At 67.0% G+C, this 56151-nt stretch carries 52 protein-coding genes (1 of these 52 only partly in view); 32 read left to right on the forward strand and 20 right to left on the reverse strand.

Annotated elements, in window-relative coordinates; translation table 11 throughout:
* Window positions 1–330: 330 nt before the first annotated feature.
* Both AC5P7F_RS18690 and AC5P7F_RS18695 read right to left on the reverse strand, forming a co-directional pair.
* Window positions 331–2040 (reverse strand): M20/M25/M40 family metallo-hydrolase, encoded by a 1710-nt coding sequence (locus AC5P7F_RS18690; protein WP_164077704.1) that lies wholly within the window; start codon window positions 2038–2040, stop codon window positions 331–333.
* A gap of 86 nt (window positions 2041–2126) precedes the next feature.
* Window positions 2127–2789: a DUF4097 family beta strand repeat-containing protein gene (locus AC5P7F_RS18695; protein WP_014645682.1), complete on the reverse strand. Its 663-nt coding sequence runs from the start codon at window positions 2787–2789 to the stop codon at window positions 2127–2129.
* Window positions 2790–2884: 95 nt separating this feature from the next.
* Between AC5P7F_RS18695 and AC5P7F_RS18700 the strand changes: the two genes are divergently transcribed.
* From AC5P7F_RS18700 to AC5P7F_RS18710, 3 genes are all read left to right on the forward strand, one after another.
* The gene (locus AC5P7F_RS18700) at window positions 2885–4186 is read left to right on the forward strand and encodes a murein hydrolase activator EnvC family protein (protein ID WP_014645683.1); all 1302 of its coding nucleotides are present in this window, start codon (window positions 2885–2887) and stop codon (window positions 4184–4186) included.
* 108 nt (window positions 4187–4294) lie between these two features.
* Window positions 4295–5755 (forward strand): S41 family peptidase, encoded by a 1461-nt coding sequence (locus AC5P7F_RS18705; protein WP_164077705.1) that lies wholly within the window; start codon window positions 4295–4297, stop codon window positions 5753–5755.
* An 83-nt stretch (window positions 5756–5838) separates the two neighbouring features.
* On the forward strand, window positions 5839–6249 hold the full coding sequence (locus AC5P7F_RS18710; protein WP_164077706.1) for a hypothetical protein: 411 nt from the start codon (window positions 5839–5841) through the stop codon (window positions 6247–6249).
* Between the two features lie 117 nt (window positions 6250–6366).
* Here AC5P7F_RS18710 and AC5P7F_RS18715 read toward each other — a convergent pair whose 3' ends face one another.
* Complete coding sequence (locus AC5P7F_RS18715) at window positions 6367–7059, reverse strand: rhomboid family intramembrane serine protease (protein WP_005414994.1); 693 nt, start codon at window positions 7057–7059, stop codon at window positions 6367–6369.
* 225 nt (window positions 7060–7284) lie between these two features.
* Here AC5P7F_RS18715 and AC5P7F_RS18720 point away from each other — a divergent pair, with 225 nt between their 5' ends.
* The 3 genes from AC5P7F_RS18720 to AC5P7F_RS18730 all read left to right on the forward strand — a co-directional run bounded on the left by AC5P7F_RS18720 (window position 7285) and on the right by AC5P7F_RS18730 (window position 10485).
* A complete protein-coding gene (locus AC5P7F_RS18720; RefSeq protein ID WP_049420304.1) occupies window positions 7285–8712 on the forward strand; it encodes an outer membrane protein transport protein in 1428 nt (475 codons plus the stop codon).
* A 113-nt stretch (window positions 8713–8825) separates the two neighbouring features.
* Window positions 8826–9425 (forward strand): nicotinamide riboside transporter PnuC, encoded by a 600-nt coding sequence (gene pnuC / locus AC5P7F_RS18725; protein ID WP_164077707.1) that lies wholly within the window; start codon window positions 8826–8828, stop codon window positions 9423–9425.
* Window positions 9412–10485 (forward strand): AAA family ATPase, encoded by a 1074-nt coding sequence (locus tag AC5P7F_RS18730; RefSeq protein ID WP_164077708.1) that lies wholly within the window; start codon window positions 9412–9414, stop codon window positions 10483–10485. The genes pnuC and AC5P7F_RS18730 overlap by 14 nt, the downstream gene beginning before the upstream one ends.
* A 151-nt stretch (window positions 10486–10636) precedes the next feature.
* Here the strand turns inward: AC5P7F_RS18730 and putA are convergent, their stop codons facing one another.
* A complete protein-coding gene (gene putA / locus AC5P7F_RS18735; protein WP_495204191.1) occupies window positions 10637–13855 on the reverse strand; it encodes a bifunctional proline dehydrogenase/L-glutamate gamma-semialdehyde dehydrogenase PutA in 3219 nt (1072 codons plus the stop codon).
* Window positions 13856–14129: 274 nt separating this feature from the next.
* On the opposite strand from putA, the gene AC5P7F_RS18740 reads away from it, so the two are divergent.
* From AC5P7F_RS18740 to AC5P7F_RS18765, 6 genes are read left to right on the forward strand one after another with little or no spacing between them, the layout of a single operon-like run.
* Window positions 14130–14606 (forward strand): DUF2244 domain-containing protein, encoded by a 477-nt coding sequence (locus AC5P7F_RS18740; protein WP_014645689.1) that lies wholly within the window; start codon window positions 14130–14132, stop codon window positions 14604–14606.
* 11 nt (window positions 14607–14617) lie between these two features.
* Complete coding sequence (coxB, locus tag AC5P7F_RS18745) at window positions 14618–15571, forward strand: cytochrome c oxidase subunit II (protein ID WP_041863004.1); 954 nt, start codon at window positions 14618–14620, stop codon at window positions 15569–15571.
* A gap of 59 nt (window positions 15572–15630) precedes the next feature.
* A complete protein-coding gene (ctaD, locus tag AC5P7F_RS18750) occupies window positions 15631–17238 on the forward strand; it encodes a cytochrome c oxidase subunit I (RefSeq protein WP_004153896.1) in 1608 nt (535 codons plus the stop codon).
* Between the two features lie 8 nt (window positions 17239–17246).
* Window positions 17247–17447 (forward strand): hypothetical protein, encoded by a 201-nt coding sequence (locus AC5P7F_RS18755; protein ID WP_049408388.1) that lies wholly within the window; start codon window positions 17247–17249, stop codon window positions 17445–17447.
* Window positions 17444–18034 carry a cytochrome c oxidase assembly protein gene (locus AC5P7F_RS18760; protein WP_014645692.1) on the forward strand — a complete coding sequence of 197 codons (591 nt, stop codon included), beginning with the start codon at window positions 17444–17446 and terminating at the stop codon, window positions 18032–18034. Before AC5P7F_RS18755 ends, AC5P7F_RS18760 begins: the two co-directional genes overlap by 4 nt.
* Before the next feature lie 13 nt (window positions 18035–18047).
* Window positions 18048–18923: a cytochrome c oxidase subunit 3 gene (locus AC5P7F_RS18765; protein ID WP_005407793.1), complete on the forward strand. Its 876-nt coding sequence runs from the start codon at window positions 18048–18050 to the stop codon at window positions 18921–18923.
* A gap of 20 nt (window positions 18924–18943) precedes the next feature.
* On the opposite strand, the gene AC5P7F_RS18770 is transcribed toward AC5P7F_RS18765, so the two are convergent.
* Window positions 18944–19162 (reverse strand): twin transmembrane helix small protein, encoded by a 219-nt coding sequence (locus AC5P7F_RS18770; RefSeq protein ID WP_005412025.1) that lies wholly within the window; start codon window positions 19160–19162, stop codon window positions 18944–18946.
* A 57-nt stretch (window positions 19163–19219) separates the two neighbouring features.
* On the opposite strand from AC5P7F_RS18770, the gene AC5P7F_RS18775 reads away from it, so the two are divergent.
* The 5 genes from AC5P7F_RS18775 (at window position 19220) to AC5P7F_RS18795 (ending at window position 23619) form a co-directional block, all read left to right on the forward strand.
* Window positions 19220–19936, forward strand: a complete 717-nt coding sequence (locus tag AC5P7F_RS18775) for an SURF1 family protein (protein WP_014645694.1) — start codon at window positions 19220–19222, stop codon at window positions 19934–19936.
* A 95-nt stretch (window positions 19937–20031) separates the two neighbouring features.
* Window positions 20032–20601 carry a redox-active disulfide-containing membrane protein gene (locus tag AC5P7F_RS18780; protein ID WP_046428212.1) on the forward strand — a complete coding sequence of 190 codons (570 nt, stop codon included), beginning with the start codon at window positions 20032–20034 and terminating at the stop codon, window positions 20599–20601.
* 10 nt (window positions 20602–20611) lie between these two features.
* On the forward strand, window positions 20612–21775 hold the full coding sequence (locus AC5P7F_RS18785) for a COX15/CtaA family protein (RefSeq protein WP_041863006.1): 1164 nt from the start codon (window positions 20612–20614) through the stop codon (window positions 21773–21775).
* A gap of 4 nt (window positions 21776–21779) precedes the next feature.
* Entirely contained in the window at window positions 21780–22673 is an 894-nt protein-coding gene (cyoE, locus tag AC5P7F_RS18790) for a heme o synthase (RefSeq protein ID WP_032957764.1), read from the forward strand.
* A 136-nt stretch (window positions 22674–22809) separates the two neighbouring features.
* Window positions 22810–23619, forward strand: a complete 810-nt coding sequence (locus tag AC5P7F_RS18795; protein WP_164077710.1) for a calcium-binding protein — start codon at window positions 22810–22812, stop codon at window positions 23617–23619.
* Between the two features lie 115 nt (window positions 23620–23734).
* Here the strand turns inward: AC5P7F_RS18795 and AC5P7F_RS18800 are convergent, their stop codons facing one another.
* The 6 genes from AC5P7F_RS18800 to rpsU all read right to left on the reverse strand — a co-directional run bounded on the left by AC5P7F_RS18800 (window position 23735) and on the right by rpsU (window position 28882).
* Window positions 23735–24706: a bile acid:sodium symporter family protein gene (locus AC5P7F_RS18800; RefSeq protein ID WP_032957769.1), complete on the reverse strand. Its 972-nt coding sequence runs from the start codon at window positions 24704–24706 to the stop codon at window positions 23735–23737.
* A gap of 28 nt (window positions 24707–24734) precedes the next feature.
* Complete coding sequence (locus AC5P7F_RS18805) at window positions 24735–25235, reverse strand: fused DSP-PTPase phosphatase/NAD kinase-like protein (protein ID WP_164077711.1); 501 nt, start codon at window positions 25233–25235, stop codon at window positions 24735–24737.
* Window positions 25236–25262: 27 nt separating this feature from the next.
* Window positions 25263–27002, reverse strand: a complete 1740-nt coding sequence (gene dnaG, locus AC5P7F_RS18810) for a DNA primase (protein WP_032957772.1) — start codon at window positions 27000–27002, stop codon at window positions 25263–25265.
* 61 nt (window positions 27003–27063) lie between these two features.
* Window positions 27064–27984: a YihY/virulence factor BrkB family protein gene (locus tag AC5P7F_RS18815; protein ID WP_032957774.1), complete on the reverse strand. Its 921-nt coding sequence runs from the start codon at window positions 27982–27984 to the stop codon at window positions 27064–27066.
* A 105-nt stretch (window positions 27985–28089) separates the two neighbouring features.
* Window positions 28090–28533, reverse strand: coding sequence for a GatB/YqeY domain-containing protein (locus tag AC5P7F_RS18820; RefSeq protein ID WP_014645703.1), 444 nt, complete (start codon window positions 28531–28533; stop codon window positions 28090–28092).
* Window positions 28534–28666: 133 nt separating this feature from the next.
* Window positions 28667–28882, reverse strand: a complete 216-nt coding sequence (gene rpsU, locus AC5P7F_RS18825; protein ID WP_002808376.1) for a 30S ribosomal protein S21 — start codon at window positions 28880–28882, stop codon at window positions 28667–28669.
* A 166-nt stretch (window positions 28883–29048) separates the two neighbouring features.
* Between rpsU and tsaD the strand changes: the two genes are divergently transcribed.
* Window positions 29049–30074, forward strand: a complete 1026-nt coding sequence (gene tsaD / locus AC5P7F_RS18830; RefSeq protein WP_032957776.1) for a tRNA (adenosine(37)-N6)-threonylcarbamoyltransferase complex transferase subunit TsaD — start codon at window positions 29049–29051, stop codon at window positions 30072–30074.
* 33 nt (window positions 30075–30107) lie between these two features.
* Here tsaD and AC5P7F_RS18835 read toward each other — a convergent pair whose 3' ends face one another.
* On the reverse strand, window positions 30108–30773 hold the full coding sequence (locus tag AC5P7F_RS18835) for a hypothetical protein (protein ID WP_164077712.1): 666 nt from the start codon (window positions 30771–30773) through the stop codon (window positions 30108–30110).
* 357 nt (window positions 30774–31130) lie between these two features.
* Between AC5P7F_RS18835 and folB the strand changes: the two genes are divergently transcribed.
* The 4 genes from folB (at window position 31131) to AC5P7F_RS18855 (ending at window position 35830) form a co-directional block, all read left to right on the forward strand.
* Window positions 31131–31484 carry a dihydroneopterin aldolase gene (gene folB, locus AC5P7F_RS18840; protein ID WP_005407807.1) on the forward strand — a complete coding sequence of 118 codons (354 nt, stop codon included), beginning with the start codon at window positions 31131–31133 and terminating at the stop codon, window positions 31482–31484.
* Window positions 31485–31575: 91 nt separating this feature from the next.
* Entirely contained in the window at window positions 31576–32847 is a 1272-nt protein-coding gene (locus AC5P7F_RS18845; RefSeq protein ID WP_164077713.1) for a mechanosensitive ion channel domain-containing protein, read from the forward strand.
* A gap of 128 nt (window positions 32848–32975) precedes the next feature.
* The gene (locus tag AC5P7F_RS18850) at window positions 32976–35150 is read left to right on the forward strand and encodes a glycoside hydrolase family 3 N-terminal domain-containing protein (RefSeq protein ID WP_014645707.1); all 2175 of its coding nucleotides are present in this window, start codon (window positions 32976–32978) and stop codon (window positions 35148–35150) included.
* A 128-nt stretch (window positions 35151–35278) separates the two neighbouring features.
* On the forward strand, window positions 35279–35830 hold the full coding sequence (locus tag AC5P7F_RS18855; protein ID WP_014645708.1) for a hypothetical protein: 552 nt from the start codon (window positions 35279–35281) through the stop codon (window positions 35828–35830).
* Between the two features lie 111 nt (window positions 35831–35941).
* On the opposite strand, the gene AC5P7F_RS18860 is transcribed toward AC5P7F_RS18855, so the two are convergent.
* On the reverse strand, window positions 35942–37108 hold the full coding sequence (locus tag AC5P7F_RS18860) for a PQQ-dependent sugar dehydrogenase (protein ID WP_197602892.1): 1167 nt from the start codon (window positions 37106–37108) through the stop codon (window positions 35942–35944).
* A gap of 168 nt (window positions 37109–37276) precedes the next feature.
* Between AC5P7F_RS18860 and yiaA the strand changes: the two genes are divergently transcribed.
* Window positions 37277–37729 (forward strand): inner membrane protein YiaA, encoded by a 453-nt coding sequence (gene yiaA, locus AC5P7F_RS18865; RefSeq protein WP_014645710.1) that lies wholly within the window; start codon window positions 37277–37279, stop codon window positions 37727–37729.
* Window positions 37730–37836: 107 nt separating this feature from the next.
* Here yiaA and AC5P7F_RS18870 read toward each other — a convergent pair whose 3' ends face one another.
* The 6 genes from AC5P7F_RS18870 to AC5P7F_RS18895 all read right to left on the reverse strand — a co-directional run bounded on the left by AC5P7F_RS18870 (window position 37837) and on the right by AC5P7F_RS18895 (window position 44239).
* Window positions 37837–38160, reverse strand: a complete 324-nt coding sequence (locus AC5P7F_RS18870) for a hypothetical protein (protein WP_014645711.1) — start codon at window positions 38158–38160, stop codon at window positions 37837–37839.
* Window positions 38161–38270: 110 nt separating this feature from the next.
* Complete coding sequence (locus tag AC5P7F_RS18875) at window positions 38271–39572, reverse strand: amino acid permease (protein ID WP_197602890.1); 1302 nt, start codon at window positions 39570–39572, stop codon at window positions 38271–38273.
* On the reverse strand, window positions 39569–40330 hold the full coding sequence (locus AC5P7F_RS18880; RefSeq protein WP_049441421.1) for a L,D-transpeptidase family protein: 762 nt from the start codon (window positions 40328–40330) through the stop codon (window positions 39569–39571). The genes AC5P7F_RS18875 and AC5P7F_RS18880 overlap by 4 nt, the downstream gene beginning before the upstream one ends.
* A 15-nt stretch (window positions 40331–40345) precedes the next feature.
* Window positions 40346–41194 (reverse strand): MurR/RpiR family transcriptional regulator, encoded by an 849-nt coding sequence (locus tag AC5P7F_RS18885; RefSeq protein WP_032957791.1) that lies wholly within the window; start codon window positions 41192–41194, stop codon window positions 40346–40348.
* A 514-nt stretch (window positions 41195–41708) separates the two neighbouring features.
* Window positions 41709–42803 carry a dipeptide epimerase gene (locus AC5P7F_RS18890; RefSeq protein WP_014645715.1) on the reverse strand — a complete coding sequence of 365 codons (1095 nt, stop codon included), beginning with the start codon at window positions 42801–42803 and terminating at the stop codon, window positions 41709–41711.
* On the reverse strand, window positions 42800–44239 hold the full coding sequence (locus tag AC5P7F_RS18895) for a C40 family peptidase (protein WP_134966454.1): 1440 nt from the start codon (window positions 44237–44239) through the stop codon (window positions 42800–42802). The genes AC5P7F_RS18890 and AC5P7F_RS18895 overlap by 4 nt, the downstream gene beginning before the upstream one ends.
* A gap of 132 nt (window positions 44240–44371) precedes the next feature.
* Between AC5P7F_RS18895 and AC5P7F_RS18900 the strand changes: the two genes are divergently transcribed.
* The 9 genes from AC5P7F_RS18900 to hglS all read left to right on the forward strand — a co-directional run bounded on the left by AC5P7F_RS18900 (window position 44372) and on the right by hglS (window position 55232).
* Complete coding sequence (locus tag AC5P7F_RS18900; RefSeq protein ID WP_197602888.1) at window positions 44372–45844, forward strand: transglutaminase-like domain-containing protein; 1473 nt, start codon at window positions 44372–44374, stop codon at window positions 45842–45844.
* A gap of 51 nt (window positions 45845–45895) precedes the next feature.
* Window positions 45896–48895 carry a TonB-dependent receptor domain-containing protein gene (locus AC5P7F_RS18905; protein ID WP_197602887.1) on the forward strand — a complete coding sequence of 1000 codons (3000 nt, stop codon included), beginning with the start codon at window positions 45896–45898 and terminating at the stop codon, window positions 48893–48895.
* Window positions 48883–50469 (forward strand): serine hydrolase, encoded by a 1587-nt coding sequence (locus tag AC5P7F_RS18910; RefSeq protein ID WP_197602885.1) that lies wholly within the window; start codon window positions 48883–48885, stop codon window positions 50467–50469. Before AC5P7F_RS18905 ends, AC5P7F_RS18910 begins: the two co-directional genes overlap by 13 nt.
* Window positions 50402–51115 carry a M15 family metallopeptidase gene (locus AC5P7F_RS18915; protein WP_227864196.1) on the forward strand — a complete coding sequence of 238 codons (714 nt, stop codon included), beginning with the start codon at window positions 50402–50404 and terminating at the stop codon, window positions 51113–51115. The genes AC5P7F_RS18910 and AC5P7F_RS18915 overlap by 68 nt, the downstream gene beginning before the upstream one ends.
* Window positions 51116–51324: 209 nt before the next feature.
* Complete coding sequence (locus tag AC5P7F_RS18920; protein WP_046428249.1) at window positions 51325–51696, forward strand: hypothetical protein; 372 nt, start codon at window positions 51325–51327, stop codon at window positions 51694–51696.
* 232 nt (window positions 51697–51928) lie between these two features.
* On the forward strand, window positions 51929–52339 hold the full coding sequence (locus AC5P7F_RS18925) for an EF-hand domain-containing protein (RefSeq protein ID WP_014035758.1): 411 nt from the start codon (window positions 51929–51931) through the stop codon (window positions 52337–52339).
* 95 nt (window positions 52340–52434) lie between these two features.
* Window positions 52435–53187, forward strand: a complete 753-nt coding sequence (locus AC5P7F_RS18930) for an HAD family hydrolase (protein ID WP_049397778.1) — start codon at window positions 52435–52437, stop codon at window positions 53185–53187.
* Window positions 53188–53218: 31 nt separating this feature from the next.
* Window positions 53219–53707, forward strand: a complete 489-nt coding sequence (locus AC5P7F_RS18935) for a hypothetical protein (protein ID WP_032960973.1) — start codon at window positions 53219–53221, stop codon at window positions 53705–53707.
* A 160-nt stretch (window positions 53708–53867) separates the two neighbouring features.
* Window positions 53868–55232 carry a 2-oxoadipate dioxygenase/decarboxylase HglS gene (gene hglS / locus AC5P7F_RS18940; protein WP_126411646.1) on the forward strand — a complete coding sequence of 455 codons (1365 nt, stop codon included), beginning with the start codon at window positions 53868–53870 and terminating at the stop codon, window positions 55230–55232.
* A 61-nt stretch (window positions 55233–55293) separates the two neighbouring features.
* Here hglS and scpC read toward each other — a convergent pair whose 3' ends face one another.
* Window positions 55294–56151, reverse strand: the 3' portion of a protein-coding gene (scpC, locus tag AC5P7F_RS18945; protein WP_197602883.1) for a succinyl-CoA:acetate CoA-transferase ScpC. 657 nt of this gene lie beyond the right edge of the window; the window shows 858 of its 1515 coding nt (coding positions 658–1515); its start codon lies off the right edge, out of view; it ends in the stop codon at window positions 55294–55296.

The following is a 56151-nucleotide window of genomic DNA, read 5'->3' on the forward strand; positions in this document are numbered from 1 at the left end:
TGTTCGGGCGGTTCAGGGAGAATCCGGCGTGGGGACCCAAGCTACTTCTCGGTCGCAAGACCTGGATCCACACGGTCGCCCACGCCGGGCTCTCGGCACCCAAGGTGCCAGATCGGCAAGAGATAAGATCCACGCCATGCGTAAGTGCTCCGCGAGGAGCATGGCGCCAACCAGAGTTGGCCGCTACCAATCGATTGCCGGCCAGCGGCCGGCACTACCGGCAGATCCACACCAACCGTGGATGAGCCGCCGACGGTACGCAAAAGAAAAGCGGCGCCCCGTGGGGCGCCGCTCTGCTCTCAACAGTGCTCAGTCGAGCATGGCCCGACTTTACTTGGCCGGGGCCTTGTCCTTCATCATCGCGTCGCGGGCTGCCTTGAACGGATTGCCTGCATACCAGTTCGGCCAACGATCGCCACCGGCCAGTTCCTTGCCCACGCCGTACATCAGCTGCAGGTCTTCGACGGTGCCGTCCAGCTTCCAGGTGGCGGCGTCGAACTCGTCCTTCGGGCCGTGGTAACGGTTGGCGCCGTAGTCCGCCGCCGCCTTGCGGCCCGCTTCCACGCCACCCTCGCGCAGGTCTTCGCCGCCATCGGCGTACAGGGCCGGCACACCCGCCTTTGCGAAGTTGAAGTGATCGGAGCGGAAGTAGAAGCCGCTCTGTACCGAGGTCTCACCGTGCAGGGTGCGGTCCTGGGCGGCGGCCAGCGGCTTGAGGATGTCCTCCAGCTCCGAGCTGCCGAAGCCGGTGACGGTCACGTCCTTGGCACGGCCGGCCACCGACATCGCATCGATGTTGATCACGCCGGCGATCTTGTCCAGCGGGAAGGTCGGGTGGGCGACGTAGTACTTGGAACCCAGCAGGCCGGACTCTTCCAGGGTCACCGCCAGGAACACCACCGAACGCTCCGGCTTCGGCTCCCGGTGGGCCATGGCTTCGGCCACTTCGAGAATGCCAGCCACGCCGGTGGCGTTGTCGACCGCGCCGTTGTAGATGTTGTCGCCGGTCTCACCCTCATGCTTGCCCAGGTGGTCCCAGTGCGCCATGTACAGGACGGCCTCGTCAGCGCGCTTGCTGCCCGGCAGCACGCCGACCACGTTGCGCGACTGCTTCTGTGCGATCTGGCTCTTCAGGTCGACCGCAGCGGTGGCCTTCAGCGGCACTGGCTTGAAACCGCGCTTGCTGGCGTCCTTGTAGGCCTGGGCGAGGTCCAGGCCGGCACCGGCGAACAGCGCCTTGGCCGCGTCGGCGCTCAGCCAGCCCTGTACCGGGATGCGCGCTTCCGGGTCATCCTTGGCGGGCAGGTCGTACTGCGGGCCAGCCCAGGAATTCTTCACCACGTCCCAGCCGTAGGACGCGCCGGCGGTGTCGTGCACGATCAGCGCGGCGGCGGCGCCCTTGCGGGCGGCCTCCTCGAACTTGTAGGTCCAGCGGCCGTAGTAGGTCATGCGCTTGCCGTCGAACAGCTTCGCGTCGTCGACGTGGAAGCCCGGGTCGTTGACGAACATCACGACCGTCTTGCCCTTCCAGTCCTGACCGGCGTAGTCGTTCCACTTCTGCTCCGGCGCATCGACGCCATAGCCGACGAACACCAGGTCGCTGGCATCGACCTTCACTTCGGCCTGGCCGGTACGGGTGCCGACCACCATGTCGGTGCCGAACTTCAGTTCGGTGGTCTTGCCGCCCTGGGTGATCTTCAGCACGGTCGATTCGTCGGCCGTGGTCTCGGTCATCGGCACATCCTGGAACCAGCTGTCGCCGTTGCCGGGCTGCAGGCCGATGCGCTGCATCTGGTCGCGGATGTAGTTGACCGTCAGTTCTTCGCCCTTGCTGCCCGGGGCGCGGCCTTCGAACTCATCCGAAGCCAGGGTCTTGACCATCTCGGCGAAGTCGCCGGCGTTGATCTCCGGTGAGAACTGATGGGCGGCCGGCTTCGCGGCAGCGGTATCGGTGGGCGGCGTGGCAGCCGGCGTGGATTCGCCTTTGCAGGCACTGAGCGCGGCCGCGGCGGCCAGGCACAGGAGGAGTTTGCGGGGCATCGTCGATTCCTGGAGAACAAAGGGCGGTCGCATCTCATGCGCGACCGGTAAACGCGAGTATCACCGAAGCGGCGGGTGCGACGGGTTCAGTCGGCCGGCGCGGTTTCGGTATCGAACGGGATCGGCTCGGCCCCGGTGACCGGGCCGATGCGTGCGGTGCGATGCACGTACAGCACCACCTCGCGCTCGAACTGCAGCGGCCCACTGACGACCGCGTTGGGGCCGATGATCACGCGCGGCTTGCGGCTGGCGGTGAGCGAGACACTGAAGTTCGGCTTGCGCACATGCACGCCGCCGTTGACCTGCGAACCGATGCCGACGGTGATGTCACCGTTGACGGTCTCGACGTCTTTGCCGACGCGGCTCTCGACCAGGCCGATGCCGCCGTTCACGGTCTCGACGCCGCCTTCGATCTGGCTGCCGCGATCAGTGAAGATGCTGCCGTTGACGGTGCTGACGCCACCGCTGGCGATCACTTCGCGACCCAGGCGGACACCGCCGTTGACCGTTTCGATCTTGCCGGTGCGTGCGCGGTCGGCAACCTTCACCCCGCCGTTGACGGTGTCGATGCTTCCGGTCTCGACGCCTTCGCCGACGCGGATGCCGCCGTTGACGGTGTCCAGCTTGCCGTAGCGTTGGCCGGGTTCGGCGCTGATGCTGCCGTTGACCTTGCTGATGTTCTCCTGGGCGCAGACTGGCCCGGTGACCAGCAGTACGCCCAACAGCAGCGGAATGGATAGAGTTTTCATGGGAACCTCGATGGATGTGCGGCTGGCAGGCCGCGTGCGGAGATGTCACCATTCCCCGGTACCCCCCGCAACTGCCTGAAGTCACTGGAAAGCCCTTGCGCGACAACGCCTTCCCATCACGCCGACATCACATCGCCGCCGTACGCGGCGGGCGCTGGCTGCTGCTGGGGCTGGCTGTGGCGCTGGCCCTGCCCCTGCCGGGTGCTGCGCAGACCACCCGCGAGACCGAGCGCAAGCTGCAGAAGCTGCGTACCGAGCTGAAGGGCGTGGCGCAGGAGCGACGGCAGATCGAAGGGCAGCGTGGCCAGGCATCGCAACAGCTGCGCGAGGCCGACGAGAAGGTGGCACGCACCGGCCGTGCGCTTGCGCAGACCGAAGCGGCGCTGCGCGAGCAGGCCCAGGCCCTGGCCCAGGCCGAGCAGCGCCGCAGCAGCCTGCAAACCAACCTGGCCCAGCAGCACCGCGAACTGGCCGGCCTGCTGCGCGCGGCGTATCAGCTTGGCAATCACGCACCGCTGAAGCTGCTGCTGTCGCAGGACACGGTGGCCGATGCCAATCGCGCCCTGGCCTACCATCGTTACCTGCAGCGCGAACGAGCGCAGCGCATCACCACGCTCACCGCCGACCTGAAGGAACTGGAAGCGCTGCAGGCGCAGATCGCCGAGCGCAAGCAGAAGCTGCAGGGGGCGCAGCAGGACCAGAAGCAGCAGGCAGCGGCGCTGGCGGCCGACCGGCGTGACCGCGCGCAGACCGTGGCCTCGCTCGACGAACGCTTCAAGGACCGGCGCGAGAAGGAACAGGCACTGGGCCAGGATGCCAAGGCGCTGGAAACGCTGCTGGCCAATCTGCGTGCCGCTGCCGCCCGGGCCGAAGCCGAGCGTCGCGCGGCGGCACGTCGAGCTGCTGCCGAAAAGGCCGCTGCCGAGCGGGCCGCACGCCAGGCGGCCGCACAGGGCCGGCCACCGCCGCCGGCAACCAAGGTTCCACCTGCGGTGGCGTCGGCACCGGCACCGAAGGTCGGCGGCCTGGGTTGGCCGTTGTCCGGCAACCTGCTGGCCCGCTATGGCGGCAAGCTGCCCGATGGCCGTACCAGCAGCGGCGTGCTGATCGGCGCGCCGGCCGGCAGCACCGTCACGGCCGTGGCCGACGGCACCGTGGTGTTCTCCGACTGGATGACCGGCTACGGCATGATCCTGATCGTCGACCACGGCAATGGCTACATGAGCCTGTATGCCCACAACGACACCCTGCTGAAGGATGCCGGCGCACGGGTCAGCCGCGGTGATGCGGTGGCCAAGGTCGGCAATTCCGGTGGCCAGGGCGTCACCGCGCTGTACTTCGAGCTGCGCCGTGGCGGGCAGCCGGTCAACCCGGACAGCTGGCTGCAGCGGCGCTGAATCCAGGCCTGCCGGATGCGGGTTGGATTCAACGGGAATTTAGCTGTGCTTCGCGCATAATCGGTGCATGTGCCTTGGGCACGATGCCAACGTCGACAGGAGTGATCCATGCGCGCAGCCCGTACCGCCACCCTCTTGCTGGCCCTGTTGCCAGCGCTGTCCTGGGCGCAGCAGACCGCGCCCGCCCCGAGCCAGGAAACCAGCGGGCAGGCAGCGAACAGCGAGGAGGCGGTGACCTCGAAGGTGCCGCTGGAGGACATCCGCCGTTTCGTGGCCGTGTACAACGCGGTGCGCGCCGCCTATGTCGATCCGGTCGATGACAAGAAGCTGATGCAGTCGGCCGTGCGTGGCCTGCTGCTCGACCTCGATCCGCACAGCACCTACTTCAACAAGGAAGACGCGCAGGCCTTCGACGAGCAGGCCAATGGTGCCTACGAGGGCATCGGCGTGGAGCTGCAGCAGCAGCCGGACAACGCCAGCATGAAGGTGATCGCGCCGATCGACGACACCCCGGCGGCCAAGGCCGGCATCCTCGCTGGTGACCTGATCATCGCCATCGACGGCAAGCCGATCAGTGCGATCGATGCCAGCGAGCCGCTGCGCGGCCCGGCCGGCAGCAAGGTGGTGCTGACCATCGTGCGCGAAGGCAAGCCCAAGCCGTTCGACGTGAGCCTCACCCGCCAGACCATCCGCGTGACCAGCGTGCGCAGCCGCCTGCTGGAACCCGGCTATGGCTACATCCGCCTGAGCACCTTCCAGGCCGATACCGGTTCGGACTTCCAGAAGCACGTGCAGCAGCTGCAGAAGCAGTCCGGTGGCCAGCTCAAGGGCCTGGTGCTGGACCTGCGCAGCAACCCGGGTGGCCTGCTGACCGCTGCCGTGCAGGTGGCCGATGATCTGCTCGACAAGGGCAACATCGTCAGCACCCGTGGCCGCATCAGCATCAGCGATGCACGATTCGACGCGACCCCGGGCGACCTGCTGAAGGGCGCACCGGTGGTCGTGCTGGCCGATGCCGGTTCGGCCAGTGCATCGGAAGTCCTGGCCGGCGCGCTGCGCGACAACAAGCGTGCGCGCGTGGTTGGCAGCCGTACCTTCGGCAAGGGCTCGGTGCAGACCGTTCTGCCGCTGGACAACGGTGATTCGGTGAAGCTGACCACCGCGCGCTATTACACGCCCAGCGGCAAGTCGATCCAGGCCACCGGCATCGTGCCGGACGTCGAACTGAAGCCCGCCGCCACGCCGGCCGAGGATGCACTGCCAGCCAGCCTGAGCGACTACAGCGAAGCGACCCTGCCGGGCCATCTGCGCGGCGATGACGAAGGCACGGAGGGCTACCACGCCGGTGCGGTGCTGCCGGGCGATGGCCCGATCAACGACGCGCTGGCCGAGCTGAAGAACCCAGGCTCGGTGGCCGCACGGTTGAAGGCCGAGGCCGCCAAGGCGGATGCGGCCAAGGCCGCGAAGGCCGCTGCGGCGAAGCCGGAAGCAAAGACGGATCCGAAGGTCGAATCGAAGGCAGGGGGCAAGCCCGAAGCAAAGCCCGCACCGGCCCCGGCCAAGCCCTGACGGTAGCGCCGGACTGTGCCCGGCGAACAGCCTGCTCATCCGGAAGGCGACGCGGCCGGGGCGTCGCCCGATAGAATCGGCCCATGGACGATTCGAACCTAGCGACTACGATCAGCCAACTGCTTGGTCGTGATCCGCTGCCACCTAACCGGGCCGCCGCCCTGTTGGAATCCCTGGCCTGCCGCCATGGAATCGATCCGCGCTTTGTCTATTGGTGGGCAAGCAAGGCGTCGGCTGATCAGACGATCCAATACGACAGTAGCGATGAAGGCCTTTCCTGCCTGGCTGAACTGCTGGCGGGAGTGAACGGTGAAATGCTTCTGGTAGCGTCAGATGAGTGCGCATTGCCGTGGCCGATCTGGACTCTACAGGCAAGTGAACTGATTCCGTTGCTTGGCGAGTTGCCGTTCTTCGAGTATTTCGTGGTGCTGGATGGCGGCTCTGCGCTGCTGTTCGACACCCACCACAACACCCTGGTGATCAGTCGCGAGTGACCCTTTCGGTGTCATCGCGGACGGAATAGACCCATATCAATGACGGAGTCGGGCACGCTCGACGCAACGAACGAGCGGGTGAGCGTGGAGCCGGCCAGCGGCCGGCACTACCAGGGGTCAGAATCCGTGCCGCTTGCGCAGGCGGCGCGCGATCGCGGCGCGCACGTACACGCCATACACCACGCCGAACACGAAGCCGCCGATGTGCGCCCACCAGGCCACCATGCCGAAGCTGGGGCCGATATGGGCGAACACCACCTGCAGCGCGGCCCAGACGCCGATCAGCAGGTAGGCCGGGGCGCGCACGAACTCCAGGAACAGGCCCAGCGGGATCACCACGCCCAGCCGGGCACCGGGGAACAGGGCCAGATAGGCGCCGATCAGCGCCGACACCGCGCCGCTGGCGCCGATGATGATCTGGTCCGGGCTGCCCATGGTGTAGATCGCCACCAGGTTGGACACCGCGCCGCCCACGAGGAACAGCAGCAGCAACCGCCAGGGTCCCAGCACCCGCTCGGCGGGGAGGCCGAAGATCAGCAGGAACACCAGGTTGCCCAGCAGGTGCGACCAGTCGGCGTGCAGGAACAGCGCAGTGAACAGGCGCAGCACGCTGCCGTCCTGCAGGGTCGCCCACCAGTCCAGCGGACGGGTCAGGCCGGTGGACAGGGCGCCCCAGTCCAGCCAGAGACTGCCGCGGGCATCGTCCGGGCGCGAGATCGACCACAGGAATGCCAGCCACAATGACGCGAACAGCACGGGCGTGGCCCAGCGCAGGGCCGCCTTCTTGCGCGACGGGAGGGAGACGAACATGCCAATAGCCTAGCGTGCGGCCACGTTCGGTGGGGACGGTCCTGTTCAGCTTTTGAGACGAAAAAACCGCCTGCGCTGTTATTGTTTCATTAACAGCTCTGGGTAATACTCGCATACGGCGTCGTATGTCGGGAGGGGAATCCGGCGCGCTCCGATGGGTCCCAGGACCCGGCGGGCGCAGGCGCACTCAGAGCACCATCACCGCTTACCGGAGAGAGAACTACGATGCAAACCGCTTCCACCATTGCCCGACTGACCCTGCTGGCCGTCGGCGTTGCCGGTGCGCTGGCCGCCGCCGATGCCAATGCTGCCGCCTTCCAGCTGAAGGAAAACAGCGCCAAGGGCCTGGGCCGCGCGTTCGCCGGCTCCACCTCGACCGAAGGTGACGCCTCGGTCATCGCTACCAACCCGGCGTCCATGCGCCTGCTCGACGGCACCCTGGTCCAGGGCGACGTCAGCGCCATCAGCTTCGGCGCCAAGTTCCGCGGCCAGGGCAAGTACGCCAACGGCGCGCCGATTTCCGGTGGCAACGGCGGCGACGCCGGCATGATCGCCCCGGTTCCGGCCGCGTACTTCCACGTGCCGTTCGGCGAGAACGACAACATGCACTTCGGTGCTTCGCTGACCGTGCCGTTCGGCTTCAAGACCGAATACGACCGCGACTGGGTCGGCCGCTACAACGGCGTCAAGACCGAGCTGCAGGCCATCGACCTGGGCGTGGCGTTCTCCTATGACGTCAACCCGTACCTGTCGTTCGGTGCGTCGGTGTTCGCCGAGCGCCTGAACGTCGACCTGACCAGTGCTGTCGACACCGGCACCGCGATCAACGCCACTGCCCAGCGCACCGCTGCGGCGCGTGTGTTGGCTGCCGGCGGCACCGCAGCCCAGGCTGCGGCGGCCTCGCAGGCCGCTGCACGCCAGGCCGCCCAGCTCGGCTTCTCGCCGGGCACCGCCGATGGCTACCTGCGCATCAAGGGCGATGAAGTGTCGGTCGGCTACACCCTGGGCATGACGGTCACCCCGGTGGAAGGCACCAACATCGCGTTCAGCTACCGCTCGAAGGTCGAGCACAAGATCACCGACGGCAAGGCCGATTTCACCATCCCGCAGAATGCGGCGGCCTTCCTGGCCACTGCTGCCCCGGGTACCTTCATCGACAGCAACGGTCGCGCGACCATCACCCTGCCGGCCAGCGCCACCGTGGGCTTCACCCACCGTGTGAACGACCAGTGGCAGATCATGGCTGAAGTCACGCGCACCGCGTGGAGCAAGTTCGACCAGGTCGTCGTCGATTACGACTCCAACCAGCCGGACAGCGTGCTGCCGTTCCACTACCGTGACACCACCTTCGCGTCGATCGGTACCGATTTCCGCGTGAACGACAAGCTGACCCTGCGCGGCGGCCTGGCCTATGACCAGACCCCGACCACCGATGCCCACCGCGACGTGCGCGTGCCGGACACCACCCGCAAGTGGCTGTCGCTGGGCATGACCTACGCCGCTTCGGACAAGATGGAATACAGCGTGGGCTACACCCACCTGTTCACCAAGGATCCGAACATCACCTCGACCTCGGACACCGGCAACACCGTGACCGGCAAGTACAAGGTCAGCGGCGACGTGCTGGCGGCGTCGATGCAGTACAAGTTCTGATTCGGGCGATTGCCTGGAGCAGTACGAAGGAGGCCCCGCGCAAGCGGGGCCTTTCTTTTTGTGGGGACGGGCCGGGGCGTCCACGCAGCGCACGGATCCACGACAATAGCGACATGAACCTGTCCGATCCGAACTTCCAGCTGGAGCTGGCTGCCAACATCGCCGTCGCCGGCTCGATCCTGCTGGCCGGCCGCAACAACGTGCACACCTGGTGGCTGGGCATCGTCGGCTGCGCCTTGTTTGCTGCCGTGTTCGAACGATCGCATCTGTATGCGGACATGGTGCTGCAGTTCTTCTTCATCGCCATCAGCGTGCTGGGCTGGTGGCAGTGGCTGCGTGGTGACCATGGCGCGCCGTTGCCGATCACTTCATTGCGGCCGCGCGCCTGGGCCTGGCTGGCGCCGCTGGCGGTAGTGGCCACGTTCGGCTACGGCTGGATGCTGACCCGCCTGACCAATGCCTATGCGCCGTACATCGATTCGGCGGTGCTGGTGTTGAGTGTGATCGCGCAGATCCTGATGATGCGACGCAAGCTGGAATCGTGGTGGGTATGGCTGCTGGTGAACACCGTTGCGGTGCCGCTCTACTACAGCCGTGGCCTGCACCTGACCTCGATCCTGTATGTGAGCTTCTGGATCAACGCGCTGGTCGCCTTGCGCCATTGGCGGCACCTGATGCGGGACGAGGCCAGGGCGGCCGATGCCGCTGCCTGAGCGCGTTGCACGCGGCCTGGTGGTGGGCAAGTTCTGCCCGCTGCATCGCGGCCATGAACGACTGATCGACTTCGCCGCCACGCGCTGCCAGCAGCTGCTGGTGATCGGCTGGTCGCAGCCGGGCTTTGTCGGCTACAGCGCTGCGCGCCGCGAGCGCTGGCTGCGTGCGCGTTTCCCGCAGGCCACGGTAGCGGTGCTTGACGACGCGCGACTGGCCGCATTGTGCACGCAGCATGGCTTGCCAGTGCGAGCGCTGCCGCAGGACAGTGATGACGAACAGGTGCAGCGTGACTTTACCGCTTGGCTGTGCCTGAGCCTGTTCGGTGGGCCGGTGCAGGCGGTGTACACCGGTGAGGACTACGGTGACGGCTTCGCGCAGGCGCTGGCCACGCACTTCGGTGCGCCGGTACGCCATGAGCGGCTCGAACGCGCATTGGATGTCGGGCAGGCCTGCGGCACCCAGCTGCGCACCGATCCGCATGCGCATCGCCATGGGCTCGCACCGCAGGTGTATGCCGACCATGTACAGCGCGTGGCCTTCATCGGTGGCGAGTCCAGCGGCAAGACCACGCTGGCCCGCGTGCTGGCCGAGCGTCTGCAGACCGTCTGGGTGCCGGAGTATGGCCGCACGCTGTGGGAGCAGCGAGGCGGAGAGCTGACGCCGGGCGACCTGCTGCGCATCGCAATGACACAGCCACAGCACGAAGACGAGGCTGTGCGGCGTGCGCAGCGCTGGCTGTTCTGCGATACCACGCCGCTGGTGACGCTGGGCTACAGCGGCTGGATGTTTGGCACCGCGCCGCAGCCGCTGAGGCAAGCGGCACGACGACGCTACGACCTGCTGTTCCTGTGCGCGCCGGATATTCCGTTTGACCAGGATGGCACGCGCGTGGGCGAAGCCTTCCGGACGCAGCAGCATGCGTGGTACCTGGAGCAGCTGCAGGCAGAGGGTGTCGAGCATGTGCTGCTGGAAGGCGATCTGGAGACGCGCATCGCACGCGTGCAGGGCGAGCTGGCGAAGCGGGCGGACAATCGGTTCAGTGTGGCCTTGCCTCTGTAGAGCCGAGCCCACGCTCGGCTGCGCCAGAAAAGCCGAGCATGGGCTCGGCTCTACAGCCAGGAAAGCCGAGCGTGGGCCCGCCTCTACAGGAAGCAAAGCACAAAAAACCCCGCGTTCGCGGGGTTTTTTGTTTACTGCATCAAGCAGGCGATCAGTCGCCCAGGGTCAGCAGCGAGGCGTTGCCGCCGGCGGCTGTGGTGTTCACCGTCACCGTCTTTTCGGTAGCGAAGCGCAGCAGGTAGTGCGGGCCGCCGGCCTTCGGGCCGGTGCCGGACAGGCCCTGGCCGCCGAACGGCTGCACGCCGACCACCGCGCCGATCTGGTTGCGGTTGACGTAGACGTTGCCGACGTGGACGCCGTTGCTGATGCGATCAACGGTCTCGTCGATGCGCGAATGCACGCCCAGGGTCAGGCCGTAGCCGGTGGCATTGATCTGGTCGATCACCGCGTCGAGCTGGTCGCCCTTCCAGCGGATCACGTGCAGGACCGGCCCGAAGATTTCCTTGTGCAGCTGGCCCAGGTCCTTCAGTTCATACGCGCGCGGTGCGAAGAAGGTGCCATTGGCCGCTTCGGCGGACAGCTCGGCGGCCGCGATCAGGCGCGCTTCGCGGTCCATGCGCTCGGCGTGGTCCTGCAGGATCTTCAGCGCGTCGGCGTCGATCACCGGGCCGACGTCGGTGGACAGCAGGCCCGGGTTGCCGACCTTCAGTTCCTTCATCGCGCCGGCCAGCATGGTCATCACCTTGTCGGCGATGTCGTCCTGCACGAACAGCACGCGCGCGGCCGAGCAACGCTGGCCGGCGGAGGTGAAGGCCGAACCGATCGCGTCCTTGACCAGCTGTTCCGGCAGCGCCGAGGAGTCGGCGATGAAGGCATTCTGGCCGCCGGTCTCGGCGATCAGCACACCGATGGCGGCGTCACGCGCGGCCATGGCGCGGTTGATCGCACGTGCGGTGTCGGTGGAGCCGGTGAAGGCCGCGCCGGCCACGCGCGGGTCGGCGGTCAGTGCGGCACCGACGGTGGCGCCGTCGCCCGGCAGGTACTGCACCACCTCGGCCGGCACGCCAGCTTCGTGCAGCAGCTTCACCGCGTAGTAGCCGATCAGGTTGGTCTGTTCGGCCGGCTTGGCGATGACGCTGTTGCCGGCGGCCAGTGCAGCAGCGACCTGGCCCAGGAAGATCGCCAGCGGGAAGTTCCACGGGCTGATGCAGACGAACACGCCGCGGCCGTGCAGCTGCAGCTCGTTGGACTCACCGGTCGGGCTGGGCAGCTTCTCGGCGTGGCTGAACTGCTCGCGCGCCTGCTTGGCGTAGTAGCGCAGGAAGTCCTCGGCTTCGCGCACTTCGGCGATGCTGTCGGGCAGGCTCTTGCCGGCTTCCTTCACGCACAGCGCCATGAACTCCGGCATGCGCGCTTCCAGCTGGTCGGCGGCGTGCTCGAGGATGGCGGCGCGGCTGGCGGCCGGGGTGCGGTTCCAGGCCGGCTGCGCGGCTACGGCATTCGCCAGCGCCTTCTGCACGGTGGCGGCATCGGCGGCCAGCCACTGGCCGACCACTTCGCGGGTGTCGGCCGGGTTGGTCACCGGCAGCGAGGCGCCGGCCGGGTTCGCACCCGGCACCAGCGGGGCGGCCTGCCACGGCTTCACGGCCGCGTTGAGCTGCTCGGCGAGGGCGCGCAGTTCGTTGTCGTTGGCGAGGTTGGCGCCCATGGAGTTCTTCCTGTCGTGGTTCTGGCTGCGCAGCAGGTCTACCGGCAGCGGGATCTTGGGATGCGGAATCGAAGCGAACGAGGCGACCATCTCGACCGGATCGCGGATCAGGTCGGCGATCGGCACGCGCTCATCGGTGATGCGGTTGACGAAGCTGGAGTTGGCGCCGTTTTCCAGCAGGCGGCGCACCAGGTACGGCAGCAGGTCTTCATGCGAACCGACCGGGGCGTACACGCGGCAGGGCAGGCCCAGGCGATCGGCCGGCACCACTTCGGCGTACAGGTCATCGCCCATGCCGTGCAGCTTCTGGTGCTCGTACACGCCACCGTTGGCGATGCTGCGCACCGCAGCGATGGTGTGCGCGTTGTGCGTGGCGAACATCGGGTAGATCGCGTCGGCATGGGTGAACAGGCGCTTGGCGCATGCCAGGTAGGACACGTCGGTGTTCTGCTTGCGGGTGAACACCGGGTAGCCCGGATAGCCTTCGATCTGCGCGCGCTTGATCTCGGCATCCCAATAGGCGCCCTTGACCAGGCGCACCTGCAGGCGGCGACCGGCGCGGCGCGCCATGTCGGCCAGGTGGTCGATCGTGTACGGCGTGCGCTTCTGGTAGGCCTGCACGACCACGCCGAAGCCGTCCCAGCCGGCCAGCGAGGCGTCGGAGAACACCTGCTCGATGATGTCCAGCGACAGTTCCAGGCGGTCGGACTCTTCGGCGTCGACGGTGCAGCCGATGCCGTAGCTCTTGGCCAGCTGCGCCAGCTCCAGCACGCCCGGCACCAGGTCCTTCAGCACGCGCTCGCGCTTGGCGTGCTCGTAGCGCGGGTACAGCGCCGACAGCTTGATCGAGATGCCCGGTGCGTTGTTGACGTCGCCATCCGGGCGGCCGCCGCGGGCCTTGTGATCACCGCCGATGGCGTGGATCGCGCGACGGTAGTCTTCCAGGTAGCGCAGCGCGTCCTTCATGGTCAGCGCGCCTTCGCCCAGCATGTCGAAGGAGTAGCGGTAGTTCGCGTTGTCGCCCTTGTGCGAGCGCGACAGCGCCTCGCTGATGGTGCGGCCCATGACGAACTGGTGGCCCATGATCTTCATCGCCTGGCGCACGGCCAGGCGCACCACCGGCTCACCGACGCGGCCGACCAGGCGCTTGAACGCGCTGGGCGCATCGGCGCGGGTGGCGTCGTTCATCTGTACCAGCTTGCCGGTCAGCATCAGGCCCCAGGTGGAGGCGTTGACCAGCACCGAGTCGCTGCCGCCCAGGTGCTTTTCCCAGTCGGCATCGGCCAGCTTGTCGCGGATCAGCTTGTCGGCGGTGTCCTGGTCCGGAATGCGCAGCAGCGCTTCGGCCACGCACATCAGCAGCACGCCTTCTTCGCTGCCCAGGTCGTACTGGCGCATGAAGGCTTCGATCGCGCCCTGGTCCTTGGCACGCACGCGCACGCGGCCGACCAGGTCGGCGGCCAGCGCCTGCACCCTGGCCTGCTCGTCGGCCGGCAGCCGGGCCTGCGCCAGCAGCTCGCGGACGTGGCTGGCCTCGTCCTTCAACCAGGCATCGGTGATGGCCTGGCGGAACGGGTTGGGGGGCGCCGGCAGTTCCGGCGACAGCAGCACGCCGGGACGCTGGGCGTCGCTGGCGGCAGGGGAGGAGGAAGGTGCGTTCATGCCGGTCCGACCAATGGAAAACTTGGCGATTTTAATCATTTTTGCGGGTTGCGGAAGTGCCCCACAGCCACCTTCGTGAAGGGCTGATAGCCCCTAACGGTGGTGTATTCAGCGTGTTCAGCAAGCCCGGCAATATTTGTGCTGAATTCGGCATTCGCGCCGCCGACCCCATGCTGTGTTGCAGCATGGGAAAAAGTGTGAATGCACCCTTGCTACCGGCGAGAGGGCGGGGCTACCATCGAGACGTTTCCCGCGGCAGGAACGCGGTTGCGACATGATCGAGGTGCTTCCAGCTCCGGATGGGTCAGGTACGCAGCTGCGGCTGCGTCCCCCACGGGCGCTCGATGCCCGGCAGTTCGTCCTGTTGTTCACCGTGTTGTCGGGTGCGATGTGGCTGGTGTCCGCCCTCGGGTGGTTGGCCGGCAATGCATTCGCCCCCCTGTTCGCGCTGCTGTACAGCCTGGTGCTGGCGGCGGCACTGCGTGCCTTGTGGCGCAGCGGTGAACGGCAGGAGGAGATCCGGGTAGTGCCGGCGTACGTGGAGGTCATCCCCGTACCCGGTGGATCGCCGGTGTTCCGGGCCCACCCCCACTGGGTGCGCCTGCTCACCGGCGATGAGAGGGTCCGGCTGGCATCCAGCGGCCGGCAGGTGGAGGTGGGGAGTTTCCTCGCGCCGGCCGAACGTCAGACGCTCGCAGAGACACTTGAAAGCTTGCTCGCCGCCAGCGATGGCGGCAACCGACGACGCTAAGGGTCTAGGCAATGAAGCAAAGCAGCAGGTGGGGCACGAAGTGCGTTGCAGCGGTCACCGCCATGGTGGCCGGGGGACTGATGCCGGCGTTGGCCTGGGCCCAGGCGGCCGATCCCAAGCCGTGGCAGCTGAACATGGGCAAGGGGGTGACCCAGACCTCGCGCCTGGCCTGGGAATCGAACAATCTCTCGTTGATCATCTGCACGGTGATCGGCGTCATCGTGTTCGGCGCGATGGCCTACGCCATCTTCAAGTTCCGCAAATCCAAGGGGGCAGTCGCCGCCACCTTCAGCCACAACACCAAGGCCGAGATCATCTGGACGGTGATCCCGGTGATCATCCTGATCGTGATGGCGTGGCCGGCCACGGCCAACCTGATCAAGATGTACGACACCCGCGATGCCGAGATGACGGTCAAGGTCACCGGCTACCAGTGGATGTGGAAGTACGAATACCTCGGCGAGAACGTCACCTTCACCAGCCGCCTGGACCGCGAGTCCGACCGCGTGCGGCAAAGTGGCATCGTGCCGACCCGTGAAAGCCATCCGCACTACCTGCTGGATGTCGACAACCGGCTGGTGCTGCCGGTCGACACCAAGGTGCGCTTCGTCATCACCTCCGACGACGTGATCCACGCCTGGTGGGTGCCGGCGCTGGGCTGGAAGCAGGATGCCATTCCCGGCTTCATCAACGAAGCCTGGACCAGCATCGAGCAGCCTGGCGTGTACCGCGGCCAGTGCGCCGAGCTGTGCGGAAAGGACCACGGCTTCATGCCGATCGTGGTCGAGGCGGTGTCCAAGGAGGAATTCAAACAGTGGCTGGCGCAGCGCAAGCCGGCGCCGGCTGCCGCGCCGGCCACGCCTGCGGCACCTGCCGAACCGGCTGCACCGGCGGGCGAGGCGCCGGCTGCGCCTGCTGCTGCAGAAGCGGCCAGCGCACCTGCCACTGCAGCCAGCGGCGCGTGATGTAAAGCCCGCGGCCGCCCGCGGCCGTGGTGACAACCGATTCTGAGAGGTGTTTTGCAATGGCGCACTCGGCAGTTGGGCACGACGATCACCATCACCAGCAGAGTTTCTTCGAGCGTTGGTTCTTCTCGACCAACCACAAGGACATCGGCACGCTGTACCTGGGTTTCAGCTTCATCATGTTCATCATCGGCGCGGCGATGAGCGTGGTGATCCGCGCCGAGCTGGCACAGCCCGGCCTGCAGTTCGTCAAGCCCGAGTTCTTCAACCAGATGACCACCGTGCATGCGCTGGTGATGATCTTCGGTGGCGTGATGCCGGCCTTCGTCGGCCTCGCCAACTGGATGATCCCGCTGCAGATCGGCGCGCCGGACATGGCGCTGCCGCGCATGAACAACTGGTCGTTCTGGTTGCTGCCGGTGGCCTTCAGCCTGCTGCTGCTGACCCTGTTCCTGCCCGGTGGTGCGCCGGCTGGTGGCTGGACGCTGTATCCGCCGCTGTCGCTGCAGGGCGGCTACAACGTGGCCTTCAGCGTGTTCGCGATCCATGTGGCCGGCATCAGTTCGATCATGGGTGCGATCAACATCATCGCCACCGTGCTGAACATGCGTGCGCCGGGCATCGACCTGCTGAAAATGCCGATCTTCTGCTGGGCCTGGCTGATCACCGCGTTCCTGCTGATCGCGGTGATGCCGGTGCTGGCCGGTGCGGTGACCATGCTGCTGACCGACAAGTTCTTCGGCACCAGCTTCTTCAACGCCGCCGGTGGCGGTGACCCGGTGATGTACCAGCACATCTTCTGGTTCTTCGGGCACCCCGAGGTCTACATCATGATCCTGCCCGCCTTCGGCGTGGTCAGCGAGATCATCCCGACCTTCAGCCGCAAGCCGCTGTTCGGCTACCAGGCGATGGTGTACGCCACCGCGGCGATCGCGTTCCTGTCGTTCATCGTCTGGGCCCACCACATGTTCACCGTGGGCATGCCGCTGGGCGGCGAGATCTATTTCATGTTCGCCACCATGCTGATCTCGATCCCGACCGGCGTGAAGGTGTTCAACTGGGTCAGCACCATGTGGCGTGGCTCGCTGACGTTCGAGGCACCGATGCTGTGGTCGGTGGCCTTCGTCATCCTGTTCACCATCGGTGGCTTCTCCGGCCTGATGCTGGCCATCGTGGCCGCCGACTTCCAGTACCACGACACCTACTTCGTGGTCGCGCACTTCCACTACGTGCTGGTGACTGGTGCGGTGTTCGCGCTGATCGCCGCGGTGTACTACTGGTGGCCGAAGTGGACCGGGCGCATGTACAGCGAGAAGTGGGCCAAGGTGCACTTCTGGTGGTCGATCGTGTTCGTCAACCTGCTGTTCTTCCCGCAGCACTTCCTCGGCCTGGCCGGCATGCCGCGCCGCATTCCCGATTACAGCGTGGCGTTTGCCGACTGGAACCTGATCAGCTCGATCGGTGCGTTCGGCATGTTCGTCACCCCGTTCATGATGGCCGCGATCCTGCTGTCCTCGCTGCGCAACGGCGAGAAGGCCGAAGCGCGTTCCTGGGAGGGTGCACGCGGCCTGGAATGGACGCTGCCGTCGCCGGCACCGGCGCACACCTTCACCACCCCGCCGACCATCCGCCCGGGGGATCTGGCGCATGACGACATCACGCATTGAGGTGGGGCATGCATAACGAGAGCCCGCTGCAGACCTGTAGAGCCGAGCCATGCTCGGCGGATGAGAAGCAGCCGACCAGCGGTCGGCTCTACCAGGGCGGAAGCATCGAGCAGCAGCGCCAGCGTGCGAAGCGCACGGCGATGTGGGTCGGCGCCATCGCTGTGCTGGTCTACGTCGGCTTCATCCTCAGCGGGGTGATCGGCCGATGAGCGAGGCACCGGCCAGCACACCGTCACGCAGTGCCGGGCTGCCGCGCCTGATCGGCGTGGCGGTGGCGGTGTTCCTGCTGACGTTCTCACTGGTGCCGCTATACCGCATCGCCTGCGAGAAGGTGTTCGGCGTGCGCCTGGAACGCGGTCCCGGTGGCGAAGCCAGCGCAGGTGCCGCGGCCGGCAAGCGCACCGTGCGGGTGGAGTTCGATGGCGGCGTCAATTCGCGACTGCCGTGGTCGTTCCATCCTGAGCAGCTGACCATGGACGTGGTGCCCGGCGAGCTCAACGAGGCGCTGTACTTCGCCCGCAACGACAGCGCAGCTGCCGTGGTCGGCAGCGCGGTGCCTTCGGTGGCACCGGCGCGTGCGTCGGGCTTCTTCAGCAAGACCGAGTGCTTCTGTTTCACCGCGCAGACGCTGCAGGCCGGCGAGAAGCGCGACATGCCGGTGCGCTTCATCGTCGATCCGGACCTGCCGCCGGAGATCAGGACGATCACCTTGTCCTACACCTTCTACCGCAACGACGCGCTGTCCGATCGGCTGGCTCCGGCCGCCACCTCGGACGGCGCGCACGCCGCACCCTGACCCGGATACCGACATGGCCCAGACACCGACCGACGCCAACGTGTACTTCGTCCCGGCCCAGAGCAAATGGCCGTTCGTGGGTTCCATCGCCATGATGGTGACCATGGTGGGCGTGGCCAGCTGGCTCAACGATGCCAGCTGGGGACGCTGGACGTTCTACATCGGCATCGCGATGCTGGTGCTGACCCTGTTCTGGTGGTTCAGCGACGTGGTGCGCGAATCGCAGGCCGGCAACTACAACCACCAGGTCGACGGATCATTCCGGATGGGGATGATCTGGTTCATCTTCTCCGAGGTGATGTTCTTCGGCGCGTTCTTCGGCGCGCTGTTCTACACCCGCAACCTGGGCCTGTCGTGGCTCAGTGGCGAAGGCCGTGGGGTCATGACCAACGAGCTGCTCTGGCAGGGCTATTCCGCCGGATGGCCGACCAATGGCCCGGCGGCGATCGGTGGCGCGTTCCAGACCATCCCGGCCTGGGGCCTGCCACTGATCAATACGCTGATCCTGTTGACCTCCGGCGTGACCCTGACCATCGCCCACCACGCACTGAAGGCCGGCAACCGCCGCCAGCTGCTGATCTGGCTGGGCCTGACCGTGGTGCTCGGCCTGGGCTTCCTGACCCTGCAGGCAGAGGAGTACATCCATGCCTACAAGGAACTGAACCTGACGCTCGGCTCCGGCATCTACGGGTCGACGTTCTTCATGCTGACCGGCTTCCACGGCGCGCACGTGCTGCTGGGCACGATCATGCTGATCGTGATGTGGCTGCGTTCGGCCAAGGGACACTTCACCCGCGACAACCATTTCGGTTTCGAAGCCGCCGCGTGGTACTGGCACTTCGTCGACGTGGTGTGGCTGATGCTGTTCCTGTTCGTCTACGTGCTTTGATCAGGCGCGCATCGGTGGTCTCAGCCGCCGATGCCGTGTGGTTTGATCCAGCCCATGTAGATGCTCACGATCACCAGCAGGATCAACGCTACCGACACCGCGATGCGGCGCGTCAGTGCATTGACCGTGCGCTTGGTCTGGCCGCGGTCGACCAGCAGGTAGTACAGGCCGGCGCCCAGATTCCAGACGATGACGATCAGAAACGCGATTACCAGCAGGGTCTTCAGCGAATCACTCATGCGCGGCTCGAGGGCAGGGTGGATGTGCCTATCTGACCGCGTTTGCGCGGACTTGTCATGATGCGCCAGCACACGCGCGTGTTCGGATGGTTGCTGGCCGTGCTGGCGATGGCCGGATTCACCGCATTGGGGCTGTGGCAGCTGCAGCGCATGCATGCCAAACAGGCAATGTTGGATGCACAGGGTCCAGCCGTGGCACAGGCGTTGCCGCTGTCGGAGGCCCTGGCGGCGCCCGGCGCGTTGCACGGCGTGGCCGACCACGGTCGCTTCCTGCCCGGCGTGGTACTGCTGGACAACCAGATCCGGCATGGCCGCGCTGGCGTGAAGATCTATCGCCCCTTCCGCAGTGACGACGGCAGCGTGCTGCTGGTCGACCTCGGTTGGCGTGCGCTGCCGCCGGATCGCACGCTTCCGGAGGTGCCGTCGCCGCCTTCGCCGGTGGCCGTGCGCGGGCTGCTCGCGCCGCCACCATCGGCGGGACTGCTACTGGGCCCGGCGTTCTCTGCTACCGGTGAGGCCGGGCGCTGGCTGGCCAGCCGGTTGCCGGACGACGGGCTGGCGCGCGCGCTGGGGCTGCAGGCGCTACCCGACCGCGTGCTGAGGCTGGACCCGGCGCTGCCCTTTGGCGACGAGCGCGATCTGGACCTGCTGCCGAACACGCTGCCGCCTCAGCGCCACCTGGGCTACGCCGTGCAGTGGTTCGGGCTGGCACTGACCGTGCTGGTGGTGGCCGTGGTGCTGGAGCGGCGGCGGAGGCGCGTGATTACCCGGTAGTGCCGGCCGTTGGCCGGCAACCCCCGCAATCCTGGATGCCGGCCAGCGGCCGGCACTACCGGCATCCCCTACCCAACCATGAGAAAATGCCCCGCATGAACACTGCTACGTCCCCGCAGGCGCGCGGTTCCGGCCGCCGGACCCTGGTGCTGCTGTTTGCCGTGTTCTTCGGGGCGATGGCACTGGCCGCCGTGCTGCGCTTCTCCGGCTGGCAGCCGACCGGGCACCGCAATGCCGGCCAGCTGCTGAAGCCGCCGGTGGACCTGCGCCAGCAGGCGCCGACCCTGGCCAGCGGCCAGTCCTACCCCTGGAACCCCGAGGCCCGTACCTGGCGCCTGCTGGTGGCGCCGGCCGGTGCCTGCGACGCGCAGTGCGTCACTTTGTCGCAGGGACTGGGCAAGGTGTGGCAGCTGTTCGGCCATAACGCCGATAATGTCGAGATCCTGTGGCTGGGTACGCCACCGGCGTCGATCGCCTCGCTGCCCGCGCTGCGGCCGCTGGCTCCGTCGCCAGCCCTGCGCGCGGCGTTGCCGGGCGTCGACGATCCGGCGGGACTGCCGGTCTACGTGATCGATCCGAACGGCTTCGTGATCATGCGCCATGCCCCGGGTTCCGACCTCGGTGGCCTGCGCAAGGACATGGCCACGTTGCTGAAACTGAAGTGAGTCCCGTTTGATGAGCCTTTCCGCGCGTCCGGCGCTGCACCGCAATTTCCACCGCCTGGCGTGGTTCGCCATGATCATGACCGCGAGCACGATCATGTTCGGCGCCTTCGTGCGCCTGTCCGATGCCGGCCTGAGCTGCCCGGACTGGCCGACCTGCTATGGCCAGGCCACCTGGCCGCAGCACGTGGAAGAGACCATCGGCCACCCGGCGGCGGAGATCCGCCCGCTGGAGACCCACAAGGCCTGGCGAGAACAGGTGCATCGCTTCCTGGCCGGCGCGCTGGGCATCGAGATCCTGACCCTGGCGCTGCTGGCAACGCGCAAGCGGCGATTCGGAAGCACGGCGGTGGTGACCGCCTGCGTGCTGGTGGCCGCCGGCATACCGCTGTACATGATGGGCTGGCACGGCACCGCCAGTGCCCTGGCCTTGACCGGCGAGGCGATCCTGCTGATCGCCGCGCTGCGCTGGAGCAACATCGATCTCGCACGTGCGGCGCTGCTGACCTTGGCGGTGGTGATCTTCCAGGCCCTGCTGGGCATGTGGACGGTGACCCTGCTGCTCAAACCCATCGTGGTGATGGGCCATCTGCTGGGCGGCATGCTGATGTTCGGCCTGCTGGTGTGGATGGCCTGGCGCGCGACGCACATGCCGATCACCCTGGCTGAAGCGCCGAAGCTGAAGTGGCTGATGCGCATCGGCGTGGCGGTGCTGGTTACCCAGATCGCGCTGGGTGGTTGGGTCAGCGCCAACTACGCCGCACTCGCCTGCGGCGGTGGCAGCGCCTCGCTGGACAACTTCCCGCGCTGCGCCAACCAGTGGTGGCCGCAGCACAACTTCGTCGAAGGCTTCACCCTGTGGCGCGGCATCGGCGTGGATTACGAAGGCGGTGTGCTGGATGGCGCTTCGCGCATCGCCATCCAGATGGCGCACCGCCTGTTCGCGGTGGTGGTGGCCGTCTACCTGCTGTGGCTTGGCGTGCGCCTGTTCCGGTTGCCGAGCATGCGTGGCTGGGCCAGCGCGCTGATCGCGCTGCTGGTGCTGCAGGTCACGCTCGGCATCCTCAACGTGAAGCTGGCGCTGCCGCTGGAAGTGGCGGTGGCCCACAACGGCGTGGCCGTTGCCCTGTTGTTCGTACTGGTCAGCCTGCTGGCCCGCCTGCGTGCCCCGGACTGATTCCATGTTTTCCAATTACCGCCAGTACTGGGACCTGACCAAGCCCAAGGTCGTCGCCCTGATCGTCTTCACCGCCCTGGTCGGCATGGTCCTGGCCATCCCCGGCGTGCCGAGCTGGGAGCAGGTGCGCGCCGGCCTGCTCGGCTTCCTCGGCATCTGGCTGGCGGCCTCGGCCGCGGCCGCCATCAACCAGCTGCTGGACGCGCACATCGATGCGCAGATGGCGCGCACCTCGTGGCGCCCGCTGGTGGTGGGCAAGGTCAAGCCGTGGCAGGTGCTGGTGTTTGCCGGCGTGCTGATCGTGCTGTCGATGACCCTCCTGGTGCTGTGGGTGAACCTGATCACCGCAGTGCTGACCTTCGCCTCGCTGATCGGCTACGCGGTGATCTACACCGTGTACCTCAAGCGTGCGACCTCGCAGAACATCGTCATCGGTGGCCTGGCCGGCGCGATGCCGCCGATGCTGGGCTGGGCCGCAGTGACCGGCATGCAGGGTTCGTCGGACTGGGCGTACTCGTCGCTGCTGGTGCTGATCATCTTCATCTGGACCCCGCCGCACTTCTGGGCGCTGGCGATCTTCCGCCGCGAGGATTACGCCAAGGCGGAGATCCCGATGCTGCCGGTGACCCACGGCGTGGCGCACACCCGCAAGCAGATCATGGTGTATTCGGTGGTGCTGGCGCTGGTCTGCCTGTTGCCATACCTAGTGGGCATGAGTGGTGCGTTCTACCTGGGCGGCGCGATCGTGCTCAACGCCGTGTTCCTCTGGTACGCCTGGCGCATGCTGAACCCGCCGGACGAGCTGTTCTCGATGAAGATGTTCTATTACTCCATCGTCTACCTGATGGCGCTGTTTGCCTTCCTGCTGGTGGACCACTGGATCCTGCCCTGGCTGTGACCTCGGGGTCGGATCCCCGAAGGGGCTCTGACCCCACCTGATCGCGCGGACATCCTCGCATGACGTGGATCACCTTGAACCGCCGTCTCGGCGTCGCCATTGCTGTTCCTGACCCCAGGGAAAGGAAGCAGCAGGGATGCATTCGTTCTTCCGTTGGACCACCGCGCTGATGCTGGCGCTGGGCATGGCCGTGACCGCGCATGCCGACGACACTACCGCGCAGATCCGCCAATACGCCGCTGGCCATCGCATGCTGGTGCTGGGCGAATTCCACGGCACACGCGAGACGCCACTGCTGGTGCGGCAGCTGGTGGACGACTACAGCCGCAATGGCGCGCCGGTCCTGCTGGCGCTGGAACTGCCACACGCCGAGAACCCTGTGCTGCGCGACTATCTGGAATCCGATGGCGGGGCCGCGGCGCGCCGGCACCTGCGCGGCCGCGCGTTCTGGACCGTGCGCGATGACCAGCATGATGGTCGCCGCAGCCGCGACATGCTGGCGATGATCGAAGGCCTGCGTGTGCTGAAGGCGCAGGGGCGCGTGATCGAAGTGGTTGGCTATGACGTCAATGCCAGCAGTGGCGGCAACCAGGCGCGCGATGACTTCATGGCAGCCGAATTGCGACGGCTCTATCGAGGGTTGCCAGACAATGCACGCATGCTGGTGCTGACTGGCAATGTCCACGCCATGCTGCGGCGGCCGGAAGGTATGCCGCCGGAAATGCAGAGGCGGCCGATGGCCTCCCAGCTGCGGGACCTGGATATCTACAGCGTGCGGTTGGGTGCGCTGCGTGGCCAGGCGTGGGCGTGCGCGGACCGTTGCATGGCGCGGCCACTTCCAGAGCAGGTGGCCCCGCGGCTGCGGGGCGATACCCATGCGGAACGGGCGTACGACCTGTGGGTGTGGATGCCGGAGCTGAGCGTCGGCACGCTCGTGGATCCGTAGCGTCAGGCAACCCATCCACGCATGGCGTGGATCTACTGTGGTTCACGCCATCCGTGGTATGGAGTAGATCCACGCCATGCGTGGATGGTCTACCCGGAACAACCCGCGCGCCCTGTCAGGGCTTGCGCCGCGCATACCGCTGCGCGATCACACCGCAGACGATCAGCTGGATCTGGTGGTAGATCATCACCGGCAGCACGATGGCGCCCAGGCTGCCGCCGGCGAACAGCACCTTGGCGATCGGCACGCCGGTGGCCAGGCTCTTCTTCGAGCCGCAGAACACGATGGCGATCTCGTCCTCGCGGTTGAAGCGCAGGCGACGGGCGATGAAGGTGATCAGCGGCATGGCGATGCCCAGCAGCACAGCGGCCACGATGGCCACAGCCAGCAGCGACAGCAGCGGGGTCTTGCTCCACAGGCCTTCGGTCACCGCTTCGCCGAACGCCGAGTACACCACCAGCAGGATGGTGGCCTGGTCGGTGTAGCGCAGCAGCGCGCGCTGGCGTTCCACCCAGCCGGCAATCCACGGCCGCAGCAGGTGGCCGGCCACGAACGGCACCAGCAGCTGCAGCATGATGCCGCCGATCGCATGCAGCGGATCATGGATGCCGCCCGAGGTGCCGGCCAGCGCGGTCAGCAGCAGCGGGGTCAGGAACACGCCGAGGATGCTCGACAGCGAAGCGCTGCACACCGCTGCGGGCACGTTGCCATGCGCCATCGAAGTGAACGCGATGGACGACTGCACGGTGGAGGGCAGGGTGCACAGGAACAGCACGCCCAGGTACAGCTCCGGGGTCAGCAGCCAGCCCGACAGTGGCTTGAACATCAGCCCCAGCAGCGGGAACAGGATGAAGGTGCAGGCCAGGATGGTCAGGTGCAGCCGCCAGTGCAGCATGCCGCCGATGATCGACTCGCGCGGCAGGCGCGCGCCATGCAGGAAGAACAGTGCAGCGATGGCGACGGTGGTGACATCGTCGAGGACGATGGCGGCGGCGCCCTTCATCGGCAGTAGCGAGGCCAGGCCGACGGTGCACAGCAGGGCGAGGGTGAAGTTGTCCGGTCGCAGGCGCGACCACCAGCGGGTCATGGTGGGCAGGGTCCTTGGTGCGGAGGGTTCAGGGCGAGGTGACCGGCGTTGCCAGGCGTTGGCGGGTGGCGGCTTCCAGCGACTTCAGGCCAGCACGCTGGCCCAGCTGAAGGGCCTGTTCGGGGCTGGCATGTTCGTACCGTGCATTGACCAGGCCGAGCACGGCGCCGGCGCGGTTGCCGGACGCACAGTGCAGCAGCACCGGCCCCTGGCTCTGCTGCAGGGCCAGGTGCACGGCGCGCACGTTGGCCGTATCCAGGCCATCGGCGCCGGCCACCGGAATGCGCACGTAGCGCAGGCCCAATGATTCGGCGAGGCGGGTTTCATCGAAGCCCCGGTCCTCGCCGGGCTGGCGCAGGTCGATCACAGTGCGGACGCCCTGTGCAGCCAAGGCCTGCAGCTGTGCGGCGCTGGGCTGGCCGCCGGCATACAGGCCGGGGCGGACTTCGTTGAGGGGCGCGTCTTCGGCCAAGGCCGTCAGTGGCAGGCAGAGCGACAACAACAGCAGGCAGATCAGGCGCAGCAGCATGGTCTTCTCCGTGGAAACGTTCTGCCGCTACAGGCGCAGTCCGGCGCGCGCCTTCAGCAGCTCGCGCAGCTCGTACTTGTCAGTATCGTCCAGGCCCTGCTGGCGCTGCTTTGCCAACAATTCCTCCAGACGTTGCACCAGCAGCTGTTTCTCCAGCTGTGCCACTGCGTCGTGCAGTTCCTGGGTCCAGCTGGCCTCGGTGCCGGGCAGCGTCTGTGCGGCCAGGGTATGCAGCGAGGCCTGTTCCTCGCGCCCGTCGAAGTGTTCCAGCAGGGCGCCGGTACTGATGTCCGGGCGCTGTTCGACCAGCCCCAGCAGCTCCAGCAGCAGTTCCACGCCGGGCAGGCGCAGGCCCTGGAAGTGGTGCTTGCCGCCCAGCGTCAGCGCCAGCGACGGCTGCTGCAGCAGTACGGCGATCGCGCCGCGCACCAGGCTGCGCTTGGCCACGGGCTGGATCGTCCGCTGCGGCTGGCGTTGCGGCATCGGCGCGCGCGTGGCCTGGGCAGTACCGCCCAGGCCGGTCAGCTGCGCCAGCTGCTGCTTCATCAGGTCGCCAAAGGCGCCGTCGGGAATCTGCGCCAGCATCGGCTTGGCGCGTTCGGCCAGGCGTGCCTTGCCATCGAGCGTGCCCAGGTTGATCTCGCGGGTCAGTTCGTCGAAGAAGAACTGCGACAGCGGCGTAGCCTGCTTCAGGCGCTCGTTGAACGCTTCGGCGCCTTCCTTGCGCACGATGGTGTCCGGGTCCTCGCCATCGGGCAGGAACAGGAAGAAGGCCTGGCGGCCATCCTTCATGCGCGGCAGCACCGATTCCAGCGCCTTCCAGCCGGCGCGGCGGCCGGCGGCGTCGCCGTCGAAGCAGAAGAACACGTCCGGTGCGTTGCGGAACAGCAGCTCGGCATGGTCCGGCGTGGTCGCGGTACCCAGGGTTGCCACCGCCTGGGTGACGCCGAACTGGAACAGCGAGACCACGTCCATGTAGCCCTCGACCACGATCAACCGCTCGATCTTCTGGTTGGCCTGGCGCACCTGCCACAGGCCGTACAGTTCGCGGCCCTTGTGGAACAGCGCGGTCTCGGGCGAGTTGAGGTACTTGGGGCCGTCGTCCTTCTCGAACACGCGGCCGCCGAAGGCGATCACCCGGCCACGGCGGTCGAAGATCGGGAACATCACCCGGTCGCGGAACTTGTCGTAGACGTGGCCGCGGTCGTTCTTGGAGAACAGGCCGGCGCGGTCGAGCAGCTTCATGCGCCGCTCGTCCTTGCCCAGCGCGTCGCGCAGGCCGCTGTAGCCATCCGGCGCGTAGCCGATCTGGAAGCGCGCGCGGTTCTCTTCGTCCACGCCACGGCCATCCAGGTAGCTGCGGGCCTTCTCGCTGCCCTCCAGGTTCTTCTGGAAGAACTTGGTCGCCGCGTCCAGCGCCGAGTACAGCTCGCGGCTGTCGTCCTGCTGCTGCGGGCTGCGCGGATTCTCGTTGCGCGGCACTTCCATGCCGGCGCGCTTGGCCAGTTCATCCACCGCGTCGAGGAACTCGAGGCGGTCGTAGTTCATCAGGAAGCTGATCGCGGTGCCGTGCGCGCCACAGCCGAAGCAGTGATAGAACTGCTTGGTGGGCGAGACCGTGAACGACGCCGATCGCTCGTCATGGAACGGGCAGCGGGCGGCGTACTCCTTGCCCTGGCGCTTCAACGGCACGCGGCTGCCCACCACCTCGACGATGTCGGTGCGGGCGAGCAGGTCGTCGATGAAAGCGTCGGGGATACGGGCCATGGGCAACAGGGCAGGGCGCGGTGCAGGACCACGCGACGGAACCGGGGGCGGTCGGCCTAGTTTACCCCCTGTCGGGCACCTGGCTGGCGGTTGCCGGATCAATGCCGGCTGCGGCCAGGTGATGACGCGCGCGCAGGCGCTCATCGATCACCGCCGTCATCAATGCGCCAACGAAGAACACGACGGTGGCGTAGTAGATCCAGACCAGCGAGATCACCAGCGCACCCATCGAGCCGTAGGCACTGCCGGGGGCCACGGTGGCGATGTAGACGCCGATGCCGTAGCGGCCCAGTGCGAACAGTGCCGAGGTGATGACGCCGCCGATGAAGGCCTGCCGCCAGGCCACGCGGCGGTCGGGCAGGTAGTGGTACATGAAGGCGAAGCCGACTGCGTAAAGCAGCAGGCTCGTGACGTACCCCAGCGCGGGCAGGATCGAGGGCAGCTGGGCGAAGGCCACCTGCAGTACCGTGGTGGCCGTCATCGACAGGATCAGCAGGAAGCCCAGGGCCAGCACCACGCCGAACGAGAACACGCGCTTGCGCAGCCAGGCCTTGAGGCCTTCCAGGCGCTCGCCGCTGGTGCGGAAGATCAGGTTCAGTGCGTTCTGCAGCTGGGCGAACACGGCGGTGGCGCCGACGAACAGCAGCAGCGTGCTCCACACACCCGCCAGCGAGCCGACATCCGGCTGGTTGTCGGCGTTCTTCAGAACGGTTTCGGCCACGGTAGCCGCGCTGCTGCCGGCCACCGAGCTGATCTGGTCGATCAGCGCCTGCTGGGCCGGTGGGTACAGCGAGGCGGTCAGCCACAGCAGCAGCACCAGCAACGGTGCCATCGACAGCAGGGCGTAGAAGGAGACGGAAGCTGCCTGGGTCAGCACGTCGACGTCGATGAAGCGCTTGGCCACCGCCATCGGAAAGCTGTCCTGCAGGCGCTTGAGGTACTTGTGCAGGGACACGGGAACGTTGGGCTCGGGTTCAACCATGTGTGCGGTTGTAGCAGGCGACCGACGAAGGTGCGGTGAAGCGGGTGCATCAATGGGGTCAGAGCCCTTCCGCGCTGCGGAAGGGATCCGACCCCAGGTGCTGGATTACGCCAGCAGCTGCTTGACCAGCTTGGAGACCAGGCCCATGTCGGCCTGGCCGGCGAGCTTGGGCTTCAGCGCGCCCATCAGCTTGCCCATGTCGGCCGGGCCGGCGGCACCGGTCTCGGCGATGGCGGCCTGGATGGCGGCCACGATCTCGGCCTCGCCCATCTTGGCCGGCAGGTAGGCTTCGATGACCACGATCTCGGCGCGCTCGATCTCGGCCAGGTCTTCGCGGTTGGCGGCTTCGTACTGGCTGACCGAGTCCTTGCGCTGCTTGACCATCTTGTCGAGCACGGCGATCACGGCGGTGTCGTCCAGCTCGATGCGCTCGTCCACTTCGCGCTGCTTGATGGCAGCGTTGATCAGGCGGATCACGCCCAGCTTGTGCTTCTCGCCCGCCTTCATGGCGGCCTTCATGTCTTCGGTGAGCTGCTGCTTCATGCTCATGAGGAACCTCGTGGTGGTAGGTGGGGCGGGGCGGCTGCCCGAACCCGGAAACGCAAAAAGCCGGCGACGCTCGCGCGTGCCGGCTTCGGCTCCATCGCGACAGGCAGGCCCGCCGCAATGAAGATGCGTCCGATCAGTACAGGCGCTGACGCTTGGTGACGTCGCGCGACGAGCGGCGCAGCTGACGCTTCACAGCAGCGGCGGCCTTGCGCTTGCGCTCCTGGGTCGGCTTTTCGTAGAACTCGCGCTTGCGGGTTTCGGCCAGCACACCGGCCTTTTCGCAAGTGCGCTTGAAGCGGCGAAGAGCAAACTCGAAGGGCTCGTTCTCGCGGACTTTGACGCTGGGCATGGAATCTCCGGGACACAGTAGAACCGGGTCACGCCCGGCGAGCCGCACATTATAGCGGCGAAACGACAAACTGCAAGCGGCCAACCCTGAATACGGGCCGGGGGTTCGAAAGCAGTGAGATCTGCACGTCCCCCGAGGGGGCCGCAGGGGCGTCATAATAGCAGGCATGCGAGTCCTTGGCATCGAATCTTCCTGTGATGAGACCGGCGTGGCGGTGTATGACACCGACCTGGCCGGCAGCGCGGCCCTGCGCGCCCATGCGGTCTACAGCCAGATCGCCCTGCACGCCGAATACGGTGGTGTGGTGCCCGAGCTGGCCAGCCGCGACCATGTCCGCAAGCTGCTGCCACTGGTACGCCAGACCCTGGCCGACGCCGGCCTGGGCGTGGGCGATATCGATGGCGTGGCCTACACCGCCGGTCCCGGCCTGGTCGGCGCGCTGCTGGTGGGCGCTGGCGTGGCGCGTTCGCTGGCCTGGGCGCTGGAGGTGCCGGCCGTGGGCGTACACCATATGGAAGGCCACCTGCTGGCCCCGCTGATGGAAGACGACCCGCCGGAAGCGCCGTTCGTGGCGCTGCTGGTGTCCGGTGGCCACACCCAGCTGGTGGCGGTGGACGCGATCGGCCAGTACCGCCTGCTGGGCGAGACCCTGGACGACGCGGCCGGCGAAGCCTTCGACAAGACCGCCAAGCTGATGGGCCTGCCGTACCCGGGCGGCCCGCAGCTGGCCAGGCTGGCCGAGCAGGGCACGCCGGGCGCGTACCGCTTCGCGCGGCCGATGACCGACCGCCCTGGGCTGGATTTCAGCTTCTCCGGCCTGAAGACCCAGGTCCTGATGGCCTGGCGCGACAGTGACCAGAGCGAGCAGACCCGCGCCGACATCGCCCGGGGCTTTGAGGACGCGGTGGTCGAGACCCTGTCGATCAAGTGCGAGCGCGCACTGGAAGCGGCCGGGACCAACGTGATCGTGGTGGCCGGCGGCGTCGGCGCCAACACGCGCCTGCGCGCCCGCCTGCAGCAGATGGCCGAGCGCCTCGGCGGCCGTGCCTGCTTCCCGCGGCCGGCACTGTGCACCGACAACGGGGCGATGATCGCCTTCGCCGGCGCGCTGCGCCTGCAGGCCGGCCAGCACAGCCCGCCGAAGGTGGATGTGACACCGCGCTGGGACATGGCGACCCTGCCGGCGGTCTGAGCCGGTGGCGCCGGGCCATGCCCGGCGGACGCATCACCGATGCACTGCCAACGGCGACGCCGCCAGCACGGTTGTCGCCCGCTCATGGCGCTGCAGCCAGCCCAGCGTGTGTGGGCAGCGGGCATGGATCAGCCGCCCGATCGCGGCCAGGTCGGCGCCGATGTCACGTTCCAGGACCGGCTCGTGGTGGGCGATGCGGTTGCGCAGGTGGCGGATGCGTCCGATATCCGCATGGATGGCTTTCCTGACGGCACTGGGATGAGCAGAGGGAGCATGCTGCAGAACCCTGCTGAGTGCGGGTATCCAAAGTGTGGAGTCGAAGCGACAGGTAAAGAGCTGCTGCCAGAACACCATCGGCAGGTTGGCGACGATCCCAGGTGTATCGGATACGCGGCTGGCAAGTTGTTCCAGTACCGTGCGCGGAGAAGTACTGGATGAGGTTGGCAGCCTCCGTCGGAAGGCATTATTCCAAGGCCAACGCGGGCCATGCTGCCTGGCGAGCACAGCTGCAGCGGCGTTGCGGGTGACCACTTCGCACAGATGGACCGGCATCATCAGTGCACTGCACATCCGCATGTTCCACAGGTACAGGGATTCGGCTGTGACGTCGGGGCTGCAGGTCGATGCGATTCTCTCGTAAGTAGACAGACGCTCCGCTGACAACGCGCGCCGCAGTACATCGTATGGAGCCATCGTCATGTGCGGTGGTGAAGGAGGAATCGATGTTCGCGAGAGTGGGCGGCGGCGACCATCAGGGAACGTCCTTGTCCGCGCGGCTGATTTTCTGCGTTTTGCCTCGGACGAATACCTGACCTGTCCTGTCGGATTTGGCCTTGACCGGCGATCTGGTCCTTGCCTAATCTGCGTGCCTGCGCCACCGGGACTCGCGGCTGGATTTCAGCTCCCCCCGGGGACAAACGGTAGTACCAAAGGGCCCCGCTAGCAGGGCCCTTTGTTTTTTCCGGGCCGCCCCACGCCGGTGGCCCACCGCCCGTTCCGGGCAGGCTCACCGCCGTGCCGTTACCATGGCCGCCTGTATTCGTGCCGGTAAGCGCAATGGACAAGGTTTTCATCGAGGGGCTGACGATCGACGCCCTGATCGGTATCTACGATTGGGAACGACGGATCCGCCAGGACCTGGTGTTCGACCTGGAAATGGGTTTCGACAACCGTCGCCCTGCAGCCACCGATGACATCGCCCACACCCTGAACTACAAGGCAGTGAGCAAGCGCCTGGAACAGTTCGTGCGCGAGTCGGAGTTCGGCCTGGTCGAGACCCTGGCCGAGCGCTGCGCGCAGATCGTGCTGGACGAATTCGACGTGAAGTGGCTGCGCCTGAAGCTGAGCAAGCCGGGCGCAGTGCGCGGCGCGCGCGCGGTGGGCGTGATCATCGAACGCACGCGGGACTGACCCGGTCGTGCCGGCCGCTGGCCGACAACCCCGGTCGTGCCGGCCGCTGGCTGGCAACCTTGGCAACAACGAAACAGACAGGAGACAACTGATGGTGGACGCGGTGGTGGCGGTACAGTGGCTGGAACGGCTGCAGAACACACTGGAACCCTATCCCGGCGCCTACCTGGCGTTGATGATCTCGGCGCTGCTGATCGCCGCTGGCCTGGCCAACTGGGTGACCAAGCGCATCCTGCTGCGCGGGCTGCGGCGGCTGCTGAGCCGCCTTCCGGGCGCTGACACTGGCCGCGGCAGCCACCTGATGCGGGTGATCTCGCGCCTGTCGAACGTGGTGCCCAGCCAGGTGATCGCCTCGGGCATCCGCATCGTGCCGGACCTGCCGCCGGGCCTGGTCAGCTTCATCATCGGCGCCTGCCAGGCGTGGGCGATCCTGACCGTGGTGCTGGCCATCTCGCATGCGCTGGATGCGGCCAACGATCTGTACGAGCGCCGCCCCGAGGCACGCAACAAGCCGATCAAGGGCTACCTGCAGGTCGCCAAGATCGTCCTCTTCGTGATCGCCGGCCTGTCGATCGTCGCTACCCTGGCGGGCGTCGACCTGCGCTATCTGGTCACCGGCCTGGGCGCGGCCACGGCGGTGCTGATGCTGATCTTCCAGGACACCATCCTGTCGCTGGTGGCCAGCGTGCAGATCAGTGGCGATGGCCGCGTGCGCATCGGCGACTGGATCGAGATGCCCAGCCAGAACGCCGACGGCGACGTCATCGACATCGCGCTGCACACCATCACCGTGCAGAACTTCGACAAGACCATCACCACCATCCCCACCAAGAAGCTGGTGACCGAGTCGTTCAAGAACTGGCGCGGCATGCAGGAGGCCGGCGGGCGCCGGATCAAGCGCGCGCTGCACCTGGACCAGCACAGCGTCGGCTTCCTGGACGAGGGTGACCTGGCCTTCCTCGGCGAGTTCGCGCTGCTGCGCGACTACCTGCGCGACAAGGAACAGGAACTGGGGCAGTGGAACGGGCGCCTGCGCGAGCAGGGCGTGGCCGAGGTCAACAGCCGCCGCGTGACCAACCTGGGTACGTTCCGGGCCTATGTGGAGCGCTACCTGCGCAGCCACCCGGGCATCCATACCGACATGACCCTGCTGGTACGGCAGCTGCAGCCGACCACCGAGGGCCTGCCGCTGGAGCTCTACTGCTTCACCCGCAGCACTGCCTGGGCCGAGTATGAGGCGGTGCAGTCGGACATCTTCGACCACCTGCTGGCGATCCTGCCGGCCTTCGGCCTGCGGGTATTCCAGGCCTCCAGTGACGCCATGTTGATGGCCGGGCAGCGCCAGTTGGCCGGCTCGGAGTAAGCTGCGGTGCCCCCGGCGGGGCCATACGGACCCCGCTGGTGGCTGAAACTGAATGAAGAAACCTCTCGCCAAACGGCTCGGGATCGCTAGAATGCCGGGCTTGTAAACGTTTTCATCAAGGACTGCCGGTGGCCTCCGATCGCATCGAATCCCTCATTGCCCAGATGACCGTCGAGGAAAAGGTCGGCCAGCTGGGTGTCTTCGCGGACATGGTCCGCCCGTTCGCCCCGGACGTGAACCCGGAAGCCAACGTGCGCAATGCCGACCAGGTGCTGCAGCAGGTGCGCGAGGGCAAGGTCGGCTCGCTGTTCAATGGTGTGGGCGCCGAACTGGGCCGCCGCATCCAGCAGGTCGCCACCGAGGAGAGCCGCCTGGGTATCCCGGTGATCCTGGCGGCCGACGTCATCCACGGCATGCGCACCGTGTTCCCGATTCCGCTGGGCGAGGCCGCCAGCTTCGAGCCGGACCTGGCCGAGCGCACCGCGCGCGCCACTGCGATCGAAGCCACCGCCGCGGGCCTGCACTGGACCTATGCGCCGGCCGTGGACATCGCCCGCGACCAGCGCTGGGGCCGTGGCGCCGAAGGTGCCGGCGAGGATGTGGTGCTGGGCTGTGCGTTCGCCGCCGCCCGCGTGCGTGGCTTCCAGGGCAGCGACCTGCGTGCGGCCGATTCGCTGCTGGCCACGCCCAAGCACTTCGCCGCCTACGGCGCGGTGATGGCCGGCATGGAATACAACATGGTGGACATCTCGCCGCAGACCCTGCGCGACGTGCACCTGCCGCCGTTCAAGGCCGCCTTCGAGGCCGGCGCGATCACCGTGATGTCCTCGTTCAATGACATCAATGGCGTGCCGGCCAGTGCCAATGCCGAACTGCTGACCGACATCCTGCGCGGCGAATGGAAGTTCCCGGGCGTGGTGATCTCCGACTATACCGCCGACATGGAACTGGTCGCGCACGGCTATGCCGCCGATGACCGCGATGCCACGGCCAAGGCGTTCACCGCCGGCCTGGACCTGAGCATGCAGAGCGGCTTCTATGCCGAGCACCTGCCCGGCCTGGTCGAGAGCGGCGAGGTGCCGATGGCGGTGCTGGATGAGGGCGTGCGCCGCATCCTGTGGCTGAAGGAGACCATCGGCCTGTTCGACGACCCGTACCGTTCGCTGGACCCGGCGCGCGAAGCGGATACCTCGCACATTGCCGCGCATGACGAGCTGTCGCGCGATGCCGCGCGGCGTTCGATCGTGCTGCTGAACAACCGTGACAACGTGCTGCCGCTGCAGAAGACCGGGCAGAAGATCGCGCTGATCGGCCCGTTCGTGCAGGACCGCGAGAACATCGAAGGCTGCTGGACGCTGTTCGGCGACAAGCAGCGTTACGTGGACCTGGAAACCGGCGTGCGTGCCGCCATCGGCGACGAAGCGCTGCTGGAAATCGTGCCGGGCTGCGAACTGGAAGCCGCGATTCCGGGCGGCACGGAAGCCGCTGTGGCTGCCGCACTGCGTGCCGACGTGGTGGTGCTGGCGCTGGGCGAACCGCAGCGCTACAGCGGCGAAGCACAGTCGCGCGTGGAGATCACCCTGCCGCCGGCACAGCAGGCGCTGGCCGAGGCCGTGGCGATGACCGGCAAGCCGCTGGTGGTGCTGCTGCGCAATGGCCGCGCGCTGGCATTGCAGGGCGCAGTGCGCAATGCGCAGGCCGTGGCGGTGACCTGGTACCTGGGCACGCAGACCGGCCATGCCGTGGCCGATGTACTGTTCGGCGACTACAGCCCGTCCGGCCGCCTGCCGGTCAGCTTCCCGCAGGTGTCCGGCCAGCAGCCGTACTTCTACAACCACCCGCGCACCGGCCGTCCGGAACTGCCGACCATGTCGGAGTTCAAGGCGCGCTGGCGCGAGATTCCTAATGAACCGCTGTACCCGTTCGGCCATGGCATCGGCTACACCACCTTCGCCTACGGCGTGCCGCAGCTGAGCACGGCACAGCTCGGCTGGGACGACACCCTGACCATCACCACCGTGCTGACCAACACCGGCCGCGTGGCGGGCGAGGAAGTGGTGCAGCTGTACATCCATGATCGCGTGGCCAGCCGCGTGCGTCCGGTGCGTGAACTGAAGGACTTCCGCAAGGTGGCGCTGCAGCCGGGCGAGTCAGCCGAAGTGGTGTTCACCTTGACCCGCGAGCAACTGGCCTTCACCGGCCGCGACGGCGTGCTGCGTGCCGAGCCGGGCCAGTTCGACCTGTGGGTCTGTGCCTCGTCGGCCGCCGGCGAAGCGGTGCAGTTCGAGCTGCTGAAGGCCTGATCGAAAAAAAGGGGACGGAGGGGATTAAGTCGTTTGTGCCAAAACGACTTAATCCCCTCCGTCCCCTTTTTTGTGGTCCTCACTGTGGCGGCGCTACCATCGGGCCTCCTGTTCGATGGAGTGCGCGCATGCGCCGGATGGCCTACCTGATTCCCGCCCTGCTGCTGGCGGCCTGTTCGCAGCCGGCGCCGCCGGCCGAGCCTGCAGCGGATGCGCCGCCGCCGATGGAGGCCAGTGCTGCTTCGACGCCTGCGGCTGAACCGGCGGCGCCGGCTGCCGAAGCCGCCGCTGCACCTGCCGCACCGGCAGCCGAGGCGGCCGCCGAGGATGCGCGTGCGCGCATCGAGTCGCTGCTCGGCGATGCCGCGCAGTTCGAAAAGGTCTTCAATGCGTTCAAGGCCGCCGTGGTCGGCGGTGATCGCGCTGCGGTGGTCGAGGAAGTGCGATTCCCCTTGAACATCAGCGGCGGAAAGAAGATCTCCGGCCCCGGAGAGTTCCAGCGCAACTACGAGAAGATCATCACGCCGGAGGTGGTCAAGGCGGTGTCCGCGCAGGACTTCGGCAAGGTGTTCGTCAACCAGCAGGGCGTGATGATCGGCAGCGGCCAGGTGTGGTTGAGCGGCCAGTGCCTGGACCAGGCCTGCACGAAGACCGAGGTGAAGGTCATCACCATCCAATGAATGCAGACGGCCCCGCGTGCGGGGCCGTTTGGCAAGGGTAGTGCCGGCCGCTGGCCGGCAACCGCAGGATGCCGGAAGGATCCAGGGTGCCGGCCAGCGGCCGGCACTACCTCAGGTCTTCGGCGTGATCTTCAGCAGGCGCGCCTTGCTGCCGTCTTCCAGCAGCCACAGCGCGCCGTCCGGGCCCTGTTCCACTTCGCGGATGCGCTCGCCCATGTTGAAGCGCTCGGCTTCGCGCGCGCTGTCGCCATCGAAGGCCACGCGCACCAGCGAGGTGGACGACAGGCCACCGATGAAGCCGCTGCCCTTCCACTGCGGGAACAGGCTGCCGCTGTAGATCACGAAGCCGGCCGGCGAGATCACCGGCGTCCAGGTCACCTTCGGCGCGGCGAATTCCGGGCGCGTATCGTGGTCGGGAATCGGCCGGCCGTCGTAATGGTCACCGTTGGAAACGATCGGGTAGCCGTAGTTGGCGCCACGCACGATCAGGTTCAGTTCGTCGCCGCCGGCCGGGCCCATCTCGTGCGCCCACAGCTTGCCGTTGGCATCGAAGGCCATGCCGAGGATGTTGCGGTGGCCCAGCGACCACACCTGTGCGGCCACCCCGCCCTGCGACGCGAACGGATTGTCGGCGGGCAGGCTGCCATCGTCGTTGAGGCGGATGATCTTGCCGAGGTTGCTGCCCATGTCCTGGGACGGATCGAACTTCTGGCGCTCGCTGGAGCTGATCCACAGCTTGCCGTCCGGGCCGAAGGCGAGGCGATGCCCGTAGTGACCCTCACCGCTGACCTTGGGGCTCTGCCGCCAGATCACCTTCAGGTCCTTCAGCTGGCCACCGCCGTTGGCATCCAGTGCCAGCGTGGCCCGGGCTACGGCGGCACCGCGGGTATCCAGCGTGCCTTCCTCGGCATAGCTGACGTAAACGACATGATTCCGGGCGAAATCCGGGTGCAGGATGATGTCGCCGAAACCACCCTGGCCAGCATAGGCGACCTTCGGAACGCCGGTGATCTCGTGCTTCTGGCCGCTGGCCGGGTCCAGGTGCTGGAGCTTGCCGCGCTTTTCGGTGACCAGCAGGCTGCTGTCGGGCAGGAAGGTCATCGCCCAGGGCTGGTCGAAGCGGCTGACTTCGGTGGCGGTGAACGGGCGCTGGTCGGTGGCGGCAGAGGCCGCCGTGGCGGTCTGCGCACCGTTGGCGGCCGGATCGGCGGCATTGCAGGCGGAGGTGGCAAGGATCGGCACAAGGCCGAGGGCGAGCAGCAGGGGCGTGCGGGTCATGGGTATCTCCAGTGCGGGGATGCGGATGGCCGGGCTGTCCCTTGTATACCACCGGCACCGTGAGCGTCGTGGCCCGAAGGTCCTGCGCCCCCTGTGCGAGCGCGGCGGGATCGTCTAGGGTGGGCACGCCCGGGCAAAGCGTGCCCGCCTGCCTGCCAAGGACCTGCAATGAACACTGCCATGCCCCACAAGCCGTCCACCGCCTTCATCGCCGCCTCCTGGGTGGCCCTGCTGCTGGGGGCGGCGGCGTACCTGATCGGCCTGTTCAACGCCACGATGGCGCTCAACGAGAAGGGCTACTATCTGACCCTGCTGCTGTTCGGCCTGTTCGCGGCGGTGTCGCTGCAGAAGAGCGTGCGCGACCGCGTCGAAGGCATTCCGGTGAGTGGCCTGTACTACGCGCTGTGCTGGTTCGCGCTGCTGTCGGCGCTGATGCTGCTGCTGGTCGGCCTGTGGAATGCCACGCTGGCGCCGAGTGAGAAGGGCTTCTATGGCATGGCGTATGCGCTGTCGCTGTTCGGCGCGGTGGCGGTGCAGAAGAACACCCGCGACCTGATCGCCGCCGGTGGGGGCGAGAGCAAGCGCAGCGCGATCGTGCCGCCGCTGCCGGAACAGGAGTGATCGATCCGGTGTAGAGCCGGGCGATGCTCGGCTCAGTCGAGCGTGGCTCGACGTTACAGACGAGGTGCGAGAGCCGAGCGCAGGCTCGGCTCTACAGAAGCCTGGCGCTATCGTGCCAGCCGCGGATCCGCCAGCTGTGCCTCCTCCCAGCCACGACGCACCGCATTGCGTGCCTGCGCCCAGTCCAGGCGGCTGCGGCCGCGTTCGTTGGCCCAGCGTGATTCGAGCTCGGCCTCGACCTGTTCATAGGCGCGGATCATGTCCTGTGCACGCGCGGCGTGGCCGATGCGATAGGCCGGCTCGTAGTCCTCGAAGAACAGCTGGTCGTCGTAGTACGGCTCGGCCGTGTAGCGTTCGCGCCAGTAGTTGCTGATCGCGTCGCGCGGCGTGCTGTCGTCCGGTACGCGGCCGGGGATCTGGTACTCGGTCATGGAAGGCTCCGTTGTGGACGTAGCCCGATCGTGCCTGTGTGGCGGTTAACGGCCCGGTCCGGCAGCGTGATCACCAGATCAATCCGCCGGGCATGGCCCGGCGCTATCGGTCATCCGGCGTCGGTATCTTTTCGCGGCAGCGTGTAGATCACCGCGCCGATGGCGAACGCCACCAGCGCAGCAGCGATGTTCTGCCAGCTGGCACTGGCGAACAGCGCCAGGCACAGCAGCAGCGCCAGCACCGGAATCAACGGCCCGCCGGGCAGCTTCAAGGCGCCCGGGCGGTCGGCGTAGCGCTTGGCCAGTACCAGGACTGCTGCGGCAGTGCCGATGTAGGCGAACAGGCGCGTCGTCATCGACAGCAGGGCCAGCTGCACGAACGAACCGGACAGGGCCAGGCCGAGCGCGATCAGGCCCTGGCAGAGGATCGACGCGGCCGGGGTGTGGAAGCGTGGATGCACCTGCGCCAGGATCTTCGGGCCGTAGCCATCGCGGGCCAGTGCGAACAGGAAGCGTGGGCCCATCATCATCGTGTTGCTGTTGGTGCCGAGGATGGAGATGGTGGCACCGACGGTCAGGATCAGCGCCAGTGCTTCGCCACCGAAACCGGCGGCGGCATCGGCCAGCGGGGTGGCCGAACTGGACAGGCTGGCCAGCGTTCCCTGCGCCACCACCTGCACCGCGCCGTAGATGACGGTGACGGTGATGATCATGGTGATCAGGGCGAACGGAATATCGCGGCGCGGATTGCGGTACTCGCCGGCGGCGGCCGGGATGTTCTCGAAGCCCGCGTAGGCGTAAAGCAGCAGCAAGGCGGCTTCGCCCATGCGCTGCAGGTCATGCGGGTCCGGGCGTTGGCCGGAGAAGGCCAGCTGTGGGTCGATGTGGAACGCACCGATGGCCACGAACAGCAGCAGCGGCAGCATCTTGCCGATCACCAGCACCACGCCGGTACGCGCGGCCGAGCGCACGCCGATGATGTTGATGCCGGTGAGGAAGCCCAGCGATACCACGATCACCGCGATGCGGCCCAGGCCGGCATCGGCCCACGGCCAGAAACGCGCAACCGCGTCGGCCAGCGCGTTGCTGAGCGCAGCGGCCGAGCTGATGCGGGTCAGCCAGATCATCCAGCCGATCTCGAAACCGGCGAAGCGCCCGAACGCCTCGCGTGCATACAGGTAGCTGCCGCCGGGTTCATCGAAGTAGCTGGCGGCCTGCGCATAGCACAGCACCAGCAAGGCCACGACGATGCCGGCGGCGACCACGCCCCACAGGCTGAAGGGGCCGAGCAGGGCGACGGTGGCGGCCGGCAGCAGGTAGATGCCGCTGCCGATCACATCGTTGATCGACAGGCCGACGATCTGCCAGCGGCTGACCGCGCGTTGCAGCTGCGGTTCGTCCTGCGTGCTCAACGGACGTCTCCGGCCAGCGCGGGCAGTTGCCACTGCGCCTGCAGGCGCTTGTACTCCGCGCGCGGCAGCAGGACGAAACGCGGCGCGTCCTGCGGCCGCAGCCAGTCCAGCAGTGCCTGCATGCGTTCCTGCGGCATGGCCGTGCAGCCGGCGGTGGCCTCGCCGGGCTGGCGCCACAGATGGGCGAAGATGCAGCTCCCCTTGCCGGGCTGGTTGTCCGGGTTGTGGGCGATGACGAAGCCTTCCCGGTAGCGCACGTCGCCCTTGTTGTGCAGGTCCAGCCGCATCGGCTCGGTGGAGCCCTTGACCGCTGCATTGCCGACCTTCTTTTCATCGACGATGCGGTTGTAGAACGGCGAACCGGGTACGTCCATGCAGTAGCTGCTGTCCAGCATCGGCTGGTAGGGCATGGCAGTGCCGCGGCGGGTGACGGCATAGCCGAACGCACTGCCGAGCGCGAATATGCCGGCCGGGCTGCGGCCATCGCCTTCCTGCTTCTGCGGGCCATCGGCCTGTGCCGGATGCAGGCCCAGGCCCCAGGCGCTGCCGGTGCGGCCAAGCGCCACCGGGAACGCCTGGCCATGCGGGTGCCAGCCCTGGCCGTCGCGCACATAGGCCTGCAGTTGCCCCTGGGTGCTGTCCCAGCCTTCGCTGGTGACCACGATCAGCTGGCGCGCGCCATCCAGCGGCGCCGCGTGAACGGACACCGCCGTAGCAAGCAGCAGTGCAGCGGTAGCGAGGCGGACCAGCGATTTCATCAACAGGTGCTCCGATCAGGAATCCAGCAGGTGGTCGATCCGCTCCAGGTTCACCGCAAGCTGCTGCTGGCGATCCGGATTGGTGTGGCAGAGCAGCACGAACAGGAAATCGAGCAGGGCGTGCATGGCGCTACGGTACAGCAGCTGCGCGACCTGTGGCGTGCGGTCGTGCGCGCAGACCGCCAGTGCCGCATCCGCATGCGCGCGCAGCGGGTTGGCGGTGTGGCGGGTGATGGAAATCACCTTGCCACCCATGTCCTGGAACTGCCGCGACAACTGTGAAAGCTGGGGCAGGTTGCCGAACTCGGAGAACATCAGCAGCGCATCGCCGGGGCGTGCGGCCGAGAGGTTTGCCAGCATCAGGATCGGATCGGTATGCGGCACCACCAGCAGTCCGAGCAGCGACAGCCGCATGGCGAACTCGCGGGCGAACAGGCCGTCGTCACCCAGGCCGTAGACGAACAGTTTGGGCGCACCGTCGAGCAGCTGCACGATGCGCTCGATCTCCCCGCGTGGATTGGCCTGGCGTGTTTCCTCCTCGGCCTGCGCCTTGCTGCGGCGCAGGGCCTCGCCCAGGCGCAGGTAGTCATCGCCGCTGTCGGGTTCGTCGGGCGCCTGCTGCGGATCGGCACCTGCGCGGGCCACGTCCTGGCCGATGGAGTACTTCAGATCCGGGTAGCCCTTGAAGCCAAGCTTCTGGCTGAACTTCACCACGCTGGACTGGCTGATGCCGAGCGCGCTGGCCAGCTGCTGGGAGGAGTAGTCGCGCAGCAGGTGGGCGTTGTCGAGGATGAAGTCGGCGATGCGGCGCTCGATGGCCGACATCTGCCCACGCTCGGTGCGGATCTTCAGCAGGGGCGGCATGCGGGGTGTCCGGGGGTCTGCAAAGGCGTTGCGGTTGGCCGCATAAAGCGAATTATGGGGTGGGTCGGGCGGGTGGGGATTGCGGGGGACGCCGCAAGTACGTCCGTGTAGGCTTGGCCGCCGCATCCATGCGGCGGACACCCCCGCAAGCCCCACCCGCCCGACCCTGGACACATCGCGCGCGTGCCAGCCGCGAAGGGATTACGGGGTAGGGCAAAAACAAGCGCTTCCACGCGTGGCGTGGATCTACTGGGTGCAGCTGTTGCATTGGACGTTGAGTCCGCCTTGTAGCGAGCCGAGCACCGCAGGTCCGGCGAGGGCGAAGAGGCGCGGGTGTCTGAGCGCAGCGAGTTCCCGCGCCGTCCCTCGACGGGCCGAGGAGCGCAGGGAACCGGTGCGTAGCACCGGCTCGCGGCCGGCGGAGCGTTTCTTTTGGTTACTTTTCTTTTCGCGAAAAGAAAAGTAACGCGCGACCCAACGTCAGTGGCACGCAACGTCAGCCGCAAGGCAGAGATCAACCCAGCATCTCCAGCCCGCGCACTTCGGTGATGCCCAGCCCCGGCACGTCGCTGATGCTGATCTCCGATTCGTTGAAATGCACGCCGCCGCTGACCGGATCGAACTGGCCCAGCGAGGGGCCGTCCAGATCGACCTTGGTGATCACATCGCTCTTGGCCACGGCCAGGTGCACGGCGGCGGCCACGCTGATGCTCGATTCGATCATGCAGCCGATCATGCACGGCACGCCGTAGATGCCGGCAATGTCGGCGATGCGGATCGCGTTGGACAGGCCGCCGGTCTTCATCAGCTTGATGTTGATGATGTCGGCCGCGCGCTGCTGGATCAGGTCCATCACCTGGCTCGGGCTGAACACGCTTTCGTCGGCCATCACCGGCGTGTTGACGCGGTCGGTGACGTACTTCAGGCCGCTGATGTCGGCCGCTTTCACCGGCTGCTCCAGCAGTTCAAGCACCACGCCGGCGTCTTCCAGGGTACGCATCGCATGCACTGCCTGCTTGGCGGTCCAGCCCTGGTTGGCGTCCAGGCGCAGCAGGGCGCGGCCTTCCACGGCGGCATGGATCGCCTTGACCCGTTCGATGTCCAGGCCGATGTCCTTGCCGACCTTGATCTTCAGCGACTCGAAGCCGCGTTCGATTGCCGACAGCGAGTCGGCCACCATCTTGTCGATGTAGTCCACGCTGATGGTGATGTCGGTGGTGATCACCGGGTCGCCACCACCGAGCATCTGGTACAGCGGGGCGCCGTGCAGCTGCGCCCACAGGTCGTACAGCGCGATCTCCACCGCCGCCTTGGCGCTGGTGTTGCGCTCCATCGCGGTCTGCACCAGCGTGCACAGGTGGTTGAGGTTGACCACGTCCTGGCCGATCAGGCGCGGGGCAATGAAGTGGCGGATCGCTTCGATGATCGAGCCGTGCGTATCGCCGGTGATCACGGCGGTGGCCGGGGCTTCACCATAGCCGGTGTTGCCGGTGTCGGTGCGGATCAGCACCACCACGTCTTCCACGGTTTCCACCGTGCGCAGGGCGGTCTTGAACGGTGTCTTCAACGGCACGCGCAGCATGCCCAGTTCGATGGCGGTGATCTTCATTCAGGAGTCTTGGCCCGCAGGCGCTGGATGTTGGTGATGCGGTCGATGTAGCGGACGGTATCGCTGGCCATCATCGGCTCCAGCGGCGTGACCGAAACACCATTGAGATGGGCCTGCACGCGCGTGCCGTCGGCACCGAACCAGCTGCCGCCCGCCGTATCGTGGATCACCCACGTACGACCGTCGACGTGGCCGATGGCCATCATCACGTGGCCGGGGATGTAGACCAGATCGCCGACCTTCAGGTCGGTGACGGCACGGTCGCGCAGTGCCTTGCCGTCCTTGCCGGTGAACGGCAGGCGATCCAGCGCCGGGCTGACCGCCTGTGCACTGGTATTGCGTGGCAGCAGCACGCCGAAGCTGCGGTAGATCTCGGAGACGAAACCGCTGCAGTCGCGGGTGTCGTAGTCGTGGCCCCAACCGTAGCGCTCGCCGAGGAACTTGAAGGCCTGCTGCAGCAACAGGCGCGGGGTCAGGGCCAGGTAGTCGGCGGCGGTGTCCTGCGAGCGCGGCAGCAGGGCCGGTACCAGTTTCAGGCGACCATCTGCCTCGCGTACCGGCAGCTGCACCACCCACGATGCGTGCGCCTGCTGGCCGTTCACCGGTTCTGACGCGGGCCAGTCGGCCAGCACCGGCAGGCGCACGCCCATGTCCAGCTGCAGGCGCGAGACACGCGGTTCTTCCGGGGTGTAGGCGGTCTGCGCGGTGGCACCGGTGATGATCCGGTAGGGTCCCTTCGCGCCGTAGCCGAGCACCGTGGCCTTGTCGCCGCTGGCGATGGCGTCGGCTTCGATCCACGCGCTGTAGCGCTCGCTGTGCACGAACAGCCAGCGGCCGTCGGCACTGCGGTGGACCACGGCGACCTTGTCGCCGGGGAACAGTGCCGATTCCTGGAAGCGGTCGATGTCGGTGTCACCGACGGTGCTGAAGACGCGCTCGCGGGTGGGGAAGGTGCGCAGTGCGGCACGCTTCACCACCAGCCCGTAGGCCGGTGCCACCTGGGCGGGGATTGCATCAAGGCCGAGGTTGGCTTCGATCGCGCTGCGCAGGGCCGGCGCGATGGGCGTGCCCTTGTCGCTGTAGAGGGTGCGCGTGGGCCAGCTCGACAGCGCGGTGATGCTGGCACGCACCGTCGCCGCATCAAGCTGGGCTGGCAGCGCCGCGATGTCGCGGATATGGCTGTCCTGCGCCCGCATCCGTGCGTTCTGCGCCTCGATCTGCGCGCGATCCAGGATCGGCGCATCGGCGTTGTCCAGACGCGCCGCCCAGTACTGCGGCGTCAGGTAGGCCTCGTGCAGGCCGATCACATAGGGCAGCGGTGCGCCGGGATCGGGCGCCGGGGCGGCCTGTGCAAAGGCCGGTGCGGCCAGCAGGCACAGGGCCAGGGTCAAGCGGCGCGGCCAATGCCGGTGCCGTTCGCGGGAAGCCAGGCTCATGCGGTGCACACCCTCCTCGAATGCCTTGTGGAATATTTATTCCTTTCGGCATCGAAAGCAAGAATAAATTATTGACCGGCATCCCGGCCCGTGTTACACAGCCGTTACCACCCGCGCTGGGGAAGTGTCGCTGTGGATCCTGCCATTCGCAAACCGCGTCTGCCTGCTGCTGCCGGCCTGTGTGCCGCGCTGCTGCTGTGGGTGTCGGTCACGCAGGCGGCAGACGGGCGCAGCAGCCAGCAGCGTGCGCGCCAGGCGCAGGTGATCGACCTGATCGACGGCGGCCGCTTCAGCGACGCCGATGCGTTGCTGGCGACAGGGAGCGATGCTGCCGAAGGCGCGTTCCAGCGTGAGCGCATGCGCCGCATCCGCCTGGATCTTTCCCTCGACGAAACCGCCGCCAAGTCTGCCGTGCGCCGCTGGATTCCCGACCTGACCGACGAGGAATTCGCGCGTTGGGACCAGCTTGGCCTGATCGAGCATCTCGATATCGATGGCGAGCGTTGGTACTTCAAGCGCGCACCGTCGAACCTGTTCCTGCTCAGCGACGAAGCACGCGCACGCCGCCGTGCGGATGCACCGATGCCGCCTCCAGGGCCCAACGAAGTGCTCAACGCGCACCACACGCGCGTGGTCGCCGCGGCCGAACAGAGTGGCCGGGCGTCGGTGCTGCCGCAGCGTATCGAATTCACCCAATCGCTCACGGTGAAGGCCGATGCCGTGCCGGCCGGCGAAACCGTGCGTGCCTGGATTCCGTACCCACGCGAGATCCCCGGCCAGCAGGAGCAGGTGCAGTGGCTGGGCAGCAGCCCAGGCAAGGCGCGGGTGGCACCGGCCAGCACCTTGCAACGCACGGCCTATCTGGAGGCCAAAGCGGTGGCCGGGCAGCCGACCCGCTTCGAGATCCGCTACGCGGTCACGATCTTCGCCCGGCACACCGCGATCGACCCGGCCGTGGTGCAACCGACCCCGGCCGATACGGCGTTGAAGCCGTATCTGGCCGAGCAGCTGCCGCATGTGCGCTTCACCCCTGCGTTGAAGCTGTTCTCCGACCAGGTGCTGCAGGGCGAGACGCGCCCATATGAAGTGGTGCGCAAGCTGTTTGCTGCGGTCGACCGTATTCCCTGGGCCGGTGCGCGCGAATATTCCACGCTCAGCAACATCAGCGATTACGCGCTGCGTTCCGGCCATGCCGATTGCGGGCAGCAGACCCTGCTGCTGATCGCGCTGCTGCGCCTGAATGGCATTCCCGCGCGCTGGCAGTCGGGCATGGTGTTCTCCGACGATGGCAGTGGCTACAACAACCTGCATGACTGGGGACAGGTCTACCTGGCGCCGTATGGCTGGCTGCCGATGGACGTGACCACCGGCGCACTGGCCAGCGATGTGCCGGCCCTGCGCAACTTCTACCTGGGTGGCCTCGATGGCTACCGCATCGCCTTCAACGATGATTTCGGCCAGCCCTTCGTGCCGGCCAAGCAGCACTTCCGCTCGGAAACGGTCGACTCGCAGCGCGGCGAGGCCGAGTGGGCAGGCGGCAACCTGTACTTCGACCAATGGAGCTACGACTTCCAGTGGCGGGTACTGCCAGCCAGGCAACGCTAGCGCGACACATCGCATTCCACACCATTCAATTCTTGCAGGAGAGAGCAGGGGATGAAGGCTTACAGCATCAAGCGGGCGGCGTTGTGCGTCGCTCTCGGGGCGTGTCTGGGCGTGATCGCGCCCAGCGCATTCGCACAGGATGGTTCAGTGGTCGGCCGGCTGGTCAGCGATGCCGGCCAGGTACCGGCCGGTGCCACGGTGACCGTACGCAACCCGGCAACGGGCTTCGTGCGCTCCGTGCAGGCCGAAGCCAACGGCAGCTACCGCATTCCGCTGCTGCCGGTCGGCACCTATGAGATGGAGGTGAGCCTGCCGGGTGGAGGCGCCAGCCGTGTCGGCCAGGTGACGGTCAGTCTCGGCAGCGCGACCACGGTGAACGTGCCGCTGGGTGCGGTCAGTACCCTGGGCACGGTCGAAGTGCGGGCGCCGCAGGTGGTGTCGATGGTGGATGTGAAGTCCACCGAGTCGGCCACCAACATCACCCGCGAGGAGCTGTCGCGCCTGCCAGTGGACCGTGACATCACCGCGGTGGCGCTGCTCGCGCCGGGCGCGGTGAAGGGCAAGGGGTCGCTGGGCGGGCAGGGCATTTCCTTCGGCGGTTCGTCGGTGGCCGAGAACACCGTCTACATCAATGGCCTGAACGTCACCGACTTCTACAACCGGGTCGGCTTCTCGTCGGTGCCGTTCTCGTTCTACCAGGAATTCCAGGTCAAGACGGGCGGCTACTCGGTGGAGTTCGGACGCAGCACCGGCGGCGTCATCAATGCGGTGACCCGCTCGGGCAGCAACGATTTCAAGGCCGGTGCCGAACTGGTGTTCGAGCCGCGCGCGTGGCAGTCGCAGGCACGCGACCGCTACGACGGCAGCGGCAGCCGCTACATCACCGCCAGCCGCGACGACTACAGCCGCAGCGCGCTGAATGTGTTCGCTTCCGGTGCGCTGGTGCAGGACCGCCTGTTCTTCTTCGGCATGTACGAGGCGCGCGACTACCGTCCCACCTCGACCAATGATGCCGGCACGCGCCTGAGCCAGGGCAAGGCCGATGATCCGTTCTGGGGCGGCAAGATCGATTGGCAGATCACCGACAACCAGATGCTGTCGCTGTTCGGCTTCTCGGACAAGAGCAAGACCCTCACCGACGTCTACGCCTACGACTACGCCACGGGGCAGACCGTGGGCGAGCGCAGCAACCAGATCTACAACACGGTGGGTGGCAAGAACTGGTCCGGTACCTACAGCTGGCAGGTCAACAACGACCTGACCATGAAGCTGATGTACGGCGAGAACAAGCGCAACCGTGTGCAGAGCTCGTTGATGGACCAGAACTGCAACCGCGTGTTCGACAACCGCACGGCCGGCCAGGGCGTGCCGCCGTCGCTGCAGGGCGACCGCAGCTGCACCAGCAGCTCGCAGCTGGAGTCGGCGCTGGACACGCGCAAGGCCGCGCGCGCGGACTTCGAATGGACGTTGGGCAACCACCTGCTGCGGTTCGGCCTGGATCGGGAAGAGAACACCTCCGATTACAGCCGCGCCTATCCGGGCCCGGGCGGCTTCCGCTACGACATCTACTACCGCACTCCCGGCAGCTCGCTGAACGGTGGCGTGGTGCCGGCCAGCGGCGTGGTCGTGCGCACCCGTCGCTATGAAGTGGACGGGGCCTTCGAGACGATCAACTCGGCCTACTACCTGGAAGACAACTGGCAGGTGACGCCGAATCTGCTGCTGAACATGGGCCTGCGCCTGGAAGCCTTCGACAACAAGGGCGGCGACGGCAGCAGCTACATCAAGATCGACGACATGCTGGCCCCGCGCCTGGGCTTCTCCTGGGACGTGCGCGGCGATGGCACGACCAAGGTGTTCGGCAACCTGGGCCGATACTTCCTGCCGGTGGCCAACGTCATCAACATCAAGCAGGCCGGTGGTTTCCTCGACGAGCGCACCTGGTACGAGTTCCTCGGCTACACCGGCGCAGCCAACAACATCCCCAACCTGGGCGCGCAGATCGGCCCGGTGGACAACTCGCAGGGCGACGGCAGCGTGCCGGACCTGCGCGCGGAAGTGAACCGGGACATGGACCCGGTCTACCAGGATGAAGCGATCCTGGGCTTCCAGCAGATGATCAACGAGGCCTGGTCGGTAGGCGCCAGCGTGACCTACCGGCGCCTGCACAATGCCATCGATGACATGAACATCACCGCGACCGGCCAGTGTGGTGCCATCGACGGCGTGTGGATCATGGGCAACCCGGGGCGCACCAACACCGTGTGGGGTGACACCGACTGCGACGGCCGCAACGATGGCTGGATCAGCATCGACACCTCGAAGGAAGGTTGGGCGCTGTATGACGACAACGGCAATTATGTCGGCCAGCGCGGCTGGGTGAAGCCCAAGCGTGACTACAAGGCGCTGGAACTGCAGGTCGACCGCGCGTGGGACGGCAAGTGGGGCTTCAACGCCTCCTACACCCTTGCATACGGTCGCGGCAACGCAGAGGGCCCGGTCAACTCCGATACCGACTTCGCCGATGCAGGGCGCACCGAGAACTTCGACAATCCGTGGGTGAACTACGGGGGCTATGGCTACCTGGCCAATGATCGCCGCCACCAGTTCAAGTTCCGAGGCAGCTACGCGCTGACCGAGAACCTGAGCGTGGCCGCCACCCTGGGCGTGCAGTCGGGCAGCCCGATTACCCGCTTCGGCGCCGGCAATCCGTTCGACGACACCGACTTCCACAGCTACTACGTGTGCGTGTCCAACTGCCAGGCGACGGTTCCGTCCCAGCGCGTGTTCGTGCATTCGCCACGCGGTGGCGATGGCCGCACACCCTGGACCTATGACCTGGACGTGAGCGTCTCGTACAAGGTGCCGATTCCCACCGATCTGCGCCTGAAGCTGGCGGTGTACAACGTGCTCAACCAGCAGCGCGTGGTGACCGTGGACCAGGACTACGAGCCGCAGGACGGCATCGGCACGCCGAACCCGCTGTACCGCTACGGCACCGGCTTCCAGTCACCGCGCTATGCGCAGTTGACCGTGACATGGGCCTACTGAAGCCCGCACGGCAGGCTCGAAACTGCGTCTGCGCGGCGGCGCTGGCGGTGTTCCCGGTTGCGTTGGCACAGACCACCGCGACCGCCTCCCTCGATGCCGATGTCGCTGCCGTCGTCCAGCACGAGCACCTGCCCGGGCTGGCGATGGCGGTGGTCGACAACGGGCAGGTGGTCTATCGCCACGCCGAGGGCGCGCGTGGCGATGGCGGCCGCATCGACGAGGACACGTTGTTCAAGATCGCCTCCAACAGCAAGGCGATGACTGCTGCACTGCTGGCGCGGCTGGTGCAGCAGGGCAGGCTGCGCTGGGATGATCCGGTACAGCGGCATCTGCCGGGCTTCCGCATGCACGATGCGTGGGTGGGCCAGCAGATGCAGGTGCGCGACCTGCTGATCCACAACAGCGGCCTGGGCCTGGGCGCCGGGGACCTGATGCTGTGGCCGGAACCGAACGCGTTCACCCGTGCCGACATCATCGCCGGATTGGCGCATATCAAGCCGGTCAGCAGCTTCCGCAGTCACTACGCCTACGACAACCTGATGTATGTGGTGGCCGGCGAAGCGGCGGCGGCAGCGGGTGGCAAGCCGTATGACCAGCTGATGCGCGAGCAGGTGTTCGAACCACTGGGCATGATGCGCTGCCAGGTGGGGGCGTGGTCGGTGAAACGCGTGGGCAACGTAGCGCAGCCGCATGCCTGGCGTGGCGAACGCAATGAAGTGGTGAACGCCGATGGTGGAACCAGCCCGGACCTGCCGTCGATGGCGGCCGGCGGCATCCGTTGTTCGTTGCGCGACATGACGCGCTGGATGCAGGTGCTGCTCGATCCCACCCTGGCGCCCGGCTGGCTGGACACGGAGCAGCGCCGCACGCTGTGGACCCTGCACATGCCGATGCCGCTGGGCGAGCGCCAGCGGCGCTGGGACAATGCGCATTTCTACGGCTATGGCTATGGCTGGCGCGTGTCCGACATGGACGGCCAGTGGAAGGTGGCGCACACCGGCACGTTGTCGGGCATGTACTCGTCGCTGGCGCTGCTGCCTGATCGGAAGGTGGGCGTGGTGATGCTGATCAACGGCGAAGGCGAGGACGCACGCATGGCCCTGATGCAGGCCGCGCTGAAGCGCTTCACCGCAGCGGACGATGCGCGTCCGGCGATGGACTACCTGGCCGAACTGAAGGCTGACCAGGCAACGTGGGCCGCGACCGGCCATTCGCGGCCATCCACCGCGGCGGCGCAGGAGACGAGCCGTACGGACCTGTCCCGCTGGCAGGGCCGCTACCGCGATCCGTGGCTGGGCGCGGCCTCGCTCTGCCCGGGCAAGGACGGCCTGCGTTTCAGCGTGGACAAGTCGCCCAGGCTGCAGGCCACGGTGCTGCAGCTGCAGGGGCGCTGGCTGCTGCGCTGGGATACGCTGGGCGACGAGGCGCAGGCGTGGCTGCAGCCAGGCGAAGGCCCGGCACCGACGCTGGACCTGCGCGCCATCGACCCGGACATCGACTTCAGCTATGACTTCCAGGACCTGCACTTCACTCGTACTGGCGACTGCGCTGGCGGCGACCACCAGCGCCGCTGAGCCACCGCGCGTTTCACCGGCAACCGACGCGGCCAGCGCCGGACTGGTGGAGATCCGCACGTTGTCGCCGCGCATCGACCTGGATATCCGCTATGCCGGTGCCAACAACTTCACCGGTGCGCGCGTGCCCGGCTACGAGGCGCCATCGTGTTATCTGCTGGCGCCGGTGGCGAAGGCGCTGGCACAGGTGGAACAGGACCTGCGCGGCGATGGCTTCGGCCTGCGCCTCTACGACTGCTACCGGCCGGTGCGTTCGGTGCAGGCGTTCATGGCCTGGGTGAACGATCCGCGCGAGCGCTCGCGCAAGGCACAGCAGTACCCGGACCTGGACAAACCACGGTTGCTGGCCGACGGCTACATCGCCGAGCGCTCTGGCCATAGTCGTGGCGCCACGGTTGATCTGGGCCTGCTGGATTGCCGCAGCGGTGCATGCACGCCGCTGGACATGGCCACCGACTTCGATTTCTTCGGTCCACGCGCGCATACGCAGGCAAGCGGATTGAGCGATGCGCAACAGGCCAATCGCCAGCAGCTGGTGCGCGCGATGGCGCGGCGGGGCTTCGTCAACTATCCGCAGGAGTGGTGGCACTACACCCTGCAGCCCGAACCGGATCCCCGCACCGCGTACGATGTCCCGGTACGGTAGGGGCATCGGCAGGGCTGCGCCCCGCCTCTGACAGTTTCCCGCGTGGTCCGTTGTAGAGCCGAGCCCATGCTCGGCTGCTCCTTGTTCAATCGTCGAGATATTCGATTTGGATGGAGATTCATCCACGCATGGCGTGGATCCACTGTGGCTGCCGATTGGGTCCGGCGCAGATCCCTTACACTGGCCGCCTCTTCATCCCTGCCCACCCGATGAACCTTCCCCTGCACTTCGGCCTGCTCGGCACCCTGGAAGCCGGCGCCATCGCCCTGCTGGTCGGGCTGCTGGTGTACTTCGTGTGGTCGCGGCTGTGCCGGCTGCTGCACTGGTCGGTGGGACATGCGATCGGCTGGTCCTGCGTCATCTCGGTGGTAGCCTCCGCTGGCATCGATGCGTGGAAGCTGTTCTACATGGGCATCGTGCGACTGGAGTCGCCGCTGTACGCGCGCCTGTTCCTGGCCACCATCCACGATCCGAACGAGCTCGGCAGCCGTGTCGTGCTGGAAATCGCCGGCGCGCTCGCCGGTGTCGCCTTGGGATGGGTGTTGTTCAGTTCGCGGTCATTGGAAAAAACCGTCGACTGACGCAGGTTTTTCGTTGCCTGCCGGTTAAATGCAGAGGCGCTGAATGCGCATCTTATGAGCCGCTCACTCCTCGCTAACCAGCGCGCTAAAGCATGCGTGGATGCGAGTGGTTAATCGTGCGTGTGGAGGCCGGTCGCGGCCCAAAATCGATTCAGAAACGCGGTGGCAGGGTAGGTGCCGTGCGGAAACAACAGGCCGCGCAACACCACCCAATATGCAGGAGACACCCCTGATGACTATTCGCAACCGCAAGCCCCTGATCGCCCTGATCGTCGCCGCTGGCAGCGTGCTGGCCATTCCGGCGATGGCCCAGTCGGCCAAGCAGCAGGCCGCACATGCGCAGAATGAAGCGGCGCAGGCCCAGCAGGCGGCAGCACAGGCCGGGCAGGCGGCTGACCAGGCGACCGATGCGGCCGCAGCGGCCTCGGCGCAGGCCAACGGTGGTGGCCAGACCTGGGCCAGCATCGATACCGATGGCAACGGCACCATCAGCAAGACCGAGGCGCAGGTGAACGCCGGCCTGGCCCAGGTGTTCGACCAGGCCGATACCAACAAGGACGGCGAGCTGAGCGCCGACGAGTACAAGGCCTACGTGGCCGCGCAGCAGGCCGGTGCGGGTGCCGGCGCGGCGCAGGGCCGCTGATCCAGACCTGATTCGGGAAGACCGGTGCATGGGGACCCGGGCGGCTGCGGCCGCCCGGGTTTTTCTCGTCATCGCCACCCCTGTATCCTTGGCCGATGAACACGTCCACGCCTGCGCCGTCGCGCGCCATCGGCCTGGTCGGTTTTGACGGTGACGACACGCTGTGGAAGAGCGAGGACTACTACCGCAAGGCCGAGCAGGATTACCTTGACCTGCTGTCGCGCTATGTCGACGTGCACGACACCCAGACCGCGCGCCACCTGCTGGAAGTTCAGCAGCGCCACCTGGGCACCTTCGGCTACGGCGTTAAGAGCATGACCCTGTCGATGATCGAAGCGGCCATCGACATCACCGGTCAGCGCATCGAGGCCAAGGACATCCAGCGCATTCTGGATATCGGCCACGATACCCTGCGCCACCCGGTGGAACTGATCGACGGTGTGCGCGAAGCGGTGGCGGCCATCGCCGAGCACTACCCGGTGGTGCTGATCACCAAGGGCGATCTGTTCCACCAAGAAGCGAAGATCAAGGTCGCCAACCTGGCCGAGCTGTTCCCGCGCATCGAGATCGTTTCCGAGAAGGACCCGGAGACCTACGCCCGCGTGCTGGCCGAATTCGACCTGCCGATGCAGCGCTTCGTGATGGTCGGCAACTCGCTGCGCTCGGACATCGAGCCGGTGGTGACCCTGGGTGGCTGGGGCGTGCATACCCCGTACGCGGTGACCTGGGCCCACGAGACCCAGCACGGCGTGGCCGACGACGAACCGCGCATGGTCACCGCCGATACCGCCCACGACTGGCCGGCCGCACTGGCGGCGATCGAGGCCAAGGCCGCTGCGGCGGCCTGACAGGGCCCGGCAGCTGCGGCAGAATCGGGGCATGAACGTCCGACTGCGCGCGCTGTTGTTGTCCCTGCTGCTGGTGCCGGCCACCGTGCCGGCCCAGCAGACCGCCGAGCGTTCGGCGGCGTACACCGTGGAAACCGGTGACCGCTGGATCGATGCCCAGTTGCAGGACATCAACCATTACGCCGAACGCTACCCCGATGCCTTCCTCGATGAAGTGTCGCGCTACGCCGATGTCCCCCGCGGCTACATCAATGCGCTGTTCACCACCCATGGCTGGCAGGCCGGGGATATCTATTTCGCCTGCTTCTGGGCCAAGGCCAGCGGCCAGACCTGCCGCGACAGCGTGCGCGCCTTCAGCCAGGACCCGGAGGGCGGCTGGGAAGCGGTGGTGAAGCGCATGCCGGCCAAGCCGGACAACCTGCATTACCGCGCTGTGCGGCATGCCATCGTGGCCAGCTACCAGCACTGGGACCGGCCGATCACCCTGGATGCCACCCTGAAGCGCCAGTTGAAGCGGTAGTGCCGGCCGTTGGCCGGCAACTGCACCCTTACAGGCATCAGGAGGTTGCCGGCCAGCGGCCGGCACTATCCGGCCATGTTGCTCTGCGTATCGCCGCCGCCGCGCGCTCCGGCGACAATACGGGTCCGAGCTGTTCCCCGTTCCCGTAATCGAGTGACTGATGAGCGCCTCTTTCGTTTCGCCTGATGTGATCCGCCGCCTGTTCGCGCAGGCCATGTCCCGCATGTACCGCACCGAAGTGCCGCTGTACGGCACGCTGGTGGAGCTGGTGGAGCGGATCAACGCGCAGGTGCTTGCCCAGGACCCGGCACTGGCCGCGCAGCTGCAGCGCAACGACGAGCGTGCGCGCCTGGACGAAGAGCGCCATGGCGCGATCCGCGTCGGCACCGCGCAGGAGCTGGCGACGCTGCGCCGCCTGTTCGCGGTGATGGGCATGTACCCGGTCGGCTACTACGACCTGTCGGTAGCCGGCGTGCCGGTGCACTCCACCGCGTTCCGCCCGCTGACCGGCGCCGCGCTGGCGCAGAATCCGTTCCGCGTGTTCACCTCGCTGCTGCGCCTGGAGCTGATCGAAGACGAAACCCTGCGTGGCGAGTCGGCGAAGATCCTGGCACGCCGCCGCATCTTCACCGACGGCGCACTGGCGCTGATCGACCAGGCCGAGCGTGACGGTGGCCTGTCGCAGGCCGACGCCGAGCGCTTCGTCGACGAAGCACTGGAAACCTTCCGCTGGCACGGCGATGCCACGGTCGATCTGCCGACCTACCACGCGCTGCACAATGCGCACCGCCTGGTGGCCGACGTGGTCAGTTTCCGTGGCCCGCACATCAACCACCTGACCCCGCGCACGCTGGACATCGACGCGGCGCAGGCGGCAATGATCGAGCACGGCATGGCGGCCAAGGCGGTGATCGAAGGGCCGCCGCGCCGCGCCTGCCCGATCCTGCTGCGCCAGACCAGCTTCAAGGCGCTGGAAGAGGCCGTGCATTTCCCGGATGCGGACGGTGGCGATGCCGGCACCCATACCGCGCGCTTCGGCGAGATCGAACAACGCGGCCTTGCGCTGACCCCGAAGGGCCGCGCGCTGTACGACCAGCTGCTGTCGCAGGCACGCGATGCCGGTGGCGAAGGCAGTACCGGTGGCGACTACGGGCAGCGCCTGCAGGCGGTGTTCGCCAGCTTCCCGGATGACCATGACACGCTGCGCCAAGAAGGATTGGGCTACTACCGCTACCAGCTGACCGACGCCGGCCGCGCCGCGCCGGAACGCGTGGCCGATCTGCCTGCCGAAGTGCTGGTGGCCGCCGGCCTGGCCACGGCCGATCCGATCGTCTACGAGGATTTCCTGCCGGTCAGTGCCGCGGGCATCTTCCAGTCGAACCTGGGCGGCGAAGAACAGCGCGCGTATGCCGCGCACGCCAACCGCGAGGCTTTCGAGCAGGCGCTGGGCGTGGCGGTGAATGACGAGTTCGAGATCTACGAGCGGCTGCAGGCCGAATCGCTGGCGGCGCTGCGCACCGCGTGAAGGTAGAGCCGGCCGCTGGCCGGGCGCACCGCGTGGCTCTACCCGATGTCCGGACCCGGGGTCAGCCCTTCATCGTGCCCGTATCCAGCCAGCGCTGGTGCCACGACAGTGCTTCGGGCAACAGGTGCGGGGTGTGCTTGCCGTAGCTTTCGCGGCTGGCACGGTCGAAGTAATCCTGCAGCTGCGGGCGGAAATCCGGGTGCGCGCAGTTGTCGATCAGCACCTGCGCGCGCTTGCGCGGGGTCAGGCCACGCAGGTCGGCCAGGCCCTGTTCGGTGACGATCACCGACACGTCGTGCTCGGTGTGGTCGACATGGCTGGCCATCGGCACGATCGCCGAGATGGTGCCGTTCTTGGCAGTGGACGGGCTCAGGAACGCCGACAGGAAACCGTTGCGGGCGAAGTCACCCGAACCGCCAATGCCGTTCATGATCCGCGTGCCCATCACGTGCGTCGAGTTGACGTTGCCGTAGATGTCCACCTCGATCATGCCGTTCATGCCGATGCAGCCCAGGCGGCGCACCAGTTCCGGATGGTTGGAGATCTCCTGCGTGCGCATGATGATGCGCTCGCGGTAGAAATCGATGTTCTCCTTGAACGTCTCGTTGGCCTGCGGGCTCAGCGCGAAGCCGGTACACGAGGCGTAGCTCAGCACGCCATCGCGCAGCAGGTCGAGCATGCCGTCCTGGATCACTTCGGTGAACGCGGCCAGGTCGCGGAAACCGCTCCTGGCCAGGCCGGCCAGCACGGCGTTGGGGATGTTGCCCACGCCCGACTGCAGCGGCAGCAGGTTCGGCGGCAGGCGGCCCTTCTTCACCTCGTGCTTGAGGAACTCGATCAGGTGCGAGGCGATCTGTTCGCTGGTCGCATCGATCGGACTGAACGGGCTGTTGCGGTCCGGGCCGTTGGTGCGCACCAC

The sequence above is a fragment of the Stenotrophomonas sp. YJH_SMC_105-26 genome, from assembly GCF_059368915.1.

Bases quoted from the DNA above. Each gene is read 5' to 3' on its own strand.
- AC5P7F_RS18690 (WP_164077704.1), bottom strand. From the start codon at position 2,040: ATGCCCCGCAAACTCCTCCTGTGCCTGGCCGCCGCGGCCGCGCTCAGT.
- AC5P7F_RS18695 (WP_014645682.1), bottom strand. From the start codon at position 2,789: ATGAAAACTCTATCCATTCCGCTGCTGTTGGGCGTACTGCTGGTCACC.
- AC5P7F_RS18705 (WP_164077705.1), top strand. From the start codon at position 4,295: ATGCGCGCAGCCCGTACCGCCACCCTCTTGCTGGCCCTGTTGCCAGCG.
- AC5P7F_RS18710 (WP_164077706.1), top strand. From the start codon at position 5,839: ATGGACGATTCGAACCTAGCGACTACGATCAGCCAACTGCTTGGTCGT.
- AC5P7F_RS18715 (WP_005414994.1), bottom strand. From the start codon at position 7,059: ATGTTCGTCTCCCTCCCGTCGCGCAAGAAGGCGGCCCTGCGCTGGGCC.
- AC5P7F_RS18720 (WP_049420304.1), top strand. From the start codon at position 7,285: ATGCAAACCGCTTCCACCATTGCCCGACTGACCCTGCTGGCCGTCGGC.
- pnuC (WP_164077707.1), top strand. From the start codon at position 8,826: ATGAACCTGTCCGATCCGAACTTCCAGCTGGAGCTGGCTGCCAACATC.
- AC5P7F_RS18730 (WP_164077708.1), top strand. From the start codon at position 9,412: ATGCCGCTGCCTGAGCGCGTTGCACGCGGCCTGGTGGTGGGCAAGTTC.
- putA (WP_495204191.1), bottom strand. From the start codon at position 13,855: ATGAACGCACCTTCCTCCTCCCCTGCCGCCAGCGACGCCCAGCGTCCC.
- AC5P7F_RS18740 (WP_014645689.1), top strand. From the start codon at position 14,130: ATGATCGAGGTGCTTCCAGCTCCGGATGGGTCAGGTACGCAGCTGCGG.
- coxB (WP_041863004.1), top strand. From the start codon at position 14,618: ATGAAGCAAAGCAGCAGGTGGGGCACGAAGTGCGTTGCAGCGGTCACC.
- ctaD (WP_004153896.1), top strand. From the start codon at position 15,631: ATGGCGCACTCGGCAGTTGGGCACGACGATCACCATCACCAGCAGAGT.
- AC5P7F_RS18755 (WP_049408388.1), top strand. From the start codon at position 17,247: ATGCATAACGAGAGCCCGCTGCAGACCTGTAGAGCCGAGCCATGCTCG.
- AC5P7F_RS18760 (WP_014645692.1), top strand. From the start codon at position 17,444: ATGAGCGAGGCACCGGCCAGCACACCGTCACGCAGTGCCGGGCTGCCG.
- AC5P7F_RS18765 (WP_005407793.1), top strand. From the start codon at position 18,048: ATGGCCCAGACACCGACCGACGCCAACGTGTACTTCGTCCCGGCCCAG.
- AC5P7F_RS18770 (WP_005412025.1), bottom strand. From the start codon at position 19,162: ATGAGTGATTCGCTGAAGACCCTGCTGGTAATCGCGTTTCTGATCGTC.
- AC5P7F_RS18775 (WP_014645694.1), top strand. From the start codon at position 19,220: ATGATGCGCCAGCACACGCGCGTGTTCGGATGGTTGCTGGCCGTGCTG.
- AC5P7F_RS18780 (WP_046428212.1), top strand. From the start codon at position 20,032: ATGAACACTGCTACGTCCCCGCAGGCGCGCGGTTCCGGCCGCCGGACC.
- AC5P7F_RS18785 (WP_041863006.1), top strand. From the start codon at position 20,612: ATGAGCCTTTCCGCGCGTCCGGCGCTGCACCGCAATTTCCACCGCCTG.
- cyoE (WP_032957764.1), top strand. From the start codon at position 21,780: ATGTTTTCCAATTACCGCCAGTACTGGGACCTGACCAAGCCCAAGGTC.
- AC5P7F_RS18795 (WP_164077710.1), top strand. From the start codon at position 22,810: ATGCATTCGTTCTTCCGTTGGACCACCGCGCTGATGCTGGCGCTGGGC.
- AC5P7F_RS18800 (WP_032957769.1), bottom strand. From the start codon at position 24,706: ATGACCCGCTGGTGGTCGCGCCTGCGACCGGACAACTTCACCCTCGCC.
- AC5P7F_RS18805 (WP_164077711.1), bottom strand. From the start codon at position 25,235: ATGCTGCTGCGCCTGATCTGCCTGCTGTTGTTGTCGCTCTGCCTGCCA.
- dnaG (WP_032957772.1), bottom strand. From the start codon at position 27,002: ATGGCCCGTATCCCCGACGCTTTCATCGACGACCTGCTCGCCCGCACC.
- AC5P7F_RS18815 (WP_032957774.1), bottom strand. From the start codon at position 27,984: ATGGTTGAACCCGAGCCCAACGTTCCCGTGTCCCTGCACAAGTACCTC.
- AC5P7F_RS18820 (WP_014645703.1), bottom strand. From the start codon at position 28,533: ATGAGCATGAAGCAGCAGCTCACCGAAGACATGAAGGCCGCCATGAAG.
- rpsU (WP_002808376.1), bottom strand. From the start codon at position 28,882: ATGCCCAGCGTCAAAGTCCGCGAGAACGAGCCCTTCGAGTTTGCTCTT.
- tsaD (WP_032957776.1), top strand. From the start codon at position 29,049: ATGCGAGTCCTTGGCATCGAATCTTCCTGTGATGAGACCGGCGTGGCG.
- AC5P7F_RS18835 (WP_164077712.1), bottom strand. From the start codon at position 30,773: ATGACGATGGCTCCATACGATGTACTGCGGCGCGCGTTGTCAGCGGAG.
- folB (WP_005407807.1), top strand. From the start codon at position 31,131: ATGGACAAGGTTTTCATCGAGGGGCTGACGATCGACGCCCTGATCGGT.
- AC5P7F_RS18845 (WP_164077713.1), top strand. From the start codon at position 31,576: ATGGTGGACGCGGTGGTGGCGGTACAGTGGCTGGAACGGCTGCAGAAC.
- AC5P7F_RS18855 (WP_014645708.1), top strand. From the start codon at position 35,279: ATGCGCCGGATGGCCTACCTGATTCCCGCCCTGCTGCTGGCGGCCTGT.
- AC5P7F_RS18860 (WP_197602892.1), bottom strand. From the start codon at position 37,108: ATGACCCGCACGCCCCTGCTGCTCGCCCTCGGCCTTGTGCCGATCCTT.
- yiaA (WP_014645710.1), top strand. From the start codon at position 37,277: ATGAACACTGCCATGCCCCACAAGCCGTCCACCGCCTTCATCGCCGCC.
- AC5P7F_RS18870 (WP_014645711.1), bottom strand. From the start codon at position 38,160: ATGACCGAGTACCAGATCCCCGGCCGCGTACCGGACGACAGCACGCCG.
- AC5P7F_RS18880 (WP_049441421.1), bottom strand. From the start codon at position 40,330: ATGAAATCGCTGGTCCGCCTCGCTACCGCTGCACTGCTGCTTGCTACG.
- AC5P7F_RS18885 (WP_032957791.1), bottom strand. From the start codon at position 41,194: ATGCCGCCCCTGCTGAAGATCCGCACCGAGCGTGGGCAGATGTCGGCC.
- AC5P7F_RS18890 (WP_014645715.1), bottom strand. From the start codon at position 42,803: ATGAAGATCACCGCCATCGAACTGGGCATGCTGCGCGTGCCGTTGAAG.
- AC5P7F_RS18895 (WP_134966454.1), bottom strand. From the start codon at position 44,239: ATGAGCCTGGCTTCCCGCGAACGGCACCGGCATTGGCCGCGCCGCTTG.
- AC5P7F_RS18905 (WP_197602887.1), top strand. From the start codon at position 45,896: ATGAAGGCTTACAGCATCAAGCGGGCGGCGTTGTGCGTCGCTCTCGGG.
- AC5P7F_RS18910 (WP_197602885.1), top strand. From the start codon at position 48,883: ATGGGCCTACTGAAGCCCGCACGGCAGGCTCGAAACTGCGTCTGCGCG.
- AC5P7F_RS18915 (WP_227864196.1), top strand. From the start codon at position 50,402: ATGACTTCCAGGACCTGCACTTCACTCGTACTGGCGACTGCGCTGGCG.
- AC5P7F_RS18920 (WP_046428249.1), top strand. From the start codon at position 51,325: ATGAACCTTCCCCTGCACTTCGGCCTGCTCGGCACCCTGGAAGCCGGC.
- AC5P7F_RS18925 (WP_014035758.1), top strand. From the start codon at position 51,929: ATGACTATTCGCAACCGCAAGCCCCTGATCGCCCTGATCGTCGCCGCT.
- AC5P7F_RS18930 (WP_049397778.1), top strand. From the start codon at position 52,435: ATGAACACGTCCACGCCTGCGCCGTCGCGCGCCATCGGCCTGGTCGGT.
- AC5P7F_RS18935 (WP_032960973.1), top strand. From the start codon at position 53,219: ATGAACGTCCGACTGCGCGCGCTGTTGTTGTCCCTGCTGCTGGTGCCG.
- hglS (WP_126411646.1), top strand. From the start codon at position 53,868: ATGAGCGCCTCTTTCGTTTCGCCTGATGTGATCCGCCGCCTGTTCGCG.